This is a genomic window from Hymenobacter sp. M1-2 (genome assembly GCF_057808495.1).
The window spans coordinates 171,892-229,562 of record NZ_JBTYZO010000007.1; the positions used below are offsets into that span (position 1 = coordinate 171,892).

General features: G+C 53.3%; 39 protein-coding genes and 1 pseudogene (2 of these 40 only partly in view). 25 read left to right on the forward strand and 15 right to left on the reverse strand.

Annotated features, from left to right (window positions below):
* Positions 1 to 1,215, reverse strand: partial view of a malate synthase A gene (gene aceB, locus ACYSMN_RS09015; protein WP_488923534.1) — the 5' portion only. 417 nt of this gene lie to the left of the window's left edge; 1,215 of the gene's 1,632 nt are visible here — the first part of the coding sequence; the start codon lies at positions 1,213 to 1,215; the stop codon falls past the left edge of the window.
* A 305-nt stretch (positions 1,216 to 1,520) separates the two neighbouring features.
* Between aceB and ACYSMN_RS09020 the strand changes: the two genes are divergently transcribed.
* From ACYSMN_RS09020 to ACYSMN_RS09035, 4 genes are all read left to right on the forward strand, one after another.
* Positions 1,521 to 2,978: a helix-turn-helix domain-containing protein gene (locus ACYSMN_RS09020; protein ID WP_488923535.1), complete on the forward strand. Its 1,458-nt coding sequence runs from the start codon at positions 1,521 to 1,523 to the stop codon at positions 2,976 to 2,978.
* Positions 2,979 to 3,366: 388 nt separating this feature from the next.
* A complete protein-coding gene (gene mltG / locus ACYSMN_RS09025; RefSeq protein WP_488923536.1) occupies positions 3,367 to 4,380 on the forward strand; it encodes an endolytic transglycosylase MltG in 1,014 nt (337 codons plus the stop codon).
* 166 nt (positions 4,381 to 4,546) lie between these two features.
* Positions 4,547 to 5,803: an OmpP1/FadL family transporter gene (locus ACYSMN_RS09030; RefSeq protein WP_488923537.1), complete on the forward strand. Its 1,257-nt coding sequence runs from the start codon at positions 4,547 to 4,549 to the stop codon at positions 5,801 to 5,803.
* 46 nt (positions 5,804 to 5,849) lie between these two features.
* A complete protein-coding gene (locus ACYSMN_RS09035) occupies positions 5,850 to 7,214 on the forward strand; it encodes a hypothetical protein (RefSeq protein ID WP_488923538.1) in 1,365 nt (454 codons plus the stop codon).
* A 67-nt stretch (positions 7,215 to 7,281) separates the two neighbouring features.
* On the opposite strand, the gene ACYSMN_RS09040 is transcribed toward ACYSMN_RS09035, so the two are convergent.
* Positions 7,282 to 8,772, reverse strand: a complete 1,491-nt coding sequence (locus tag ACYSMN_RS09040) for a hypothetical protein (protein WP_488923539.1) — start codon at positions 8,770 to 8,772, stop codon at positions 7,282 to 7,284.
* A 118-nt stretch (positions 8,773 to 8,890) separates the two neighbouring features.
* On the opposite strand from ACYSMN_RS09040, the gene dtd reads away from it, so the two are divergent.
* Both dtd and ACYSMN_RS09050 read left to right on the forward strand, forming a co-directional pair.
* Entirely contained in the window at positions 8,891 to 9,343 is a 453-nt protein-coding gene (gene dtd / locus ACYSMN_RS09045) for a D-aminoacyl-tRNA deacylase (RefSeq protein WP_488923540.1), read from the forward strand.
* A 74-nt stretch (positions 9,344 to 9,417) separates the two neighbouring features.
* Positions 9,418 to 9,744, forward strand: a complete 327-nt coding sequence (locus tag ACYSMN_RS09050; RefSeq protein WP_488923541.1) for a nucleotide pyrophosphohydrolase — start codon at positions 9,418 to 9,420, stop codon at positions 9,742 to 9,744.
* 131 nt (positions 9,745 to 9,875) lie between these two features.
* Here the strand turns inward: ACYSMN_RS09050 and ACYSMN_RS09055 are convergent, their stop codons facing one another.
* Together ACYSMN_RS09055 and gcvT are read right to left on the reverse strand one after the other, a co-directional pair.
* Entirely contained in the window at positions 9,876 to 10,586 is a 711-nt protein-coding gene (locus ACYSMN_RS09055) for a 2-phosphosulfolactate phosphatase (RefSeq protein WP_488923542.1), read from the reverse strand.
* A 129-nt stretch (positions 10,587 to 10,715) separates the two neighbouring features.
* Positions 10,716 to 11,816, reverse strand: a complete 1,101-nt coding sequence (gene gcvT, locus ACYSMN_RS09060) for a glycine cleavage system aminomethyltransferase GcvT (RefSeq protein WP_488923543.1) — start codon at positions 11,814 to 11,816, stop codon at positions 10,716 to 10,718.
* A gap of 169 nt (positions 11,817 to 11,985) precedes the next feature.
* Between gcvT and ACYSMN_RS09065 the strand changes: the two genes are divergently transcribed.
* Genes ACYSMN_RS09065 through ACYSMN_RS09075 form a run of 3 tightly spaced genes read left to right on the forward strand, consistent with a single transcriptional unit; the run spans position 11,986 to position 14,410 of the window.
* Positions 11,986 to 12,354 carry a CZB domain-containing protein gene (locus ACYSMN_RS09065; RefSeq protein WP_488923544.1) on the forward strand — a complete coding sequence of 123 codons (369 nt, stop codon included), beginning with the start codon at positions 11,986 to 11,988 and terminating at the stop codon, positions 12,352 to 12,354.
* A gap of 22 nt (positions 12,355 to 12,376) precedes the next feature.
* Positions 12,377 to 13,918 carry a sensor histidine kinase gene (locus ACYSMN_RS09070; RefSeq protein WP_488923545.1) on the forward strand — a complete coding sequence of 514 codons (1,542 nt, stop codon included), beginning with the start codon at positions 12,377 to 12,379 and terminating at the stop codon, positions 13,916 to 13,918.
* 57 nt (positions 13,919 to 13,975) lie between these two features.
* A complete protein-coding gene (locus ACYSMN_RS09075; protein WP_488923546.1) occupies positions 13,976 to 14,410 on the forward strand; it encodes a response regulator in 435 nt (144 codons plus the stop codon).
* 190 nt (positions 14,411 to 14,600) lie between these two features.
* Here ACYSMN_RS09075 and rnhB read toward each other — a convergent pair whose 3' ends face one another.
* A complete protein-coding gene (gene rnhB / locus ACYSMN_RS09080; RefSeq protein WP_488923547.1) occupies positions 14,601 to 15,176 on the reverse strand; it encodes a ribonuclease HII in 576 nt (191 codons plus the stop codon).
* 174 nt (positions 15,177 to 15,350) lie between these two features.
* Positions 15,351 to 15,596 carry a hypothetical protein gene (locus ACYSMN_RS09085; RefSeq protein WP_488923548.1) on the reverse strand — a complete coding sequence of 82 codons (246 nt, stop codon included), beginning with the start codon at positions 15,594 to 15,596 and terminating at the stop codon, positions 15,351 to 15,353.
* 413 nt (positions 15,597 to 16,009) lie between these two features.
* Here ACYSMN_RS09085 and ACYSMN_RS09090 point away from each other — a divergent pair, with 413 nt between their 5' ends.
* The 8 genes from ACYSMN_RS09090 to prfB all read left to right on the forward strand — a co-directional run bounded on the left by ACYSMN_RS09090 (position 16,010) and on the right by prfB (position 24,766).
* On the forward strand, positions 16,010 to 16,582 hold the full coding sequence (locus ACYSMN_RS09090; protein ID WP_488923589.1) for an NUDIX domain-containing protein: 573 nt from the start codon (positions 16,010 to 16,012) through the stop codon (positions 16,580 to 16,582).
* A 151-nt stretch (positions 16,583 to 16,733) separates the two neighbouring features.
* Entirely contained in the window at positions 16,734 to 17,579 is an 846-nt protein-coding gene (locus ACYSMN_RS09095; RefSeq protein WP_488923549.1) for a lysophospholipid acyltransferase family protein, read from the forward strand.
* Between the two features lie 12 nt (positions 17,580 to 17,591).
* Positions 17,592 to 17,879, forward strand: coding sequence for an Asp-tRNA(Asn)/Glu-tRNA(Gln) amidotransferase subunit GatC (gene gatC, locus ACYSMN_RS09100; RefSeq protein ID WP_488923550.1), 288 nt, complete (start codon positions 17,592 to 17,594; stop codon positions 17,877 to 17,879).
* A gap of 6 nt (positions 17,880 to 17,885) precedes the next feature.
* Entirely contained in the window at positions 17,886 to 20,957 is a 3,072-nt protein-coding gene (locus ACYSMN_RS09105; protein ID WP_488923551.1) for a tetratricopeptide repeat protein, read from the forward strand.
* A 12-nt stretch (positions 20,958 to 20,969) separates the two neighbouring features.
* Complete coding sequence (locus tag ACYSMN_RS09110; protein WP_488923552.1) at positions 20,970 to 21,695, forward strand: ABC transporter ATP-binding protein; 726 nt, start codon at positions 20,970 to 20,972, stop codon at positions 21,693 to 21,695.
* A gap of 96 nt (positions 21,696 to 21,791) precedes the next feature.
* Entirely contained in the window at positions 21,792 to 22,340 is a 549-nt protein-coding gene (locus tag ACYSMN_RS09115) for a cob(I)yrinic acid a,c-diamide adenosyltransferase (RefSeq protein ID WP_488923553.1), read from the forward strand.
* A 150-nt stretch (positions 22,341 to 22,490) separates the two neighbouring features.
* Entirely contained in the window at positions 22,491 to 23,555 is a 1,065-nt protein-coding gene (locus ACYSMN_RS09120) for a branched-chain amino acid aminotransferase (protein ID WP_488923554.1), read from the forward strand.
* 133 nt (positions 23,556 to 23,688) lie between these two features.
* A protein-coding gene (gene prfB / locus ACYSMN_RS09125; protein WP_488923555.1) for a peptide chain release factor 2 occupies positions 23,689 to 24,766 on the forward strand; the annotation gives its coding sequence in 2 pieces (ribosomal slippage) (positions 23,689 to 23,748 and positions 23,750 to 24,766; 1,077 coding nt in all).
* A gap of 74 nt (positions 24,767 to 24,840) precedes the next feature.
* Here prfB and ACYSMN_RS09130 read toward each other — a convergent pair.
* Together ACYSMN_RS09130 and ACYSMN_RS09135 are read right to left on the reverse strand one after the other, a co-directional pair.
* Positions 24,841 to 26,265: a RagB/SusD family nutrient uptake outer membrane protein gene (locus tag ACYSMN_RS09130; RefSeq protein ID WP_488923556.1), complete on the reverse strand. Its 1,425-nt coding sequence runs from the start codon at positions 26,263 to 26,265 to the stop codon at positions 24,841 to 24,843.
* Positions 26,266 to 26,317: 52 nt separating this feature from the next.
* A complete protein-coding gene (locus tag ACYSMN_RS09135; RefSeq protein ID WP_488923557.1) occupies positions 26,318 to 29,332 on the reverse strand; it encodes a SusC/RagA family TonB-linked outer membrane protein in 3,015 nt (1,004 codons plus the stop codon).
* Positions 29,333 to 29,569: 237 nt separating this feature from the next.
* On the opposite strand from ACYSMN_RS09135, the pseudogene ACYSMN_RS09140 reads away from it, so the two are divergent.
* A pseudogene (locus ACYSMN_RS09140) lies at positions 29,570 to 30,013 on the forward strand (peptide chain release factor-like protein); the annotation flags it as partial.
* A 10-nt stretch (positions 30,014 to 30,023) separates the two neighbouring features.
* Here ACYSMN_RS09140 and ACYSMN_RS09145 read toward each other — a convergent pair.
* Together ACYSMN_RS09145 and ACYSMN_RS09150 are read right to left on the reverse strand one after the other, a co-directional pair.
* On the reverse strand, positions 30,024 to 31,526 hold the full coding sequence (locus ACYSMN_RS09145) for a SusD/RagB family nutrient-binding outer membrane lipoprotein (protein ID WP_488923558.1): 1,503 nt from the start codon (positions 31,524 to 31,526) through the stop codon (positions 30,024 to 30,026).
* A 12-nt stretch (positions 31,527 to 31,538) separates the two neighbouring features.
* Positions 31,539 to 34,775, reverse strand: a complete 3,237-nt coding sequence (locus ACYSMN_RS09150; RefSeq protein WP_488923559.1) for a SusC/RagA family TonB-linked outer membrane protein — start codon at positions 34,773 to 34,775, stop codon at positions 31,539 to 31,541.
* Between the two features lie 2,146 nt (positions 34,776 to 36,921).
* Here ACYSMN_RS09150 and ACYSMN_RS09155 point away from each other — a divergent pair.
* The 5 genes from ACYSMN_RS09155 (at position 36,922) to ACYSMN_RS09175 (ending at position 47,564) form a co-directional block, all read left to right on the forward strand.
* Positions 36,922 to 40,122, forward strand: coding sequence for a SusC/RagA family TonB-linked outer membrane protein (locus tag ACYSMN_RS09155; protein ID WP_488923560.1), 3,201 nt, complete (start codon positions 36,922 to 36,924; stop codon positions 40,120 to 40,122).
* A gap of 12 nt (positions 40,123 to 40,134) precedes the next feature.
* On the forward strand, positions 40,135 to 41,763 hold the full coding sequence (locus ACYSMN_RS09160; RefSeq protein WP_488923561.1) for a RagB/SusD family nutrient uptake outer membrane protein: 1,629 nt from the start codon (positions 40,135 to 40,137) through the stop codon (positions 41,761 to 41,763).
* A 324-nt stretch (positions 41,764 to 42,087) separates the two neighbouring features.
* Positions 42,088 to 45,306 carry a SusC/RagA family TonB-linked outer membrane protein gene (locus tag ACYSMN_RS09165; protein WP_488923562.1) on the forward strand — a complete coding sequence of 1,073 codons (3,219 nt, stop codon included), beginning with the start codon at positions 42,088 to 42,090 and terminating at the stop codon, positions 45,304 to 45,306.
* A 32-nt stretch (positions 45,307 to 45,338) separates the two neighbouring features.
* A complete protein-coding gene (locus tag ACYSMN_RS09170) occupies positions 45,339 to 46,925 on the forward strand; it encodes a SusD/RagB family nutrient-binding outer membrane lipoprotein (RefSeq protein ID WP_488923563.1) in 1,587 nt (528 codons plus the stop codon).
* Positions 46,926 to 46,979: 54 nt separating this feature from the next.
* Positions 46,980 to 47,564 (forward strand): hypothetical protein, encoded by a 585-nt coding sequence (locus ACYSMN_RS09175; protein WP_488923564.1) that lies wholly within the window; start codon positions 46,980 to 46,982, stop codon positions 47,562 to 47,564.
* 67 nt (positions 47,565 to 47,631) lie between these two features.
* Here the strand turns inward: ACYSMN_RS09175 and ACYSMN_RS09180 are convergent, their stop codons facing one another.
* The 4 genes from ACYSMN_RS09180 to lon form a co-directional block, all read right to left on the reverse strand.
* Complete coding sequence (locus tag ACYSMN_RS09180) at positions 47,632 to 48,366, reverse strand: SDR family NAD(P)-dependent oxidoreductase (protein WP_488923565.1); 735 nt, start codon at positions 48,364 to 48,366, stop codon at positions 47,632 to 47,634.
* A 148-nt stretch (positions 48,367 to 48,514) separates the two neighbouring features.
* Positions 48,515 to 49,927, reverse strand: a complete 1,413-nt coding sequence (hslU, locus tag ACYSMN_RS09185) for an ATP-dependent protease ATPase subunit HslU (protein WP_488923566.1) — start codon at positions 49,925 to 49,927, stop codon at positions 48,515 to 48,517.
* Positions 49,928 to 50,159: 232 nt separating this feature from the next.
* A complete protein-coding gene (porQ, locus tag ACYSMN_RS09190) occupies positions 50,160 to 51,230 on the reverse strand; it encodes a type IX secretion system protein PorQ (protein WP_488923567.1) in 1,071 nt (356 codons plus the stop codon).
* A 254-nt stretch (positions 51,231 to 51,484) separates the two neighbouring features.
* Positions 51,485 to 53,986: an endopeptidase La gene (lon, locus tag ACYSMN_RS09195; protein ID WP_488923568.1), complete on the reverse strand. Its 2,502-nt coding sequence runs from the start codon at positions 53,984 to 53,986 to the stop codon at positions 51,485 to 51,487.
* Between the two features lie 274 nt (positions 53,987 to 54,260).
* On the opposite strand from lon, the gene ACYSMN_RS09200 reads away from it, so the two are divergent.
* Entirely contained in the window at positions 54,261 to 56,276 is a 2,016-nt protein-coding gene (locus ACYSMN_RS09200) for an OmpA family protein (RefSeq protein WP_488923569.1), read from the forward strand.
* Positions 56,277 to 56,486: 210 nt separating this feature from the next.
* Here ACYSMN_RS09200 and ACYSMN_RS09205 read toward each other — a convergent pair whose 3' ends face one another.
* On the reverse strand, positions 56,487 to 56,984 hold the full coding sequence (locus ACYSMN_RS09205; RefSeq protein WP_488923570.1) for a DUF6702 family protein: 498 nt from the start codon (positions 56,982 to 56,984) through the stop codon (positions 56,487 to 56,489).
* Between the two features lie 246 nt (positions 56,985 to 57,230).
* Here ACYSMN_RS09205 and ACYSMN_RS09210 point away from each other — a divergent pair, with 246 nt between their 5' ends.
* Positions 57,231 to 57,671: the 5' end (the start) of a hypothetical protein gene (locus ACYSMN_RS09210; RefSeq protein WP_488923571.1), read on the forward strand. It continues 1,287 nt past the right edge of the window; the window shows 441 of its 1,728 coding nt (coding positions 1–441); it begins with the start codon at positions 57,231 to 57,233; its stop codon lies off the right edge, out of view.

Below are 57,671 nucleotides of genomic sequence, written 5' to 3' on the forward strand. Positions count from 1 at the left end.
TTCGCGCTTATTATCGATTTGGTTGGGCTGCGGCATCAACTCATTGAATACGTCCAGCGCCACCGGCACCAGGCCAGGATGAGCCACCCAGGTGCCGTCGTGGCCGTTTTTGGCTTCGCGCACTTTGTCGAGGCGCACTTTCTCCAGAGCGGCTTCGTTGGCTTCGAGGTTGTTCTTGATGGGAATTTGAGCGGCCATACCGCCGATGGCGTGCACGCCCCGGCGGTGGCAGGTTTGCACCACCAGTTGCGAATAAGCAGCCATAAACGGCACGGCCATGGTTACTTCGGCGCGGTTAGGCAGGCGGAACTCCGGTTTCAGGCCCAGGCGCTTGATGTAGCTGAAAATATAGTCCCAACGGCCGCAGTTGAGGCCGGCGCTATGCTCGCGCAGCTCATACAGGATTTCATTCAGCTCGAAAGCGGCCGGCAGCGTCTCAATAAGTACGGTGGCCTTGATGGTGCACTTGGCCATTTTCAGCGACCATTGCGCGAAGCCGAATACGTCGTTCCAGAGCCGCGCCTCCAGGTGGCTTTCGATTTTGGGCAGGTAGAAATACGGGCCGGTTCCACGAGCGCACAACTCGTGGGCATTATGGAAAAAGTAGAGGCCGAAGTCGAACAGCGCGGCGCTTACTGGCTCACCATCTACGAGCATGTGCTTTTCCAGCAGATGCCAGCCGCGGGGGCGCACCATGAGCACGGCGGTCTGCTCGTTGAGCTTGTATTCTTTGGTGGGCGTGCTCAGCGAAATGGTGCGGCGCACGGCATCACGCAGGTTGCGCTGGCCCTCTACAACGTTGGCCCAGGTGGGCGAGTTGGAATCCTCCAGGTCGGCCATGAACACCTTGGCGCCGGAATTCAGGGCGTTGATAATCATCTTCCGCTCCACTGGCCCCGTGATTTCCACGCGGCGGTCCAGTAGGTCGTCGGGCAGGGGCGCTACGGTCCAAGGCTTTTCGCGGATGAGGCGCGTCTCGGGCAGGAAGTTGGGCAGAATGCCAGCTTCGAACTCTTGCTGCCGCTCTTCGCGGCGCTTGAGCAACGCCTGCCGGGTGTGGTCGAAGCGGCGGTGTAGCTCGGCTACAAAAGCCAGGGCCGATGGCGTGAGGATTTCTGCGAATTCGGGCGAGTACGCTCCCGTGATTTTCACGCGCTCCGGCGTCAAAAACTGCGGAGCGACAACCGCCGGTTGAGTTTCAGTAAAGGGTAGCATAGGAGAGGAAAGGAAGTGACCGAGTAGGAAAGTCGTCCGGTGAGAACTGAACAAACATACGTGAGCGAATTTTTTAATTCAAGCGAATTTTCGCTAATTTTTCTTAACCGTCTCTTTTGCGTTGATTTGCGGGGTTTTAGACTTGCTTATTTGGGTTAAGTCGCCCAAATTTTGTTCTTGCCTGGCAGCCGAGCCACCGTATTAGGTAGCACGCTCCCAACGCAACCAACCTCTGTCCTTCTCACGCGCGCGGCCTACTGCGCGTCCTATTGCCTACTATGTTAAGCCACGGTCAAGTTGTCCGGTTGATTTTTGGACTGAAGCTGCGCGAGTTGCGCCAGGAGAAAGGCTTCACCCCCGCCGAGCTGGCGCGCGCCTGCGACGTCTCGGTTTCCTACCTCAACGAGATAGAAAAAGGGAAAAAGTACCCCAAAGCCGATAAGATTTTCAGCCTGAGTAAAGCCCTGGGCGTGACCTACGACCAGCTGACCTCGCTCACGCTGAGCCGCCGCCTGGAGCCTATTTCGGACCTGTTGCAGTCGGACTTGCTAAAGGAGTTTCCCTTGGAGATGTTCGGGCTGGACCCGCTACGCATCGTGGAGCTTATTGCCGACGCGCCGGCCAAGATGAATGCCTTCATCAGCACCATCTTTGAAATAGCCCGCAACTACGAAATGCGGCAGGAAAGCTTCTTTCTGGCCTCCTTGCGCTCTTATCAGGAGATGCACGACAACTACTTCGAGGAGCTGGAGCAGGATGTACGCACGTTTTGCGGCGAAGAGAACGTAAACGCCAAAGCGCCCTTCGACACCACGCAGCTAGAGCGGGTGCTGGTAGAAAAGTACGGCTACAAGCTCGACCGGAAAAAGCTGGCCGAGCACGCCTCTTTGGGCCGGCTGCGGTCCGTGTTTCAGCCCAAAACGCGGTGCTTGCTGTTGCGGCCGGGTTTAAGCAAGGCGCAGGAGGCTTTCGTGCTAGGCCGCGAGGTGGCGTTTAATTACCTGGGGCTGAAAGAGCGGCCCTACGTGAATGCAACTTTCCCAGTGCACTCCTTCGACGAGGTGCTTAACAACTTCAAAGCTTCCTACTTCGCCGGGGCGCTGCTGATGGAGGAGGAAAGCCTGGTGCGCGACTTGCAGGAATTTTTCGGGCAAAAAACCTGGCAGCCCGCCCGGCTCCAGGCCATGCTGACCAAGTATGATGTGTCGCCGGAGATGTTTATGCAGCGCATCACCAACCTGCTGCCGCGCTATTTCGGGATTCAGAGTCTGTTTTTCCTGCGTTTCGACCAAGCTGAAGCGCAGACGCCCTTCTCGCTGAGTAAGGAGCTGCACCTCTCACGCCTGCACAATCCGCACGGCAACGAACTGCACGAGCACTACTGCCGCCGCTGGATAGCTATCTGGCTGATCCAGGAAGCCCGGCAGCGGGCTTTGATCGAGACGCCGGCCTTCATGATGGGCGCTCAACGCTCGCACTACCCCAACGAAGACGAATACCTCTGCCTCTCGCTGGCCCGTGCGGGTGCTCCCAACGAGCCCGCCGTAAGCGTAACTGTAGGGCTGCTTTGCGACGACAATCTGCGCCAGAAAGTGCAGTTCCTCGACGACCCGGCCATCATTCAGAAGCGGGTAAATGAAACCTGCGAGCGGTGTTCCATCCTCGACTGCGAAGTGCGGGCGGCGGCACCCGTGGAAATTGCGCGCCGCCAGCGTCAGCGCGAAGCCGCCGAAGCTATTGCGGCGCTAGTGAACGGCGAGTAGCTCGGTGCTGGCCACGGTCTGGGTGGCGCCGCCACCGACCGTAGGCTGGCAAACAGCCCCGATCTCCGACCGGAGGACGCGCCGCGGCCAGGCAGAACCGCGCCGCGGGGGGTACAATGGTTCTACTCTTCGGATGGAAAGCTTGCAGCCGATGTCTGGCTCCATTTCTTTACCGCACGTTGTGCCAGTCTGAAGACTGGCTTTGGCTCGGAGGCGGGCAGTCCCGCTTGGCTGCGCCACGCTTAAGACTGCCGCCAGGGTGCCACTTAAGACGGCCGCCAGGGTGCGGGCCGGCGCTGACGTGGGCGTTACCTTTGGGGCTCTGTTATCTTGTTTTCGCTTGACTGGTTCTGCTCGTTCTCTTACTCGCCGTGGCTTTCTGCGGGGAATGTTGTTGCTGCTTCTACTTGGTGGCGCGCTGGGTTTTTATGGTGCGTGGCGGATTTTGTGGCAGCCGAATGTTACGCCTTCGCCTTACGGGGCGGCCTATTTGCACATCCGTACGGGTACGGGCTTTGACGCGGTACGCGATTCGCTGCGGCGTTATGAGCTGTTGCGCGACTTGCGCACGTTTGAGTGGCTGGCCGAGCAACGTGGGTACACCCAGCGCGTACGGCCGGGCCGCTACCGCCTCGACCCAGAATTTGGCAATGCGGCACTGCTGGACCAGCTCATGCGCGGCCAGCAAGACACTGTGGCATTCGTCCTCGACGCTTTCAAGTACAAGCCGCAACTCGCCCGCCAGATTAGCCGCCAGCTGGAGGCCGACTCGGTGGAGCTGCGCCGGCTCTTGCAGAACAACTGGTTTTTGCAGCGCCGCTATCAACTCGACACCACGACCATTCTGACGTTGTTTCTGCCGGGTCCGTACCGCTGCTTCTGGAACACGTCGGCGCGGCAGTTTCTGGATTCGGCGGCGGCCACGCACCGCCGCTTTTGGAACGAGCAGCGGCGGCGGCGGGCCGATTCGCTGGGCCTCTCGCCTACGCAGGTGCACGTGCTGGCCAGCATTGTGCAGCGCGAAACAGCCAAGAAGGAAGACAAGCCCATTATTGCCGGGGTATACTTAAACCGGCTGCGGCGCGGCATGCGCCTGCAAGCCGACCCGACGCTGCTCTGGGCCATCGGCAACTTCGGGGTGAAGCGCGTGCTCAACAAAGACAAGCTCGTGGACTCGCCCTATAACACGTACAAGCACAAAGGCCTGCCGCCAGGACCTATCACCTCCGCCAACCGCCAGAGCCTCGACGCGGTGCTCAAGCCTGCCGCGCACCGCTACCTTTTCTTCTGCGCCCGGCCCGATTTGAGCGGCTTCTCCGACTTCGCGGAAACGTACGCTGATCATAAAAAGAACGCCCGCAACTACCAGCACACCCTCGATAGCCTGGGAGTGAAGCGCTGATTGCGAGCGTGTAGAGAGGCGGCACTGAGTGTCTGGCCGCAGGGCAGCGCGCGCGGCATAGCTGCGCGTACCGGCGAGCTATAGCTGAACTTAATTCCCTACTCACTCAATCACTTAATGCCCGCATTACGCTACATTTGTGGCTATTGTCCGAAAACCCGTTTGCATGGCGCACCGCTACTTTTTCTTTGGTTTATTGTTTCTTTCGGTTTCCGCTTCGGCGGGCGGCTACCAGTCGGGGCCGCAGAGCGCGCGCCTGCTTGGGCTAGGCGGTGCCAGCACCGCTTACACCCGCGATATTGCGGTGATGTACTACAATCCGGGGGCGTTGGGCCACCTCGATTCGTTGGTGCGCGTGAGTGCTGGTGGCATGGGCACGGCCCGGCTCTCGTCGTTTCTAGGCACCGATTCGCGGCAGCTGACGCGCCAAAAGCTGGAGCCGCAACCGAGCGGCTACTTCTACGCCGCCGCGCCGGTGGGTAAGGGTGTGAGCGTGGGCATCAGCGTCAATCAGCCTTTTGGCTACAACACAAGCTGGCCCCTGGAATGGGAAGGCCGAAGTGTGGTGCAGGAAGCTAGCTTCAACACGGTGTATGTGCAACCTACCGTAGCGTATAAATTCAGCCAAAACTTCAGCTTCGGCGCCGGCTTCATCTACGCTCACGGCAATATGCGTCAGCAACGCGCACTCGACCAGTACGACGACCGTACGGCGCAAGCCTTATTCGAGGGTGACGGCAGCGGCTACGGCGCCAACTTCGGTATTTATGGCCGCAGTGCCGACAATCTGGCGTTTGGCATCAGCTTCCGCACGCCCGTGACGCTAAAAGTGCGCAATGGCGAAGCTACCTACACCGGCATACCCGAGCGCGATGCTGCGCTCTACCCATCTTCCGCCGGCTTTCGCACCAATCTGGAGTTGCCTTCTAGTCTGGCAGTGGGCCTGGCCGACCGGGTGAGCAAGAACCTACTCGTAACGTTCGACTTCAACTTGACCAGTTGGAGCCGCTACGACTCGCTCAACTTCGAGTTGGACAACGCCTCGCGCGTGACGGCCGGTCGGGGCTACGAGGACGCCATGACGTTTCGGGTGGGCGCCGAATACCAAGCAACCCCCAATCTGACATTGCGGGCCGGAGTGAGCTACGATGAAACACCCGTGCGTGACGAATTTATCTCCGCCGACCTGCCCGATGCCAGCCTGCTGGGTGGCTCAGTAGGATTGAGCCTCGCCATCAAGCCGAATTTGGTACTCGACCTAGGCTACAGCTACGCGCAGGGCGGCGAACGGCGGGCTATTGTCAATTCGACCCGGTACATGGTTAGCAGTATCGATGGCACGTACCGCACGGCGATGCAAACGGCGGCGGTGGGGCTTTCCTACTCGTTCGGCGGCCGCGGCGCGGCCCGGGCCACAAACTAGACGCCCAGGCCTTCTCCTTCTTTTTTATTCTAACGCCTGACAAACAGTGCGCATTTTTTTCTCCTTCTCCCTTCGCACGGCTGGTTGTACCCTTGCGGCAGCGTTGCTGAGTGTAGCAGGCTGCTCGCCCGACCAAACGGAGCCAACTCCTAATAGCGGTAGCCTCGACCTGACCCGCTACCTCGCCGTGGGCGACTCCTACACGGCCGGATACGCCGACGGGGGCCTCACGCGCCAGAGCCAGACGTATTCTTTCGCCAACTTACTGGCCCAGCAGTTTGCTTTGGCTAGCCCTGGCCTGGAATTTTCACAACCCCTGCTGGATGAAGGCGCAGGTACGGGTTATCAAACGTTGGTGAGCCTCGAAGAAAGCGGCCTGCCACGCACTCGCCGTTTGAAACCTGCTGCTACGCTGGGTCGCTTCATCAACACTGCTGGTTGCAACGGGCCCGATACGGTGTATCAGTTTCCGCGGGCCTCGGTAACTGTGCCGCAGAATCTCGGTGTACCCGGCTTGCGCCTAACTCAGATAAACACTCCTGGTATCGGCAACGCTACCAATCTGAACCGGCCAGGTTTCTTCAGCTCCTACTTTGAGCGGCTGCTACCGGCCAACGACAGCCGCTCCTACTTGCAAGTGGTGACGGCAGCCAGCGCCAACGCGTCGTTTTTCACGTATTTCGCGGGGCTCGATGACGTGCTGCCTTATTTAGTGAGCGGCGGTAGCTGCGGCCCCCTACCCTCGACGAGCACGCTTACGCAAAACTCCCGGCTGCTGCTAACTCAGCTCACGGCTAACGGCCGGCCGGGCATCGTTGCGCTGCCGCCCGATTTGTTGGCGCTGCCGCTGCTGACCCTCAATAATGGTCTGAACCTGCAAACGCGTCTGCGCGAGAGCACCTCACGGCCGACCTACACGATTTACGTTCGGGCTTTCAACGGCGCCGTGCAACCGGCGTCGAACCGCGACTATATTTTGCCGTCGGGCCAGCGCCGTATTGGGCGGCTGGAGTCGGCAACGGGAGCCGCGCAAACCGTGCCTTACGGCGACGAGCAGAACCCCGTAAGTGGCAGCGACGTGCTCGACTACATAGAGTTTGGGCGCGTGAACCAGGTTATGAGTGACTTTCGTACTTCTTTAAGAGACCTGAATACCAGCACGTTCAAACTTCCCCTGCTTGATACCAGCGACGCGCTATTTCAGCAAGTGGCAGGCAACATCAATGTAAACGGCGTGGTGTATACGCCCGAGCTAGTACGCGGCAATTTCTACTCGGTCGATCTGTTTTCGCTTACGCCTCGCGGCAATGGGTTGCTGGCCAACGCCTTCTTGCGCAAAATCAACGAGAGCTACGGCACTGTTATTCCACTGCTGAACGTAAACCAGCTCCCCACGCAAACCAATCCGTAAGTATCGGCGGGACATTGGAACAGGAAAAGCAGCTCTCTCGGGCTGCTTTTTTATTTTACTGAAGCTTTCAGCGTAGCCGATACAGTCGTAACTGCACAGAATCGAGGCGGGCGGTACGCTGCCGGGCCAGGGTTTCTTCGTAGCCTAGCCCCGTGTACTCGGAATGCTCCAGAAACAGCAGCGGCGACGTGAGCAGCGGCTCCGACCAGGCTGCCAACGGACGCTGCCGGCGCAACGAGTCGAAGGACGTAGCTCCGACCACGCGCCATGCCGCATCAAGCAGTACGTACTGCATGCCTCGGCGGCGCCACTCCGGCAGTTGGCGCTCATCGGAAACGACGGCCAGCGTATCGGAATCGGTAAGGAAGGGACGCAGGCCTAGACTTAGTGTGCTTGCCACCCGCACAGAACCTGCCTGCTGCTGATGCAGCCACGCCGCTACTTGTTTGTAGTGGGTAGGCGCATAAGCGTAAATTTCGCGCTGTATTCGGTACAAATTGAACGTTACGGCCAGTAGCACTAATGCCGGCAACAGCCACCGCCCAGCCCATGTCGGCCGGTTCTGCAACAATTGGCGCAGCAGCAGAAACGTGAGCACGTAGAACAGCGGATACGCCAGTAACAGCCCCCGCGGCGCCTTCAGGAGCAGCGACATGCCCGCTAAAAAACACCCGGCCCACACAGCTAGGTAGACGGGCAACACCAGCTCTGGCAGGCGCAGTTCGCGCCTGAGATGCCGCGCTGCCAGCGCCAGCCCGGCCGCTAGCCCCGGCAGAAGCAGCGGCGACTCAAATCCCCACAGGAAACGCAGATAGTACAGTCCATCGAAGCGCAGATTGCCGACACGGCCGGCGGCATTACTAGCTCCCGGAAACAGGATGTTGTAGTACACTCCCAGCCAGCGATACCAGGGCACTCCATCGGCTGCCCCCAACAACCCTAACACAACATAGGGTGTCGCTAGTAGCAGGATTACCCGGCTTAGGTTGCGCCACTGCCATAGCAAACGGCCACCATAAAGCAGTTCCAGGACCAGCAGAATAGGCAGCGTAAGTACGAATTTGTAGTTGACGCTCAGCCCTACCGCCAGCCAAACCGTGGTTTGCAGTAGTGCCGCCGGGCTAGGCTGCTGCAACCGGTGATAGTGCGCCCGTAGCAGGCCCACGAACAGCACCAGACTCCAGGAACCCGACGTGAAGTCGCGGCCGGAGAAGGTGAGAAACACGGAAGTGCCCGTGAAAACCAGCAGCAGCGCAGTTTCCACCGGAGCCAAGCGCATTTCTTGGGCCACGAACCACACCAACCAGGCCAATGCCGCCACGGCGGCTAGCGCATTTAGGTGCTGGAATACGCGGTAGTGGGGTGTAAGCCAAACCACAGGCGCATAGAGGAGCGAGAAACCGGGGCTACCGTGATGAAATAAGTTGCGTAAGTCGCCATGCGCTACTTCGCGCACTATCTGCCAATTCCGCACCGAGTCGTAGTCGGGCAGGGCTACATCGGCCAAACCGTGCAGGCGTACGGCTGCCACGGCTAGCACCGCCAGGAGCAGAAACAAGACAGCAGAGACGGAGAAAGTCGGGCGCAAACCTGATACACGTGAGAGAAGCTGCAAGATGCTAGTTTTGCCCGTACGCTGCCTCAGAACAGCTTCTCCTGCTTCATTATTCCACTCTATGCGCACTGTCATTCAGCGTGTCCGGCACGCCAGCGTCACCGTTGAGGGGCGGATTACGGGCCAGATTGGGCCGGGCTTGCTGGTTTTGGCGGGCTTCTCCCCCACCGATACCCCCGCCTCGCTCGATTGGATGGCCCGCAAACTGACGCAGCTGCGCATTTTCTCCGATGCAGAAGGCAAGATGAATCGCTCGGTGCAAGATGTGGGCGGCCAAGTATTGGTGGTGAGTCAGTTCACGCTGCTGGCCGATGCTCGCAAAGGCAACCGGCCTAGCTACGCCGCTGCGGCCCCGCCGCCAGTAGCCATACCGCTCTACGAGCAATTCGTGCGGCAACTAGAGCAACTGCTGGGCCAGCCCGTTCCCACCGGCGAGTTCGGCGCCGACATGCAAGTGGAACTCCTCAACGATGGCCCCGTTACCATCGTGCTCGACTCCAATTTCAATGAGTGAATGTCGTGTAACGGCTTCCTGAAGTCATCCACCCATTCACTCCTTCACTCATTTCACCATTCACTCATTCCAAAATGACTATCGAAGAAGCCCAGCAAACCGTCGACCAGTGGATTCAGACAACCGGCGTGCGGTATTTCAATGAGCTGACCAACATGGTCATGCTCACGGAAGAAGTGGGCGAAGTGGCTCGCATCATTGCCCGTCAGTATGGTGAGCAGTCTTTCAAGGAATCGGACAAAGACAAGGTGCTAGCCGATGAGCTGGCCGATGTGCTATTCGTGGTAATCTGCCTGGCCAATCAAACCGGCGTCAACCTCACCGAAGCCCTGCAACGCAACCTCGACAAGAAAACCCGCCGCGACGCCGACCGGCACCGCAACAACGAGAAGCTCCGGTAGCCTCCCACTGTAGCGCGGCAATCTGTTCCGCGCACGAGCCGCAGGCGAGTTCCGACGCGGTGGCGCAAGTGGCGCAGTACTGGATACTCGCTTTGCTCGTGCACGGAACGGATTGCCGCGCTACGAGCAGTTTATAGCGAGATTCTGCCATTCTGGAACAGCGGCACAATGTCGTACACGTCGGGCTGCACGCAGAACTCCATGTCCTTATGAGCTTCTAGGCTGTTGAGGCGGCGTACGTGCGCCGATTTGAGTAGGTAAGCGGCCACGTCGGGTTCGGCGGCTTGCCACAGGTCGAGGGCAGCTAGCGTGGCGTCGGAACTGCTGGTGTCGAAGTAGTTGGCGAGGCGGGCGGCCAGGGCGCCCCCGTAGAGCGTGTCTTCGAGGCAAAACTTGCCTTTCCAGCCGGCACATACCACTACCACATCTTTCTCTTGCTGCCGCAGAAACTCGGCCACGGCCGCCAGATTCAGGAACGCGCCCACCACTACCGCATCGGCAGCTTGCGACAGGTGCAAGGCGCGGGTGCCGTTGGTGGTGGTAATGGCTACGGCCCGGCCGCGCACCGCTACCACGCCATCGAGATAGCCGAAGGGCGAATTGCCTAAGTCAACTCCTTCTGCTTGCCGGCCGTCACGCTCGGCGGCGGTAAGGTAGCCTTGGGCTGCCAAGGCACGGCACTCGTCCAGCTCACTCACGGGCACCAGATGCGTCACGCCCTGCGCCAAAGCCGTTACAATCGACGACGTAGCGCGCAATACATCCACCACCACGGCCACGCGGCCTTTCAAGTTATAGAGCGGCAGCAGCTCCGGCGAGAAGCAAATATCAAGTGTTTTCATGGGGTGTAAAGGCGCGTTGTACGCGCCTATATTGTTGCTTATTACAAGCAAAAGGCGCGAAAACCGCGCCTTTTGTCTTCAGAGGTGCTTGGATCAAAGGCCCGCGTAGTTGTTACGGCCTACGCGCGTTTACTCAGTACCCGGCACGAAAGGCAGTTTCACGACGGTAGCCGGCAGTTGCTTGCCGCGTACGTGCACGAATATCTTGCTGCCCGGCGCGCTTAGCTCAGTGCGCACGTAGCCCAGCCCGATGCCTTTGCTCAGGCTCGGCGACTGGGTACCGCTCGTTACGTCGCCTATTTTTTCGCCGGCCTCATTCACCAGCTCGTAGTGCCCGCGCGGAATGCCGGGGCCGTCCATCAGAAAACCTACCAGCTTGCGCGCCACGCCGGTTTCTTTCTGTTTTTTGAGCTGTTCGGCGTTGGTGAAATCCTTGGTGAACTTGGTAATCCAGCTCAGGCCCGCCTCTAGCGGCGAGGTCTGGTCGTCGATGTCGTTGCCGTAGAGGCAGTAGCCCATTTCCAGGCGCAGCGTGTCGCGGGCTCCGAGGCCAATGGGCTTCAGGCCGTACGGTTGGCCGGCTTCCATCACCTTGTCCCATACTTGCTTGGCGTGCTCGTTGGGCACGTACAGCTCAAAGCCGCCCGCCCCGGTGTAGCCCGTAGCCGAAATAATAACGTCGGGCACGCCAGCGAAGTCGCCCTGCACAAACGAATAGTAAGGAATGCTACGCAGGTCGGTTTCCGTGAGACCTTGTAACGCTTCAATGGCCTTGGGGCCCTGCACCGCAAACAGGCTGATTTGGTCCGATACATTTTCCAGGTCGGCGCCCTGCGTGTTGTGCTGCTGAATCCAGTTCCAGTCCTTATCGATGTTGGAGGCGTTTACCACCAGCAGGTAATCCTCGTCGGCCAGCTTGTACACCAGCAAGTCGTCCACGATACCGCCCTCCTCGTTGGGCAGGCAGGAATATTGGGCTTTGCCATCGCTGAGCTTGCTGGCATCGTTGCTCGTTACGCGCTGAATGAGGTCCAGGGCCTGGGGGCCGCGCACCCGAAACTCGCCCATGTGCGACACGTCGAAAATACCCACGGCCCGCCGCACGGTGTGGTGCTCATCGAGGTCGGAGGAGTAGCGCACCGGCATGTTGTAGCCGGCAAAGGGCACCATTTTGGCACCCAGCTGCTGGTGCACGTCATTCAGGACAACGGTTTTGAGGGTTTCGCTCATCGAAAGGTGGGTTGTGGTGGGGGTGCCGGCTCGGGAGCGGCGCGGCGAAATTAGCCATTTCCGCGCGGCACGCGCATCTGTTATCTTTGCTGGGCGCCCTCTTTTCTTCAGGGGCGCCCGGCTGCTTCGCCAGCCAACAATGCTCGCCAGCCCGCGCCTCCGCTTTTTTATGACCGACGAACTAAAGCAGGATTTCGAATCCGGCCTGGTGAAGCATCTGCTCTTCAAGTCCAAGCTCCGCTCCTACCTCTACGGCAGCGGCACTAGCCAGGGCCCCATCCGCGACCCGCTGCAATGTTCTTTCGGGCATTGGATTCGGGACCGGGCGCTGGGCCCGTACGCGCACTTGCCTGAGTCGCAGGAGCTGGACCGAATTCATATCCAAATTCATGAGGAAGCCAACCGGCTCATGGACCTCTACGAGCGAGGCGCGCAGGACGCGGCGCTGACTGGCTTGCCGGTTATAGAACACTTAGCCGACCGTATCACGCTGCTCATGCGAACTATGGAGGAAAAGCTGCGTACCGAGCTCTACTAGTTCTGTTTCCTACCCTGCCTGCATGAAGCTACAGCTGTCCACCAAGCTCTTCGCCGGTTTTCTAGTCATTTTGCTACTGTTCGTGGGCGTAGTGTTCATCAACTACCAGCTCTCGCGCAAGGTGCTGCGCAATGCCCGGCAGGTGGAGCTTTTCCAACGCACATCGGCCGATGCCGCCATGCTGCTGCGCAACATCGTGGACATGGAAACTGGCTTTCGGGGTTATATCCTTATCGGCAAAGAAGAGGTGCTGGAACCCTACCACCAGGGCGAGCGGTATTTGCTCAACCGTTTCGAGCACTTACTCGCGCGGCTAGAGCCAAATTCGCCGCAACGGTCGCGCATCGTGCGGGCGCAGCAGCTGTTTCGCGATTGGCTGAACTTCTCTCACCTACTCGTAGGCGAGAAGCGCGAAGCGCGGCGGCGCCTCCCCAACCAAGTTGGTTTTGAGGGAATGGAGCACCGCGCTTTGGCCGAAAGCCTCTACGGCAAGCGCCTGATGGACCAGATAAGGGTGCTGTTTGCCGGTTTCGACCGTACGGAATTGAAGCTGCGCGAAAAGCAGGCCTCGAAGCTGGAAGAAAGCATCCGCGAGACTCGGCTTATTTCGGTGGGCACTACGCTGGTGGCTATTGTGCTGGGGTTGGTATGGGCAACGTATATCATCCGGCTCATCAGCCGCCGCATTCAAACGATGGTCTCGATGTCGGCGCGGATTGCGGCGGGCCACTACCAAACCCAGCTCCGCGACACCGAACGCGACGAGTTGAGTGAGTTGGCCGCTTCCCTCAACCAAATGGCGACCACCATCAACAACAACATCACGCAGCTGGAACGCCGCAACAAGGAGCTCGACCAGTTTGCTTACGTGGTATCGCACGACCTGAAGGCGCCGCTGCGGGGCATCGAAAGTGCTTCGCGCTGGATTGAGGAAGATATGGGCCACGATACGCCCCCACACATTCAGGAATTTCTGGTGCTGATGCGAACCCGCGTCCACCGGATGGAGCACCTCATTAGTGGTATTCTGGACCTGGCTCGCGTGGGCCGGAGCGCCCAAGCCGACGAGCCCGTTTTCGTGCGCCAGCTGCTGCGCGAAATCCTCGATTCGCTGGACTTGCCAGCCAGCTTTGAGGTGGTGTTGCCCTTTTACCTGCCTACGCTGGTTACCAACCGCGTGCAGTTGCAGCAGGTATTCACCAACCTCATCAGCAACGCCATCAAGTACCATCACGAGCCCGAAAACGGCCTCATCCAGATTGGCTGCACCGAAGACCTGGAGTACTACACCTTCTCCGTGGCCGATAACGGACCAGGTATTGCGCCGGAGTACCACGAGAGAATTTTCGTCATTTTCCAGACCCTGACCGAGCGCGACACTTTGGAAAGCACTGGCGTCGGGCTGGCCATTGTGAAGAAAATAGTGGAGCGGCAAGGCGGCACTATTCGTCTGGAATCGGAGGAAGGGAAAGGCGCCACGTTCTTTTTCACTTGGCCCCGCCACGCACCGTCCAGCCGGCCGGCTACCAGTATTTCGGCACAAAACCCGGCCGTTGCCGTATAGCTTTTATTGCCCTCGTTTCTATTCCCTTTCCTCTACCCTACCTAACTCACCCCCACTATGCCCAGCATTCTGCTAGTCGAAGACGACCAAATGGATATTATGAATGTGCAGCGCGAGTTACGCAAAAACAACATCGACGTACCCATGCACATTGCCCGCAACGGCCGCGACGCTCTCAATATGCTTCGCGGCGACGCCGGCCAGCCCCCAATCGACCATCCGGATGTGGTAATGGTTGATATCAATATGCCGCGTATGAACGGCCTGGAGCTGCTCGAACAGCTCCGTTCCGATCCCAAGTTGGTGAACCTGAACGTGTTCATCATGACCACCTCCGACCTCGACTCGGATCGGCTAAAAGCCCAACAACTAGCTGTCAGCGGCTACATCATCAAGCCCCTGAATTTCGATAAGTTCGGGGAGGGCGGCTCCACCGTAGATGGCTTTAGCCTGTTTCTCGACCTACTGAAGCTGAAAAGCCAGCCTTTTTAATGATTGTCATTGCGAGCAGCGCGAAGCAATCCTTCCTCTCAACGAAGACCATTTCCTACACAAACAAGCCCTTGATGCATGCTAACGTCAAGGGCTTGGTGCTTCAGTAGACTTGGGCGCTGTGAGAGGAAGGATTGCGTCGTCGTGCCTCCTCGCAATGACAGCTCGCTCCTTGCAATGGCAGTGACACCTACAGCAACCGGAAGCCTAACCGGTGGTGCTCAGTGGTGCCGTGCTCCCGGATGGCCGCCCGGTGCGCTACAGTAGGATAACCAGCATTCTGCTCCCAGCCATAATGCGGGTAAAGCTCCGCCAGCTCCCGCATTCGCTCGTCGCGGAATGTCTTAGCTAGAATGGAGGCCGCCGCGATGTGGCGGTAGTGGGTATCACCCTTGATAAGGCACGTGTGCGGCAGGTCTGGATAAGGCCGAAAACGGTTACCATCGACGGCTAAATGGCTAGGCTTCACCGCTAGCGCGGCAACTGCCCGATGCATGGCCAGATAACTAGCCTGCGCAATATTAATGGCGGCAATTTCATCGGGCGAAGCTTCCGCTACGGCCCAGGCCACCGCTTCGCGGCAAATATCGGTGCGGAGCGTGGCGCGACGGCGGGCACTCACCTGCTTGGAGTCGTTGAGGTAGGCCGGTACGAAATCGGGCGGCAGAATAACGGCGGCGGCGAAAACCGGGCCGGCTAAGCAGCCTCGGCCAGCTTCGTCGAGGCCAGCTTCGAGCGGATGACCAGTGTGGGAGGCAAGCAGCATCGGGCAAAGATAGCAGCCACTCCGCGGCCCACCACCAAAAAAGGCCTCCCCGGTGCCGTAGCGCCCGGAGAGGCCTTTTCAAGAGTTGTTATCAGCACAGTAGTTGCTCGTTGCTTTCTATCGTTTAGGGAAGTATCAACACCTAACAACTAGGCACTAACAACTAAGTGGAGCTTATTTATGGCTGCCCGCCGCCGTACCATCTTCTGCGGGGGCTTCGCCGCGGCGCAGTCCCTGCTTGTCGCGGGGGCCTTCGTCAATCTCGTCTTCTTCGTCGGAGCTGATGTACACGTTGGTGGTGGGGCCGAGGCCGCCGGTTTGCGTGCTCAATTCCGATTCGGCCTGGGCGTGCTTGAGGTTGAAAAGTGGGTCGCCGGCCTGGGCTTCCTCGTTAGGCTTCTTATTGGGTTGATTTGCCATAAAAGTAAAGTGCCAGCTGGAATGTGAGCAGCTGACCTTCCCAGGTACGGCGCGGCCTTGCAGTGGGTTGATACAGAATCTTGATGGCGCAGCCGGGGCTGGCTAGTAAATCCCGGAAAAGCAAAAAAACCGTTGCTCTACAGCAACGGCCTTTCTGCTTCTGTGCCGGATGACGGCTAGTAATCATCCACCCTACTCCTAGGTCAATCCGGCACGACGCGAATGAAGCCTTCCTTTCCACAAAATACTCACCCGCGCCTTATTGAATGAAACAAAGCTACTCATGCCCAGACGTTTAAAAACCATTATTGGGCAAACTGACCCAATTTCCCGACCAATCCCCGCTTCTGCCCGGTGGACACCAAACGGCTGCTACCGTACCTTTGCCACTCATCCACGTAGCGCCCATTCTCATGCTCCATCCCGACCCAAATTTCGACGAAACGCACAACCCCTGGCAAACCCTCAGCACCGAGCTAAAGTACCATAACCCCTGGATCAGCGTGCGAGAAGACCAAGTCATCAATCCTACCGGTGGGCAGGGTATATATGGCGTGGTTACGATGAAGAACAAAGCCCTTGGCATTGTGCCGGTAGATGCGGCCGGCAACACGTGGCTGGTGGGCCAATACCGGTATCCGCTCAACGAGTACAGCTGGGAAATCCCGATGGGCGGTGGCCCGGTAGAGCTGGACATTCTAGAGTCGGCGCAGCGGGAGTTGCGGGAGGAAACCGGCTTCACAGCTCGCCGCTGGACCAATATCGCGCGCCTACACACCTCCAACTCCGTCACCGACGAAGAAGGCTTCGTGTTTCTAGCCGAAGACTTGGAGCAGGGAGAAGTGGAGCCGGAGGAAACCGAGGATCTGCGCCTCTGGAAGCTCCCATTGGCCGAAGCGGTGCAAATGGTGATGGACAACCGCATCACGGATGCTGTGAGCGTAGCGGGTCTATTGAAAGCTGAGAAGGTACTGGCTAGCCGCTAACTCGGGGCTGCCAAACGCGCCGTTTGGTAGTTGGCGTAAGGATGCTAGACCTAAAGAGCTAAGTCTGCAATTCCAGGTACCAAAGCGCGTTTTTGCTCGTGCTGCCACGCTCGACAGGCCGCAAGTCCTCAAGACCCTTAATTTTGCGGTAATGCGGTACCTTCTGCGCTATATCGGTCATCGGCTCTACACCACCTGGGCTACGTTCTGGTTCGTCATGCCTTTCGTCGTGACGTATCCGCTGCAGTGGGCCCTGAGCCGCCGGCCCGCGTGGCACCGCTACCTGCACGCCCTGAACCGAGGCTGGAGCACTCTCTTCATCTGGATGTGGGGTATGCCGGTGGAAATCATCCGCAAAAACCCATTCCCGGCCGGCCAGCCCTGTGTGTACGTGGCCAACCACAGCTCCTACATTGACATTCCCCTGCTGTTCAAAGCCATTCCGGGCTGGCTCAACATCATGGGTAAAATCTCCCTAGCCAGAGTACCGGTATGGGGGCCGATTTTTGGTCGGGCCTACATCACGGTAGACCGGGACAGCGCCATCAGCCGGGGCCGGGCGATGGTGCAGGCTCGCCGCACGCTCGAAGCCGGCCGCTCGGTGGTTATCTTTCCGGAAGGCCGCATCTCCGAAACGCCCGGTGAAAAGATGGAGCCTTTCAAGGACGGTGCGTTTCAACTCGCCATTGCGGCCAAAGTGCCCATAGTGCCCGTCACGATGCCGTTGAACCACCGATTTATGCCGAGTGTTGAGGGCTTACGGGTGCGCTACTCGCCACTTTCCATCACGCTGCACGAGCCCATTCCCACCGCGGGCCTCACCGCCGCCGATGCGCCAGCCTTGCGCCAACGCGCCCACGACATCATTGCCAGCATCTTCCGACCAGAAGCCGCTGGTATTCCCGAACCAAGCACCTGGCGCCGCCCTACACCCGTGGCAAAGGCCGCGCCTGCCCAACCTGAATCCGAGTTGGCTCACCCAATTCATCATTCTTAATTTCTAATTTCCTTGAGCACCGACCTCGCCACCCTGCGCCAGCTGGCCCATCTTTCCCGCCTCGAACTCGACGAATCCAAGGAGCAGCAAATGCTCGGCGACCTGAACAAGATTCTGGACTGGGTAGACCAGCTCCGCCAGCTCGACACTGCCGACGTGGAGCCGCTGGTGCATCTTTCGCACGAAATAAACGTGCTGCGCCCCGATGAGCCGCAGAACACCGTGAGCCACCAAGACGGCCTGCGCAACGCCCCGCGCAAAGACTCCGATTATTTCCGCGTACCTAAAGTGCTGGAGTAACCCCTGGTGCCCATTTCCCTTCCCGCTTCCCGCGCCACGGCGTGGCGCACTCTGCTCAGTCTGGGCCTGGCCGTGCTGGCCGGCCTGGCCGTACTGCTCGCCGTTTACCACTATTTCACCGGCGACGACGCGGCTTTGCCCGTTCAGGCGGTGGCCCAGCTCAAACCCGTACCCAGCATCCTGACGCAAGTGCGCGTGGGTTTGGCTTCTCTGCCCGTGCGCGTCAATGGTTTCCTGCTCACCCAAACCCACGATTTGGTGGGACCTTACGTACGCCCAGAAGCTGCCTATGCGCTGCTGGTGCTGCTGGCGGGGGCGCTGGTGTACTTTCTAGCCGTCGTCAGTACGCTGCCCCGCCCGGCTTTTGTGGCGGGTATGGCCGGGCTGATATTTCTGCTGATGTCGCTGAATGCGGATTTGCTGGGCATTTTCGACTCCCAGGAGCAGTATTTTCTGATTTTGACTTTGGCCGTGCTTGGGCTGCCGGCTTATGCATTTCATGCTTTCTGGCAAGACAGTTCGCTGGGCCACCGCGTGCTGGTATTCTTCGTGCTGATAACGGGCTTGAGCGCCCTGCTGCTCCGTCGCTCCGAATTGCCGCTGGATGCTACGGCCCTACATCTGGCCAGCTTCTTCACCAACGGAGGAGCTATTATTACCGCCTTATTGGTGCTGTGGGTGGCGTTTGAAAATATCAACGGCTTGCTGTGGTTCAATACGCAGGCCGAAAACCCTGGTAGCCGGTTTGGGCTGCTGCCGTTTCTGGCTGCTAGTCTGCTATACCTAGGTATGCTAGGGCTGTACTTGTGGAATGGTGACGAGCTATTAATCCTGCCCGGCCTGCACCTCGACCCGCTGGTGCTGCTGCTGCCGGCCGTGGCTATTGGTTGGCTAGGCTTGCGCCGCCGGGGGGCATCCTACGCCGATTGGCTGCCTTATGCACAAGGCGCGGCGTATCTGTATTTGGTGTTCGTGCTGCTGGCAGCGGCTTTTTTAGGCTACGGTTTTGCTACCGCCAACGACCCGCTGCTGCTAGCTGCCCGCCACTTCACGGCCTTGGCCCTGTTCGCTACCGGCTTGGCGTATCTGCTGTATGTGCTAGTCAACTTCGGGCCGCTCATCCGGCAGCGGCTGCGTGTGTACCGCGTGGTATATGAGCCGCGCCGCCTGCCACTTTTCGCGGTCTATGTGCTCGGTATTGGCGCAGTGGCAGCCGTAGAGTTTCGTTACAATTTCGCCACGGCGTACCAGGTGCAGGCCGCTTACTACAACAACCTTGGCGACCTAACTCGCCTGCAAAGTGAGCAGGAACCCACCCGCGACGCCTTGGCCCTACTTGCCGAACGCTACTACGCCGAGAGTGATATTCTCGACCAGCACAACCACAAAGCCAGTTTGGGCCGCGCCGCACTGTACCGGTTTCGGTTGCAGCGCCAGAATGAAATCAATATCCTGCGCCGCGCCCTCAGCCGCCGCCCATCCGAGAAGATTTCCTTGCGCCTCGCCGCCCTCTACAACGAGCCTACGGACTTCTTCGACCGACTCAGAGTGCTGCAAGCCGGTTTAAAAAACGCTCCCAATAGTCCGCGCCTCAACAACGACCTCGCCCATCTTTACTCCCGCTCCACGCTCACCGATTCTGTCAACTGGTATCTGGACCGAGCCGAAGACCAGGCCCCCAACAGCGAAGTGACTCGCACCAACCGGCTGGCCTTCCTCCTGCAAAACCAGCAGTTTACCACGGCCCGGCAGCTGGCACAAAAATTTCCCAACGAAACCGACGCGGCCTGGCAGAGCAACGCCTTGCTATTAGCCCAGCTGGCCCCCAACACCAAAACGCCACTTCCCAACGTACCAGCCCCCGATACGGCCGCGAATTTGACGATAGCGGAGTTTGCGCGGCTCTACCACGCCGCCCTGCGCCGCGTCGCGCAGAACGACACCAGCTACGCGCCGGCTCTCACCAAGCTCGTGCAACGATCCAGCAACGGTGCCTACTTCGAGCAGCTCACGTTTTTGCGCGTGCTCACCCAGCACTACGGCGGCCGGCCCATGCCTGCTCATCTTGCGTTGGCACCTCTCACCGCTGGTAACACGCCCAGCGCGGCCTACTACCAAAACCTGGAAGCTCTCTGGCTATTGGAGCAGCAAGCGTATGGTTCGTCGGCGGCCCGCTTTGCCGCTGCCATTCGCAACGGCTACCCGGAAGCTCGCGTGAGCCGCGCCTATGCTTTAGCCTTGAATGGACAGCTGGACTCCGCGCGGGCGGCCTTAGCTGGAACCCTAGCGCCAACTCAGGATGCTGCTTTGTTACGTTCCGCGCGGCAGTTGCAGCAAGTTCTGGCGTTGAACAACTACTACCAGCAGTATCCAACTGCCTCTGATAGCCTCAAAGCCCAATATCTGGTAGTGCGGGGCAATGCACTTTACCCCGAAAGCATACTTTCCCACGCCGAACAATTGCACACTCCCGCAGCTCGGGAGGCGGCATTGCTCGCCCAAGTACCTCGGGCCATCCAAGCGGGTCAGCTGGCTGCCGCCAAGCAAACCATCAGCCGCTTTGCCCCCGCCAGCAAGCAACGCACCGCCAATGCCTCCATCTGGAACGTGCTACGCGGCCAAATCTACCTGCGCGACACAGCTACTGCGCCGCTCCGACAGCTCTTGCAAACGGGCTACTTCGCCCCTATGCACCAGCCCTACGCACTCTACTACCAAGCCGTGCTGGCCGACCGAACCCGCCAGACCAAGCAGGCCCAGCAGCTCTACACGCGCCTGCTTCGCGAAGCGCCTTTCTTGGAGCCCGGCGTGCTTGCTGCCGCCGACTTCTATACCCGGCAGCGCGATTATTTGGCGGCATATGGCGTGCTACAAGCAGCCCTGGACTATAATCCGGAGTCTGTAGCCTTATTGAAGGCGTATGTGCTGGCGGCAGTGGCGGCCGGATTGGGGGATTATGCTACCGCTTCGCTCGACAAGCTGCGTTCGTTGCTTTCACCCCCCGAATACGCTACCTTTCATTCACTCTATGACGCCCGTCGTGCGGCCCAGGCTGCCGCGGCCGTTCATTGGAACTAACCCGGCCCGGCTATGCTGCACCCTGTTATCGACACCCAGGACATCTCGAAGATGTACCGTATGGGCACCGAAGAAATTCATGCGTTACGCTCGGTTACCATCACCATTCAGCGTGGCGAGTACGTAGCCTTTATGGGTCCATCCGGCTCGGGTAAATCGACGCTCATGAACATTGTAGGCTGCCTCGACACTCCTACCGGAGGCCGCTATGTCCTGAATGGCAAGGATGTGAGCCGCATGAGCGACAACCAGCTGGCCGACGTGCGGAACAAGGAAATCGGCTTCGTTTTCCAAACCTTCAACCTGCTGCCCCGCGCCACTTCTCTCGACAATGTGGCACTACCACTCATCTACGCCGGCTACAGCAAGTCCGACCGCCAGGAGAAAGCCATGCAGGCGTTGCGCAGCGTTGGGCTGGAAACGCGCGCCAAGCACCGGCCCAATGAGCTGTCGGGCGGCCAGCGCCAGCGCGTAGCCATTGCCCGCGCCCTCGTCAACGACCCCAGCATCATCCTCGCCGACGAACCCACTGGCAACCTCGACACCAAGACCAGCCACGAAATCATGGATTTGTTTGAGGCACTGTACGTCAAGGGCAACACCATCATCATGGTAACGCACGAAGAGGATATTGCGCTGCACGCCCACCGCATCGTGCGCCTGCGCGACGGACTCGTGGAGTCGGACCAGGAAAATACGAACGTAGCCTCGCACCACGACGAGCAGCTAGCTAAGTAAATAGCTAAATGGTTGAATTGTTAAAGGGTTGGTCGTTTAATGAGTATCAAAACGACCAACCCTTTAACAATTCAACCATTTATCACTTATCCCTTCATGAAGATTTACACCAAAACCGGCGACCAGGGCCTCACCTCCCTCATCGGCGGCACCCGCGTCCCAAAATCCAGCCTGCGCATCGATTGTTACGGCACCGTCGACGAGTTGAATTCATACATCGGCCTATTGCGCGACCAAGACGTGAACGCGCCACGCCGCGACTTGCTCAAAGAAATCCAGGACCGACTATTCACCATCGGTGCCTCGCTGGCTTCTGACCCCGAAAAGTCGAAAATGAAAATTCCCGACCTCCACGACACCGACGTGGCGCTGCTGGAAACCGAAATAGACCGGATGAACGACATCCTGCCCGAGCTGCGCGTGTTCGTGCTACCGGGTGGGCACCAATCTGTGTCTTTCGCGCACGTGGCCCGCTGTGTTTGCCGCCGCGCCGAGCGACTCGTGATTCACCTACGGGAAGACTCCTTCGTTGCCGACTTGGTAGTGATGTACCTAAACCGTTTGTCCGACTACCTCTTTGTGCTCAGTCGCCAGATGGCTCACGACCTCGGGGCCGAGGAAGTAACCTGGCACCCCCGCATGTAAATTGCTGTTTGCTCTCTTGACAATCGTTATTTCTATTTTCTAGCACCTCGACGAGTGACTAGCAACTAGAAATTTCTTCCTCCGTTTCAATACCGCGCCCCGCTCCTCTCCTCCCCCAAACTCCCTCGTTCCTCCTTTTTCCTTCACTCCATGCTCGACACACTCACCATCCGGACCCAGCGTACTTCGGCCTCGCGCCTGCAACACCTGGACCCCGAACATATTGAGTTCGGCAAAATCTTCTCCGACCATATGTTCGTGGTAGACTACCGCGACGGCGAGTGGCAGGATGCGCAACTGCTGCCTTACGGCGACATGGCCGTAAGCCCCGCTAATTCGGCTCTGCACTATGGCCAGGCTATTTTCGAGGGGATGAAGGCGTATAAGAATGCAGATGCTGACATTGCCTTATTTCGTCCCTACGACAACCTGCACCGTCTCAATGCCTCGGCCGAGCGCATGTGCATGCCGCAACTCCCGGAGGAGCTATTCATGCAGGGTCTCACCCAGCTCATCCGCCTCGATGCCGCGTGGGTCCCTAACGCGCCCGGTAGCGCCCTCTACATCCGCCCCTTCATGTTTGCTACTGATGGCTTCATCGGCGTGCGTCCTTCCGACACGTATCGGTTCGTCATCTTCACCTGCCCGGTCGGCCTATACTACAACAAACCGTTGCGCGTCCGTTTCGAGGAGAAGTTCGTCCGCTCGGCCGAAGGCTCGGCTGGCTATGCCAAGGCCGCCGGCAACTACGGCGCCGCTATGTGGCCCACCAAACTGGCGCAGCAGGAAGGCTACCACCAGCTACTCTGGACCGATGCCACCGCTCACCAATACATTGAGGAATCGGGCACCATGAACGCCATTTTCTTCATCGATGGTAAAGTGATTACCCCCGCTCTCAGCACTTCCATCCTCGACGGCATCACGCGCCGTAGCGTACTCGACCTAGCTCGCGATTGGGGCATGCCGGTGGAGGAGCGCAAAGTATCGGCGGTGGAAGTAATGCAAGCTCTGGCCGATGGCCGTTTGCAGGAAGCTTTCGGAGTTGGCACGGCGGCTACCATTGCCCCCATCGCCGTTATCGGCTACCAGGGTCACGATCACGCGTTGCCGGCACCTTCCGCCGACGCTTTTTCAGCCCGCGCTAGTGCTGCTTTGCAAGCTATCCGTACCGGCCAGGCTCCCGATGCACACAATTGGATGGTAGCGGTGTAAGGCAGAATAAAGATTGTTGCCATCTTTTCTGTGTTGCTATCAACGAAGAACTAAAACGGCCAGCCCCTCACTAGGGCTGGCCGCCGTATTTTACGGACCTTTGTCCATTCAACTCTCACATTTAACCTTTCCAATGACCCAAGACCAGGTGAAGGAATTGAAGGGCCGCGCTGAGGCCCTGAGGAGGTATCTTTGACTACGATAACCGTAAAGCCCAAGTACTAGCCACCGAGGCCCAAACCACGGCCCCCGATTTCTGGGACAACTCCAAAAAGGCGGAGGCGATACTAAAGGAAATCAAAGCCGTCAAGGTTTGGACGGACGACTATGAAGCCGTAGAGCAAGCCGTCAGCAACGTAGACGTGCTGTACGACTTCTATCGCGAAGGAGAAGCCACTGAAGCCGAAATGCAGCAGGAGTTCGACGCCGCCCAACGAGCCGTCGAACAGCTCGAGTTCAAGCGCATGCTTTCCGACGAGGAGGATCAGCTTTCCGCCATCATCGACATCAATCCCGGCGCTGGTGGTACCGAAAGCCAGGACTGGGCTGAGATGCTCATGCGCATGTACATCATGTGGGGCGAAAAGCACGGTTTCAGCGTGCGGCAAGTGAGCTACCAGCCCGGCGAAGGAGCCGGTATCAAATCGGCCTCCCTGGAAATCGATGGCCTCTTCGCCTACGGCTACCTTAAGAGCGAAATCGGAGTACACCGCCTCGTACGCATTTCACCCTTCGATAGCAGCGGCCGGCGGCACACCTCTTTCGCCTCGGTATTCGCCTACCCGGTGATTGACGATACCATCAGCATCGAAATCAACCCCGCCGATATCAGCTGGGACACTTTTCGAGCTGGTGGTGCCGGCGGCCAGAATGTGAACAAGGTTGAAACCGCCGTCCGTCTCACCCACACTCCCTCCGGCATCATCATCGCCGTACAGATCGAGCGCAGCCAGCTCATGAACAAGGAACACGCCCTGCGCATGCTCAAGTCGCGCCTCTACCAGATCGAGATGGACAAGCGCAACGCCGAGCGGGCCGTGGTAGAAGCGGGCAAGAAGCGCATCGACTTTGGCTCGCAGATCCGCAACTATGTGCTCCACCCCTACAAGCTCATCAAGGACCTCCGCACCGGCATCGAACGAACCGATGTGCAGAACGTGCTGGATGGGGATTTGGATGAGTATATCAAGGGGTATTTGATGCAGAGTTGAAGAACAACTTTTACATAAAAGAAAAGGGCTGCCCAAACAGGCAGCCCTTTTCTTTTATGGTGTGACCAACATCATTAAGGATTAGCGATGTCCCATTGTTTTTCTGCGAATGGTCGCTCCAAACGGTCAAACAATTTGAAACTACCAGCAGCATTACCGCCAGTAGCGTACGCTATAGTTTGCCCGGGTGAAACAACACCATTAGCGTTAAGGCGCTGTAAACGACGTAGATCAACCCAGCGGTGCCCCTCATAGAAGAGAGAGTAGCGGCGCTGCTTCAAAATCTCATCAATATAATCTGAGGGTTGCGAGTACGAGGCAGCAAGGCGAGGTGCCAAACCACCAGCTCGAGTGCGAATGACGTTGATATCATCCACTGCACCAGAAGTATTGCCAGACTTAGCCTTCGCTTCTGCTGCGATTAGAATCAATTCCTCATTCCGAATAATATCTAGGGGCGTAGTTTGAGCAGGGAACGCTCTAGCTTCATAAGTACTAGGGATAGTACCCAAGGTACGAGCAGGACCAGTACGTAAAGGAGCTTTAGACAAACGTTGATCTCCTGCCTCAGCTTCAGTCACGAAATTAGCAGGTACTACAACTAGTCCAGTTTGAGTTCCATTAGCTACCTGAAAATAGGGGTTGCTTGCGTCGTTTGCGACCGTAGGAGCAAAAACAATTTTTGGACCTAATGTAAGGCTCGCTACTGGATCATAGAATGATTGACTTAGTGCTGTTAAACAGCCGACGTTATCACCTTGATACAAAGCTACACGAGCAGCCAACGCCCGATTAAATTTCAAAAACGTACTTGGAGTGTTGAATGTTGCAAAACCACTAGACAAAGGGAATGCAAAAGCAGAACCTGCACTTGCTAATTCAGTAGCGGCCTGGTCTAACAACTGACGAATATTAATTAGGGCTTCAGCACTAGTTACAAACTTACCTGGCTTCAGGTAGTTATCTACGTCGATCCTTATACCATTTTCGCCTTGCAAATTGAGCATGTGCAGCTTAGCTAACGCTTCATAAGTGTGCGTAAAGCCGGCTACTCCTTGTTTTTGCTCTTCCGAAACTACTGCGGTAGCCTGCGCCGAAGCCAATAAAACCTTTGAAGCTCGAATTGTTCTAGCGAAGCCATTGTAAGCTGCATTACTAAAGAATGCATTATCATCAAGAGTGCCTGACGTACCTAGCACTTCTTGATACCAACGCGGCTCATTATTAGCCAAGACTATAATCTCACGGCCAAGCTCACCTGTTATCCAGTTATTAGGTGCGTTATTCACGTGCCCAAGCCGTAGAGAAGATTCTACACCAACAGCCAAGGCGTTGATCTGAGCTTGACTAGCGTTCGTTATAACGCTTTCTAAGCTGGGGTTTGTCGGATCCGTTACAGGATCAACCTCTACAAAATCACAGCTTGCTACTGGAAGCAGTAGTAGTAGAGAACCGGCCAGTAAAAGGTGCCGGGTATTATGTCTGAGTTTTTTGTGCATGGGGTAAGTCAAAACAAAGTACCAAGATGAAGCTCAAGAGAAAAACGCTCCCTTAGAAATCAAGGTTCAAGTGGAAGAATACACGACGCGTAGCTGGATAAGCAAGCACGTCTACCTGAGCTTGGGTTGCAACTTGACCAAAATTGGACACTTCAGGATCATATCCTGAGTAGTCTGTAAAGGTAAGCAGGTTATTACCCGAAACACCTATTCGGATGTTTCTCACGTAATCTTTGAAAAGGCTGGTTCGTACGCTTGCAGGCAAGGAGTAGTATATAGATGCCTCACGCAAACGAACGTAGCCGCTATTCTCAATGTAAAGCGGCGACGACAAGGTTTGGCGATACTCTCCTTTCGTTAAAGCTTCGCCGGTCATAGGATCATTATATCCGCTCGGTTCGCTCCAGTCCTCAGCCGTGCCATAACCATCTGTCTGAGTACGAGTTAAATTACTGGTATAGCTATCCTTCTTCCAAGCAAGTAGGAAAGAGGCTTCCAAATTCTTGAATATTACGAATGAGTTCTGGAACGTCATTTGGAAGCGCGGCTGCGCATCACCATAACGAGTTAGGAAACTAGGATTGTTAGGATTAGTTTCTGCATTAATAGGGCGCCCATACCAACGGGAGGGCGACTCATTCAAGGCGAAGAAAGTTTGCCCATAAGTAGAGCCAAACCCGTTGCTAGCAGAGAATGCTGGAACGATTAGACGAGTCACCTTCGACCGGTTAAACCAAAATAAGGTATTGGATGTCCATGTAAAATTCTCCGAACTTACAGGAGTTAATCCTAGACTTAGTTCTATACCTTGATTACGTAGGTCACCTACTGGGAAAGCTCTAATCGACTGAACACCTGTCCCTGGTGACGTTACATAGGTATTGACAATGTCCTTGATCTTCTTGCTGTAAAAGGTTGCTTCAAGGCTGATTCGATTATTAAACAAGCCTAAATCAATACCTGTCTCAATCTCAGTGGCACGCTCAGGGCCAATAGCAGGATTACCTACAACAGTAGAAGGTACAAAACCAGGACGGTTACCAATGCTTATACCGTTGAGTGGGGAGAAAGTACCACCAAAAAACGCAGGTCCTCCCGTTTCGCCATAGGCAGCACGTAGCTTTACTAAATTGATCTGGTCTACACTCCAGAAACCAAACTTAGCAACATTAATAGCTAGCGAAGCCTTGGGAAAAGCATAAAGCTTGTCAGGATCACCATTACGACTCGACTTATCAAGACGCACGCCGCCAGAAGCTATAATTTGGTCGCGGAAGTTCAGTTCCTGCTGAGCCACGTACCCAACGTCAGTCTGGTCCGTTACCTGCACATCCTGTGTAATAAGTGAGCCGCGGTTAGGCAACAACGGACCTGGCACCAAGTTTTGTCCTTGCTGATAACTTAGATTGGAATTTAAACCTAAGCGTACCAGTCCTACCTGAGAAGTCAAATTCAACTCCTGACCAATCCGATAGTCATAAATTAAAAATCCCTGCAAATTATAGTTAAAAAATTCGTTTTTGGCTACTCGCACAACTCCAGGATTAGGTGAGCTGGCTTGAGATTGCAAATCCAATGGTAACGCTAACAGTACATTACTGCTAGAATAATCAATACCACCCTGAGCGGCGAAGCGTAACGAGGACTGCTCTTTTTCCAGGAAATGGACTACCACATTACCTGCCTCAGTTACACGGTTAGTTTTTTCTTCATTAATAGCACGCTCCACAACAGCCAATGGATTGTCGCCTGAGTAGTTTGAAACAGGATAAATACCAGTGACTGGATCTTTATGCAGCTCAGCATAGCTAGGAATTTGCGTGATATTATAAGCTAGGCTGATACCTACGTTGTCGTTACCCGAGAAGCCACGACGGTTACTTGAGTTGAAATATCCTGAGCTCAATCCAACATCAAGAAGCTTGCCAACTTTCTGATCGACGTTTGCTCGAATAGAATTACGTTTGTAATCGGTATTTTTTACGATGCCTTCTTCTTTGGTAGTCGAGCCAGAGACGTAGAACTTAGTCCGTTCTGTTCCACCTGATACACTAGCAGTAGTGTTTCGCAGAAAGCCTGTATTACCAAAGACTTCTTTTTCGTAATCGTAAATCTTACCACTAGCTTGTGCGGCTGCTAATAGCGCTTTTTGATCTGTAGCGTCCGAACCAGAATAGAATTTATCTATCTTCTCATTGGTCCAATCTTCTTTCCCAAGCAGGTTTCGGGCTTGAGTGAATCCTAGATCCTGCGAAATGCTGACCCGGGTCTGACCAGCTACCCCCCGCTTAGTTTTAATAATGATTACGCCAGCATTAGCGCGGGTACCATAAATTGCAGCAGCACTTGGTCCCTTCAAGACCTCTATTGACTCAATGTCATTCGGATTTAAGTCCGAGATCCGGTTAGTGCCGTTATCCTGAGTCGTGCGTCCTGTACCTGCGGAGGCTCCTGTAAAAGCAGCAGAACCTGCACCATTGCCCACCTCATCGGAAACAGCATAAACCCCATCAATAATATATAGGGGCTGTGAACTACCCGAGATAGTTGTAATTCCTCGCAGTTGAATGGACACCCCGCCTCCAGGTGCACCACTTGTCTGCGCAATGTTGGCGCCAACAACTTTACCGTTTAATGCTGCATCTACAGTTACAGGTCGCGTACTTCCTATTAACTCTTTTGCACTTACTGTTGAGATAGCATTAGCCAGGTTTGAACGTTTTACTGATGTGGCCAAGCCTGTTACTACTACTTCCTCCAGATTACGAGCGGAGGCAGTCAAACCGACATCAATAGTTGAAGCGTCGCCAACAGGCCGTTCTACACTAGTGTAGCCAATAAAGCTGAAGCTCAACGTAGTGGCAGTAGCAGGCACGCTAAGCGTGTATGAGCCGTCAGCGTTGGTAGAAGCGCCGACTGTGGTTCCCTTCACGAGAACAGTTACCCCGGGCAAGCCTTGCCCAGAAGCCGAGTCGGTGACTCGGCCGGAAATGCTGCGATTCTGGGCCGCTGCCTGCTGCATCAGGACTGGCGACACCAAAAGCGCACTGAGAAGAAGTTTACGCATGTAGGTGAGTGAATTTGGTGAGTGAATGAAAGATGTTTAAATCAAACGTAGCGAAAAAACTCAATCAAATAGTTGAGCCTTCACGTTTTTGTCCACAGTATGGAGGTCACAATAAATAATTCACAACAAAAAATTAATAATATTATAATTTTAAATGATATAGTGGATTAAAATGTGAATTTCCTCACCATTTCTTTTGAAAAGAAATTATTAGAATGGTAGCAGATTTCACTGCAAGCATGGATCTTCGCATATCCGGTAATTGATGAGACGATCAAGATCGACATCAACCCGGCCGATATCAGCTGGGACACCTTCCGCGCCGGGGGCCAGAACGTCAACAAAGTCGAAACCACCGTGCGCCTCACCCACACTCCCTCCGGCATCATCATCGCCGTACAGATCGAGCGCAGCCAGCTCATGAACAAGGAACACGCCCTGCGCATGCTCAAGTCGCGCCTCTACCAGATCGAGATGGACAAGCGCAACGCCGAGCGGGCCGTGGTAGAAGCGGGCAAGAAGCGCATCGACTTTGGCTCGCAGATCCGCAACTATGTGCTCCACCCCTACAAGCTCATCAAGGACCTCCGCACCGGCATCGAACGAACCGATGTGCAAAACACGTCTAACTCCAACAAAAAAGAGCTGTCAGAAATGACAGCTCTTTTTTGTTGGAGTTAAGATAACTTAACTAACGTCTATCCCAGAACAACTTGGTGGTTACCACATCACCGCCTATGGCAGCAGCAGCAGAAGCATAGTTAGTTCCATTAACGTTTTGTTCAGCTACAGGATACGGGAAACGCAACGGAATATCGGTGATACCTCTTGTTGGTTTGGTCAGTCTTGGAGAATCTAATCTTCTCCATTCCTTGAAAGCTTCTGTAGGTTGATTATACAATGCAATCCATTTCTGGTAGCCTATTTTTTCCCGATATGTGGCACCTGGTGCAGTGTTGTAAGCGACACTCAGCTGCGCCAAGTACTCGTCTGCTTCAGCGGAAGCTGCAGTTATATCAGCCGCCGTGGTAGGTGCATAGCTAGCCCACTCAATGATAGATGCTCTAATTGCCGCATTATAATGCGACTCAACCGTACCTGCTACTCCATAGCCCCGAGCTGCTGCTTCTGCTAGCATAAACTCCACCTGAGCATATGACATAACCATACCCGGTAGGGTTTGTTGGCGCAGCTTATCGCCTGGCTCTGAGTTAGGGTCTTTTGCGTTACTTGAACCATAAGTTCCGCCTCGGTAAGCTCCGTCGCTCTCAGCAGGATTAAAGAAATCGTCTAATCGTGGATCCACCACACCCATCACTGGGCCGGCTGTTCCTTTCAGACGATCTATGAAAAAGCTTGTTCCGATAAAGTCTCTCCGACCACTCCTCACCAGGTCCTCGAACAGCGGGTTAGTGTTAGGGAAAGTACCATTAAACACTAAATCAATATTATCAGAATTGGAAGTGAGCACCTTGTCCGCTGCTGAAGCCACCATAGTTCTTGCCTTAGCATCATCAACATCAGCAATGGTAAGTGCCATCCGCAGCTTCATCGAGTTGGCAAACTTAAGCCACAAGCCTACATTACCACCATTAATCAAATCGAAGCTAGGGCTCGAACCTCCCAAGCCTGCCTCTTCATCAAATTGAGCAATAACCGCATCTAAACGCGCAATGAGGTCTGCATAGATAGTGGCTTGATCGTCATACTTAGGAAGCGGAACAGTTATGTCCAACGCCTGCGAATAAGGTATATCGCCGAAGTTCTCCACCAAAGTAGTCCAGGCAAAAATCTCTAGCACTTCTGCAACAGCTAGCTGATTGGCTTTTACAGCTGGCGTCAAATCTGCGTTAGCAGATATAACTGTTTTTGCTTCTCTCAAGTCGCGCAGTACATCTCGGTACAACGCATTCCAATAAAGGCCATTGATGTTGCGCGTGTTGATGTCGTAACGGCTTTCTTGTGGATAGTCCGTTGCGGCCCAATACTGCACATAGTAGCGAAAAGGGTTCAGGTTCGTGTTCGCACTATTGATAGTGCGAACCAAGTTGCGCTCAGCATTGGAGATGAAAGATACACCAGGAGCTGCTCCGATAGGAGCTCTGTTGGGATCTATATTATAGTCGTCCAGGGAGTCTACGCAAGATGTTGTCAGCGAAAGAGCTGCCAAAGCAATTAAAAGCGTTTTTTTCATTTCAGGTTTGATTTAGAAGCTGAGTCTAACGTTCGCCCCAACGGTACGAACAGCCGGATAAGCACCTGTCGAATAGCCCAGGCCTAAGTTGCCGGTGCTGAGTGCATCCTCCGGATCAGCGTCCGGCAAGTTTTTATTAATGATCCACAGGTTGCGACCGACCAGCGAGACATCTACCCCTTTTATGCCACCTACTTTTGCGAGTAGTGTCTTAGGAAGTGAGTACGTTAAGGCTACTTCACGCAACTTGACGAAGCTAGCGTCATACACAAACGCTGCCGTAGGATTGGCCGTGATACCGTAAGCAGTTGCACCCGTTGCGTCACCGCTATTGTCAGCTCTTACCGTGTTAGGCGAGCCATCAGCCTGCACACCTGGGAATAGAACCCCACCACCATCAGCTACTGGATCTCGCGAAGGATTGCCCAGTTCGTTCAGACCAGCCGTTTCATCTGGCAGACCAGTATCCAAACCATAAGCGCGGTCAAGCGAGAAAACGTCGCCACCATGGCGCACATCTATTAGGAAGTAAAGAGAAAGGCCTTTGTAGTTGAATGTGTTAGAAACACCCCCAGTCCACAATGGGTTCGGATCACCTATTTCTTCGTTAGCAGTAGGGCTCTTAGCATAGTAGCCATTCGTACCTACAACCCTTTGACCATTCAGATACACAAAATTCTGACCTCGCAACACCCCAAAAGGCCGGCCTACAGTAGCATTAGAAGAAACACCACCTTGATAGGATCCTACTTGAATGCTTGTTACCAGTTGGTCTCCTTCACCATACAGAGAAACAATTTCATTTCGGTTTCTAGTCCAGTTGGCATTGATTGTCCAAGTAAAATTGTCGGACCTGAAGGGGCTCACAAAGGCTGAAAGCTCAATACCACGATTACGCAATTCCCCAGAGTTTATAACGCGGGAATTATATCCGCTACCTGTGGAAACCCCTACTGGTAAAATTTGGTCAACAGTCCTTTGTTGATATACTGTTGCATCAAATCCCAAACGGCTCTGGAGAAAGGCCATCTCCACCCCTGCCTCGACACTCTTCGTGCGCTCGGGCTTCAATTCATTATTATTTTTAGTACCTGCTACTGAGAACAGGGGCACTATGCCGAACGCAGTAGGCTTATCGTATGCATCGTATACGTTAAACGGGTCGCCACCTTGGCCCACTTCTGCATAGTTAATACGGGCCTTGCCGTAGGATAGCCAAGAGACGTCCTTCAAGAGCTCGGAGAAGACAAAGCCGGTTGCCACTGAAGGATAGAAGAACGCGTTGTCATCTATTGGTAGCGTAGTTGATTTGTCTCTTCTAGCGGTTAGGTCCAAGAAGAGCATATCTCGGAAGCCAAACGTAGCGCTAGCAAATAAACCGTCGACGCCTCTTCTCCTATTTACCTCATCAAAGCCTCCCAGAGGAGCATTCAAGGGCTCAACGCTATTGGCCAGTGTATATAGCCCAGGAACTACTAAGCCGCCGTTTGTCGTCGAACGAATGAAACCTAGTTTCTCCCGGCGTATGTTAGCGCCAGCCAGACCTTTGAAGGAAACAGACTCTGTGATATTAGCCGAGAAATTACCAATCAAATCAAAGTTGGCTTCCCGCCCAGTGCGATTGTAACGAGAGTACGCCGGTACACCTACCGAGCCTACTGCAAGCCGCTCTTCCTGTAATTCGTCGTAAGTGTCCAACGTTACTCGGCCCAATACATTAAACCAATCGGCAAACTTATAGGTGGCAGCCACGTTGCCGAATGTGCGATAGCGCGAATCGGTTTCGTAACTCTGCCTACGCGTGAAATAAGGGTTGTTCCAGTAAGCTCCAATAGCTCCAGGAGTTGCAGAGTTTAGATTCCAAGTCGCATTCCGATTTTGGTAGTTGTATGCATCTTCCAGCTCCTTGATGTCTACGTTCGTCTGCCACCACTGGCGGAAGTTTGTCATCAAGTTGTCACTGATGGCTCCGCTATAACCAGTAGCGTAACGTCCTTTACCACCAACTTGCGAGAAATTAACTGAAGCGCTAGTAGTTAAGCGCGGCGTCAAATTCAGCGATCCAGCAAAGTTGACAATGTTCTTGTTGACTTCGCTGTTCGGCAAGATACCTTTATCTCGAACGCTATTGTACCCTAACTTAAAGTAGCCATTGTCATTGCCACCATCAATCGTGATACTGTTGTTCAGTGTTACAGCTGTCTTGAAAAAGTCAGTGGGATCATTCTCAGCAGCAACCCATGGAGTGGCTTTCCCAAAATTAGGATTGCCAGGGGTGAAGGCAGTCCATTGATATACGAGCCGGTTTGGGTCAAAGCGTGGGCCAACAGAAGCATCTGAGCTAAGTTGCACCTGATCAAATGTCTGACCATCTACTTCGTACTCTTCAAAGTACGGACCATAGCCTCCTCCATACTCCTTTTGGTACTTGATGAAAGTGCTCTTATCAATCCGGCCACCTGTGATGCCCGCATTGATAGTTACACCCAAGCCTTTTTTCCCTTTTTTGGTGGTAATCAGGATGACCCCGTTACCTGCCCGCTCACCGTAGAGTGCTGTCGCTGCTGCACCTTTCAGAATGGTAGTTGAGGCAATATCGTCGGGGTTAAGATCAGATGCTGCGTTACCGTAGTCGTATCCACCGGCACCACTCTGCTGATCTGCAGTATTGGTATTGGCATTGGAGATGGGCACACCATCGATCACATATAAAGGCTGGTTATTACCAAACAAAGACTTAGTGCCTCGTATGTTAACACTGGTAGAGCCTCCGAGAGTCCCGCTTTGACGAATAGTAACACCTGCAACCTTACCTGATAAGCCATTAATTGGGTTAGGGTTACGAGCAACTGTAATATTTTGCCCTTCTACTTGAGTAGCAGAATAAGGCAGAGAGTTGCGGGTGCGCTCTACGCCCAGTGCCGTTACTACTACTTCGCCTAGCTGCTTAGCATCCGTAGCAAGTGCTACAGTAATATTGCCGGAGCTGCCTATTGGTTGTTCCTGAGTGGTGTAGCCAATAAAGCTAAACACCAGAGTTGTAGCTGAAGCAGGAGCACTCATAGAGAAGGAACCATCGGCATTTGTAGAGGCTCCAACAGTTGTGCCTTTGACAAGCACTGTAACCCCGGGTAGTCCTTGCCCATTGGCCGCGTCAGTAACGCGGCCTGTAATTTCGCGATTTTGGGCTGCCGCCTGCTGCATCAGGACGGGCGAGGCCAAAAGCGCACTTAAAAGAAGTTTGCGCATGTAGGTGAATGTAGGTGGATGAAGAACTTTAGTGAGTGGGTGAGTGACTCTAACGCCAAACCTAGCAAAAAACCTTGTTAATCAGAACATAATTTGCCAATTATTAATTTGATATATAAAAAAATTTATATATCAAATTAACTGCATTAGCCGATTTAGACAAGGCTTGCCTTACTTTAGTCATTCTTAAGTGTTAGTAACCTAGTTTTTTACTATTTTTTAGTTAGTTATGCAGACAGTTTTACTTTTTCGGTTACTTACTAACCTTTCATAACAGATATTAACAAAAAAACTAAAGTAATTAAGATGGACTGAATCTGATAGAGAAGTATTTTCTTCTATCATGGTTGCTTCAATTCTACGAATAAGGAAAATAGGAGAAAGGCACAGGGATGAAACTACATCCAAAGCTAAATCTTTGCACCTAACTTTAAAAAGAATTTTTCACAAGGCCAACCTGATATTTGAAGATCAACAAAAAGCAGCTTTACGCTGGCAGCAGTAGACCACAATGACTATAAGCAGCGGTGAATAAATGCGCATCTGAAAGGATAAAGTAATACAAGCGAAACAGTACCTACTGTATAAGCTAACATTCTTCAAAAGCCTTGGCAACTTTCAGTGGTGGATCCCTGTGAGCCACTATCACTCAATATTTGAGCAAAATAGGCAACAATACGTTATTATATAAATAATACAGGCATCTAAGCTTACCAGCCTGACTTGCAAAGCCATGAGTGGGAACTTGTGCAAAAACGCACTTTAAGATACTGACTAGATTAAATTTTATATGGTTAGCAACCTCTCGCATTAACTTTTGATAAATTTTTGAGCAATAATTATGCTAGCAATTAGTCGTTTTACACGATTTTTAACCTGATTTGCTTACTTTAAGCAGTTAAAATACTTAATGTGGCTTGCGAATATATGATTAACATACGAGCATTACAACAGCGATAACTCAGTTGCGCAGCAAGTGCAATAATGACCGAGTATATAAAAATAACAATAGCGATAATTTAAGTATTTCTGCTCTATTTGCGGTTACTATCGCTACTTATTGACGGCAGCTGCTCAAACGCCTCCCTGTATGTAGGTGGATAAACGACTGCTCAAGTGAAACTTTCAACGTAGCGTCGTCCCTATAACAGGTACGTCACACATGATGATAACCAAGCTGGCAAAAAGTGGCGCACTAGATACCATTGCCCCTGCCTACATTTGAAACAAACGTAACACAAATGATGAAAAGTGCTAGAGCTCGACAATTTTCCACTTATGAGGTATGTTGTTATATAAGTATACATCTTATTTATTTACATTTTAGGTAGTAAGTAACTATTAGGAAGCTGTTCAGACTAACCTGTCAAGTCGCCAAATGTTGGCTAGGTACAGCCAGGCGTTAGCGTGTTAGATTTTGCACTTACAGTCCTTGGTCAAGCACAGTTAGTGACGGCCTAGACCCATCGCTTGGCGCGGATGTAAACGCGTCTTTTGTTGGTCATTACGCCATGTGCACTTGCTTACCCCGGCCCCGGTATGCCAGATGCGGCCATTGCATCAACAAAAAGAACTGGTTTTACGAAATCAAGGTGTAACTCATCGCCACCTCGGATGGGCTGCCCGTGGCTACCACTTTAACCCGGGCAGTGAAGTCGACTCAACAGAACCGAGTTATGTCAGTTGGACCCGGACCTATCCAAGGGCAACCTCCACACCGCTGCAAACTACATTGGTTATGCCTATAAAGGTATCTACGAAGAGGTCACCGGTTGCCAGCAGCACTCGGCGTTCTAACGGCAGGCCCGCAACTGAGCTAGCCCGTGCTTTTTTCATCTAGCACTTTCGTCAGGGCGTTAAGACTCGTTTCAGTCAGCTCACCCAACTGTTTTGTCAAGAATATTCATATTATACACGCCGGCTCAGCCTCAAAACCGACCTCTTCATTTTCGCCCTTGTCATCAACCGCTTTTGCTTATAATTCACCACTTGGGTTTGCTGATATTCATATCTGCGTTTTAGGGGAATTAGAAATCGGTTTGTAGATTCGGCTTTCGGAAGTTCTCAAGAAAGTAAGGACAGGCTTTCTTGGCTTCCTAAGCCGTTGCCTCCTTGGCTCTTCTCACACTTCTTTTACACATCCTACATGCAAAAAACACTACTCGTGGGCACACTGCTCATGGCCTCCGCTCTGCAGGAGGTATCAGCTCAGACTCGGACTATTTCCGGGCGGGTGACAGACCGGCAAACCGGCGAAGGACTGCCAGGAGTGACGGTTTTGTTGAAAGGAACAACAAATGGAGTATCAACCAACTCGGATGGCACTTTCAGTCTGAGTGTGCCAGATGCAGGGGGTATATTGACTTTTAGCTCTATTGGCTTCATTTCACAAGAGCGTCCTATTGGCACTGATGCCCAAATCAATATTGGTCTTGCAGTTGACAGTAAGACCCTTAGCGAGGTAGTAGTTACAGGGTACGGAACGCAGGAACGCCGTGATGTGACAGGTTCTATTTCTTCTGTGAAAGGGGAAACTATCGCAAATCTTGCAACCCCAAGCTTTGATCAGCAATTGGCGGGTCGGGCCGCAGGTGTACAGGTAACTACGCCTTCTGGTCAATTAGGTCAAGCTCCTCGCATTCGTGTTCGTGGAACTAATTCTATATCATCGTCAGCTTCGCCTCTTATAGTTGTTGATGGAGTTCCGGTGATCACAGGCAATCAAAGCGGAGTTACTCCTAACAACCCACTAGGAGACATTAATCCGGCCGATATCGAGTCTTACGAGGTGTTGAAGGACGGCTCTTCAACGGCAATCTATGGTTCGCGAGCCGCTAACGGTGTAATCCTAATTACTACCAAGAAAGGCCGTTTGGGAAAAGCCACAGTTAGTTATGACAACTGGTTTGGTATATCTGAAACTACCAAGCGATATGACGTACTGAATGCCGACGAATTTATTACTATCAACAATGAAAAATTCACCAACGCTGGTCAAGCTCCTCAAGCCTTCCCTTACTCAGAAGGATCTGACGTTTTAAATACTAGCACTGACTGGCAGGATGAAATATTCCGCAAAGGATTCCAGCAAAACCACGTTGTATCAGTATCCGGCGCTACAGAGAAATCGAATTATTACTTTTCTGCCGGTTACACCGATCAGGAAGCTGTCATTCGTAGTAACTCTTTAAAGCGCGCAACATTCCGTTCCAATCTTAACCAAGAGGTAGCCAAATGGTTAAATATTGGTATGAACCTAGGGTTGACTCGCACGGAGAACGAGGGTTTGAACACAGGCCGTAACGGTTTGTCTGGCAACGTAACGAATGCCCTGTCAGTATTCCCAAACATCCCTGCCCGCAATCCTGATGGCAGCCCCTACATCAGCACGACAAATCCAGGTATAATTGGACGCGGCAGCAACCTGCAGGACATTGCCTTCAATTACCCGAACGTACTGTTTGCACTTGAAAACAATACATTAAGAGCTACCAACTACCGCATCCTGGGTAACCTATTTGCCGAAGCTACGCCGGTAGAAGGATTGCGTCTGCGCACCCAATATGGCACCGACCTTTTCCTAAACAACGACTTTCAGTTTCTGGATCCTCGTCACGGTGATGGTCGTGGAGTTGGTGGCTCCGTGTTTGAACAGTTTGCTCCAACTCTTCGCTGGACCTGGTCGAACACTGCATCGTATGATAAAGTGTTTAGTGGCGTGCACAAAATAGCGGCAGTTGTTGGGGTAGAATATCAAAAAACCCGTATCCAATCGTATTCTGCCACTGGCACTGGTATTGCTGACCGCTTCTTTGGTTCTGAGGGTATCATTAGCAGTACTGTTGCGACTCCTACGATTGCTGGCACTTTTAGCGAAGCTGGCTTTGACTCTTACTTTGGCCGGATTAACTATTCGCTCAAAGATCGTTACCTGTTGAGCTTTACCGTCCGTAACGATGCTATTTCGGCATTGCCAGAAAGCAACCGCAGGGGCTACTTCCCTGGAGGTTCAGTAGGGTGGCGTATTTCCGAAGAACCTTTCTTCAAAGACTCTAAGGTAGGCGCAATCGTATCGGATCTAAAAATTAGAGGCAGCTACGCTCAAGTAGGTAATGTTGAGCTTGGTAGCAATTACCCTTATCAGAACTTATTCGGGCCGTCCAAGTATGGCTCACAAAATGGTATTGGTTACAGCACTAATATTAATGGTAGCATATTTGGTCAATTGGGCAATCCAAACTTACAGTGGGAGTCCTCGAAGAAGGCAGATGCAGGTATTGATTTGGGATTTCTTGACAATCGGTTTACGCTGACGGTCGATTATTACCGCAATGACATTGATGACCTGATCTTAGGTGTTCCCACTCCTATTTCATTGGGCATTCCTAATAACCGCTATTTCGATAACGTTGGTGCTGCGCGCAACGAGGGGTTCGAGTTTGGTATTAACACCCAAAACATCACGACTGAAGACTTTACGTGGGCGACCAATATTAATTTTGCTACCAACAAAAACGAAATATTGGAGCTTCCTAATAACGGAGACATTCTATTCCCTTACAATATCAACAGAGTAGGAGAGTCAATTGGTGCACTCTACGGTTACGATTATCGCGGCGTCAACTCCGCCAACGGTAATCCTATCTACCGTAAGCGCGATGGATCCTTAGTACAAGGCAACGTAGATAACAGCCAATACTATGCCTATGATCCTGATAACCCTGGAAGCCCCATCATATTTGGCAATATGAACCCTGCACTCAACACCCCTACTTCGTCATTGCGTGCTGATCAGGATCGTTATGTATTGGGAAACACTAATCCTACTTGGTTTGGGGGCGTGAACAACACTGTGACTTACAAAGGCCTAGATCTGTCGGTGTTTTTCCGTTTCTCAGGTGGCAACAGTATCATGAACGTGACGCGCCAGCAGTTGCTGCGTCAAGAGTTCTTGAACAACGGCACCGAAATTTTAGATCGCTGGACTACTCCTGGTCAGCAGACCAATGTACCTCGCCAGCGGTTCCAAAGCTCAGATTTCGTCAATCAGAACAATGCTTCTTCGACTCGCTTCATTGAGAAGGGAGATTTCTTACGCTTGCAAAACGTGACCTTAGGCTATACTTTACCTAAGCGAATCGCTGGACTGGCTACTCTAAGCCGTTTCCGAATCTATGCTCAGGCGCAAAACGTCTTCACAATCACTGATTACAGTGGCGTTGACCCAGAGGTTGATTCTAACGGTGGTGCGGCTAATAATACCACCGCTAACTCAGAGGTGGGAGTCGACTTCAATAGCAACCCACAGCAACGTGTATACACTGTGGGACTAAACGTAGCCTTCTAAACTTGCTTTCTCATGAACAATAATTTTTTGAAGTCCTTTGCTTCTCACAAAGCACGCCTACTTGCCCTAACAGCCTTCTTATCACTGGGCCTTGGTGCTTGCGATGTTACTGATCTTCAACCTAAAGACAGTCTGCCAGAAGAGGTGGTTTTCTCCAACCCTTCTAATGTTAACCTTGCCGTCACAGGCTTGTATAATGCGGCTCAGTCTGGTTATTATGACCCCTTGAATGGTACCGCTATAGCAGTGCGGGGCTATCCATTCGGGGCTGCGGCCCTAGAATTAGATGACATTCGAGGAGAGGATGTAATAGATATGGCTGGCTTTTTTGGCATTGTGTACTCTAATCAGATTACACCTTCTAGCCCTAATATTGTAAACATGTGGTCATCGCTGTACGCGTTGATCAACCAAGCTAATCTTCTTATTGAAGGAGTACAGGGTGCTGGGGCAAATGGAATTATCACCCCAGAGAATGCAAAGATTTTTGAGGGTGAAGCACGTTTTCTTCGGGCTTTAGCCTATCACGAGTTGTTACTGCATTTCGCCAAGCCTTATGCCGATGGCCAGGGAAGTAATCTTGGTGTACCTTATCGTGAGACAGGACTTAATACAATTCCTGAACTAGAAGTAGCAAGGGCACAGGGCCGTAACACAGTGGGTGAAGTATATACGAAGATGCTGGAGGATCTTCAGTATGCGGAAGATAACTTACCCGCGACTCGTACAGGTGGTGCTCGAGTAACACGGGCTACTAAAGGAGCTGCTATCGCTCTCAAGCAGCGTCTTCGTTTGCACCAAGGAAACCATGCAGAAGTAGTCAGGGAAGGCAACAAATTGCTTTCAGCGAATGCTCCCTTCACTAGCACCATTGGCGGATACGCCTTAACAGAAACTCCACAGGCTGCTTTCCCAGGTGGTACAACCACTACTGCCGAAAACATCTTCTCAATTGAGAACAGTAGCGACGACAACCCGGGGGTTAACGGAGCATTGCCCTCTATGTTTGGGTCAAGTACTGCCCCCCCAGTTGGTGTAGGTGGCCGCGGCTTAATTGCCATTAGTCCCATTCTGTTTAATGCCCCCTTTTGGTCATGCACGGATCTGCGACGTACTCAGCTTACCCAAGCCACTACCGCTCGCTATTTCACTAGCAAGTATCGGGACGCACTAACCAACTCAGACTTTGCGCCCATCATCCGTTACGCGGAAGTGATTTTGAATCAAGCTGAATCGGAAGCGCGCTTAGGAAATACGGCTCGAGCCTTGCTCCTTCTCAATGCGGTACGTAATCGCGCCGTCACGACGGTGTCGGAACGGTATACTGCTACGTCATTTCCTACTACAAACGATCTTCTTCGGGCCATTCTCAACGAACGCCGTATTGAGTTGCTTGCAGAAGGATTTCGTTGGGATGATATACATCGCTTATCAGTGGACCCCGTTTTCAGATCGAATGGCATTCCTCGTAAATTCGCAAATTCACAATCGGTGATTGCGAATTATGGCTGCCAGGCTCCAATTGTAACAGGAGCTGTACTCCCAGTGCAGTACTCCAATACACTGTTCCTATGGCCTATTCCATCAGTTGAAATAGCCAACAACCCGACGTTGGCTGCTCAACAAAATCCTGGGTACTAAGTGAAATAAAAGCTGATAGAAGAAGCTCTAATTCATTATTAGGGCCTCTTTCATTTAATACTTGTTACACTAGTTAGGGTGTATTTGACAAATCATATTGAGCTCTTAGTTCAAGTCTAGCAGTAATTTGAATGCCAAGTTCTGCCAAAGATTCCTCGCGACGCTCGCATGATAACTAAGCCTGTTTTTAACTTTTCAATTAAGGCCTAGGTAATATTCATTAGTGTTTTTGAGAAATAGGCAATCAAGTCGTAAATTCGGCTTTCTTGGCTTCCTAAGCCGTTGCCTCCTTGGCTCTTTTCACACTTCTTTTACACATCCTACATGCAAAAAACACTACTCGTGGGCACACTGCTCATGGCCTCCGCTCTGCAGGAGGTATCGGCCCAGACCCGGAATATTTCCGGACGGGTAACAGACCGTCAAACTGGCGAAGGACTGCCAGGAGTAACGGTTTTGTTGAAAGGAACTAGTAATGGTATCTCGACTAACTCAGATGGTACATTCGTATTGAGCAATGTACCAGCAACTGGGGGTGTTCTGGTAATTAGCTCAATTGGATTCATCACTATTGAGCGTACAATCGGTACGGAGGATCAACTCAATGTTGGATTGGCAACTGATACCAAGCAACTTAGCGAGGTAGTTGTAACAGCGCTTGGTATTCAAAGGGAGTCCCGCGCACTGGGTTATGCCATTTCAGAAGTAAAAAGCGAACAAGTAGTTCAGAAATCTGAACCGGACGTACTGCGTACACTCCAAGGAAAAGTAGCTGGTGTAAATATTATAGGTGCAAACGGTGCACCCGGTTCCGCTACTCGTATTACTATTAGAGGTAATACTTCTCTTAATGGCAATAACCAACCGTTGTTTATTGTAGATGGCGTTCCTTACGATAACCAACAAACTAATTCTGATAATAGTCTTACTCGTGGCTCTTCGTACTCAAACCGAGCCGCAGATATAGACCCTAATAATATTGAGTCAATCAACGTGCTCAAAGGGCTAGCTGCCGCTGCGCTTTATGGCAACCGTGCTACTAATGGTGTCATTGTTATTACGACAAAAACCGGTAGTGGTAAGCGAGGTGACAAAGGTGTTCGCGTGGGCTACAATACTTCTTACTCGGTGGAGAAGGTTGCTAACCTGCCAGACTACCAGAACAAATACGGTTCAGGCGCTAACTTTGTATATTCTGCGGCGAATGGGTCGTGGGGTCCTGCTTTTGGAGGAACACTCACAGAAGTTCCTCACCCTTATGACACTCCTGCTCTTAACAGTGTTTTTCCACAGTATGTAGGGGCAACTTATCCATATAAGGCATTTGAGAACAACGTAAAAGACTTTTTTGACACTGGAAGCCTGTACGAGAACTCTATTAATGTACAAGGGACGGGCGAGAATACGACCTTTGGAGCAGTTCTAAGCCGTTCGAATCAGCAAGGGATGATTCCTGAGAGCAAGTTTAATAGAACTAGCCTTAGTGCGGGTGGATCAGGACAGTTTAGCAAGCTTCGCATTGGAGCGAATGTTACTTACTCTAACACTGATCAACAAGGACCCCAGCTAGGTGCGAACAACGCTATCGGCAATGCTTCAGCGTTTGGCCGTACCATGTTCATACCGCGCAATTTTGACCTTACGGGATTACCCTATGAAAACCCGGTAACCCGTGGCTCTCTGCTTGGGTGGCTAGTTGGTGCAGCTGACAACCCATACTGGTCCACTCAATATAACACCTATAAATCACGGGTTGACCGGGTCGCTACCAGCGTAAACCTAAACTACGATATCACCAAGTGGTTGAGCGCTAGTTTTATAGGAGGTGTAAATACGTACACCGATAACCGCAAATCAGTGTTACGTCCTGGTTCGGTAGGTGCTGGTGGCTTAGGTGAGATTATTCAGGATTATGTTCGCAATACGGAGTTAGAATCAACTGTCTTATTGACAGCTAATAAAAATCTAACGGAGGATATTAGCCTTAAGGTTATTGTTGGACATAACGCGAACCAACGTGTGTTCGAGAACTCCTCCGTTATTGGCTCAAACTACTTGCTGTTTGATATAGATGATATCACGAATACTCGTACAGTAGCACAAAACGGCACGGTTAATACCAAACGCAGAATTTTCGGTGTCCTTGGCGACGTAACACTAGGCTATAAAGACTTCATCTATTTGAACGGTACTGCTAGGAACGAGTGGACATCTACGCTTGCTAAAAACAACCGGAGTTTCTTCTATCCCAGCGTTAGTGCTTCAGTGATTTTCACAGAAGCATTCGGTATACAGTCGGATGTACTAAATATGGGTAAAATACGAGCTGGCTATGCTAAGGTAGGTAAAGATGCTAATCCCTATCAATTGAACAGCCGCTTTAACCTGAATCCATTTTTTGGTAACAATGCTGGTGGTCTAGGCTTTCCCTTTAATGGCCTTCCTGGTGCTGCAATCGGTGGCACTATTGGCAACCCGTTGTTAACGCCTGAGTTTGCTAAAGAAATAGAATTTGGTACAGATTTAAGTTTTTTCAAAGACCGGATAATCCTAGGGGCGACTTACTATGATAAGCGTGCAACAAGCCAGATTGCCAATGTGCCTTTGCCCTATGCGACAGGCTTCACGGCTTTAGTGACTAACTTCGGAGAAATATCCAACAAAGGATATGAAGGCACATTAACTTTAGTGCCCGTGGATGCCGCTGGTTTCCGCTGGACTAGCTTTACTGCATTCACTCGCAACAGAAACATTGTTGAGAGTTTGACTAATGGAGTTGAGCAAGTACTACTTACTGGTAACTTCTTCGCCGATCCACAAGCAGTACATCGTCCTGGTCAGCCTTATGGACAGATACTCGGTTCAGTGGCTGCCCGTGACCCAGAATCGGGTAAGGTACTTATCAACCCTACCAATGGTACAGTTATTCGAAGCTTAACTCCTGGAATCATAGGTAACCCAAACCCAGATTATACCTTCGGATTTACGAACACCTTTACTTACAAAGGTATCACACTTGAAGGTATTATTGACTTTAGAAAAGGCGGTGATGTGTACTCAACAACCCTAGCCAGCCTGATGGGTCGTGGAGTTACAAAAGATACTGAGGATCGTGAGAAAACTGTGGTTATTGATGGAGTATACGGGAACCCGAACACTCAACAACCTATCTTGACTGGCACAGAAAATAGCACGACACCTAACACAACTGCTATATCACTGAATGATTACTACTTCGGAGCAGGCTCTGCGGCCTTAAGCGGAGTATCCGAGTTTTCGGTCTATGATGGTACCACCGTGCGGCTACGTGAAGTGACCTTGGGTTACAGCCTACCTGCTTCCGTGCTACAGAAAACTCCATTCCGTGGCATTACGTTGAGCCTTTCCGGCCGCAATTTGTACTGGTTCTCTCCTAACGTACCGAAACATTCCAACTTTGACCCGGAGACGAATACTTACGGGGCTTCAAATGCTCAGGGGTTTGAATACACCAATGCTCCTACAGCTCGCCGCTATGGAGTAAACCTACAGGTGAATTTCTAAGCTTGGACTGTACAAAAAACGACGTAACTCTCATGAACATAATAAAACCTTCTGTTGCACTATCGATGGCTCTTGTACTAGCAGGAGCTACTAGTTGTGACAAGTTTCTTGATGTCAACACTGACCCAATCAATCCAGTTGACGTTCCAATCACACTTCTGATGCCCACAGTCCAAGGTTCTATGGCCAATTATCTGGGCCATAGCATACAAGGATTAAGTCAGCCTACAGCCGCACTAGTACAGCAAATTGTCAACTTTCGTGTAGGCTCTTTCAGTGTTGACGGCTCAACTCTCAATAATCAGTGGCTTGGTTTATATACCAATGCTTTGCAAAACAATGAGGAAGTCATCACTCGGGCTACTGCAACCAACGCATGGTCTTATGTAGGCATATCACAAATCCAGAAGGCTTACATTTTCAGTGAAATGGTGGATGTGTGGGGAGATATTCCTTACAGTGAAGCTCTCAAAGGCTCCGCCAATGTTGCTCCCCGTTTCGACGACGACGAAGCCATCTACACTGATTTGTTCCGTCTTATTGACGAGGGAATCGAAAACCTAAGAAGAACTGATTCCAGCCGTAATCCAACCACGGATGACCTGATTTATGGAGGCGATAAAGCTAAATGGATTCGTTTGGCCAACACATTAAAGCTTAAGCTTTACAATCAGATTCGGCTCACCCGAAACGTTTCTACGCAAGTGACGCCTCTATTAACAGGTGATTTGATTGCTTCACTTGCTGACGACTTTGAGTTCAAGTACGGTTTGTCGGCTGGTACTCCTGAAAACCGCAATCCGGGTTTTCAAGGTGATTACGTAGCGGCTGGGCGCGAAAACAGCATTAATCCGTACTTCTACAATTTGTTGAAGGCAAACAGTGATCCGCGCATTCCTTATTACTTCTTCAATCAGTACAACTCGACTGCACCTTTGTCCACTGCCGATTTTCAAGATGGACGATTCATCAGTGTACGTTTCGGGAGCATAGGGTCGCAGGCTAACGCTACTACCACTAACACACGTACTCTTCAAGGGTTGTACCCAATTGGGGGGCGTTTCGACAACGGGGCGGGTGGTACAGCTACTGGAGCTTCGGCAAAAGGTAATGTTGCGCAACGCTTCCTTACTTTTTTTGCTCGCAAATTTATTGAAGCTGAGTTGCAGCTTACAGTACTGAGTAGCCCAACGGCTGCCCGTACTGCGCTTGGCGACGCAATCGATGCCTCTTTCGCAAAGGTTAACGCCATCGCTTCAGCCGAGGGCAGTATAGGAAGCACAGCAATTCCTACTATTACCCCTGCTGCAATCGCTGCCTACCGGACTGCCGCTTTAGCTCGCTACGATGCCGCAGCTTCAACGGAGGCAAAGCTGAATGTAATCATGACGGAGAAATACATCTCCAGCTACGGCTACGGCATTGATGTATATACTGATTACCGTCGTACCGGATACCCCAATGTGACATTTGCTGACACCGATAATGATCCGCAAACTGTACAGACTGGTGCGTTTCCAGTACGCCTGCCGTATCGCTTGAATGACCTGCTTACCAATCCTAATGCGCCGCAGGAACAACCAAACGTCACGACAGAAAAAATCTTTTGGGACCGGTAGCAAGAAGCTAATTCGACCCTTCTCTGCCATCTGTCACTTTAACCTGATCTACTCATGAAAAAAATATTTTATGCGTTGCTCCTCACAGCATCTGCATTCAGCTTCTCTAGCTGCCGGGACGAGGATAATCTTCCTTACCCCAAAACAGAAGAGTTTCCAGTCATTTTCACAAACATCACTGAGGGAGTAAGCTCCTATAAGCTTTCGGAGGCTACCGGAAGTGGCAACCCTACTGCTACTTTCAGTATTGATGTAAAAGGCGGAGACACCAATAAAATTGAAGCGGTAGAGGTATATCGTTCGTTCAGAGGATTCAATGTACCAGCTAGTGGTACTCCAGTACTAGGCCTGGGCCCTCGTGTATTGCTTCGTACGGTAGCTCCCGAATCAGCCACTATCGAAGTATCTCTCACTGATATGGTCAGCGGTTTGACCAGAGCTAGTGGGGCTTCCCAAACAGGTGCACGCGTACCAATTACACGGACTTCATTGAAAGCAACCGAAGGATTCCTAATCACATACGAGCTGTTGCTAAATGATGGCCGCCGTATTGTATATACTCCACTGGCAGCCGGTGGCGTCGTATCCGGAAATGCTTCACTCGCTCCTTACTCTGGTTTGATAAGCATTGTCAACTAAAACACCTTGTTGAGGTGTTCTACAAAAGTAAACCCTAGCTAAGTTGGCTAGGGTTTACTTTTGTTTTCTATTTTATATCCATCATTTGCATCACCACATGCTCATCTCCTACCATAGCCCCCTGAAGCCAAGCAACAATCTTTTCGGCAGCATGCTCGGGCTCTACCAAACGATTTTCAGCATGTAATGCTGTGAATCTGTCAATGTCGCTGAACTTTTGTACGTCGGTGGTGCGGATGTGCTCTTGCATACCTGTATCTAAGATGCCGGGGGCTAGGCTGCGGATACGGACGCCGGAGCCGCGTAGGTCCTGCTCTTTTTGGGTGGTAATGGATAAGGCGTCGAGGGCGGCTTTGGAAGCGCAGTAGGCGGCCCAACCATCAACGGGACGCTGGGCGGCACCGCTGCTGATGTTGAGTATGGTGCGGGGAATAGTAGTGTGGCTGCTATAGGCGCTAAGGAAGGTGTTCATGAGCATAGCCGGAGCAATGACGTTTACGTCGAACACGAACTCAAAATGCTCATTGGGCAATTCGCCAACGTAGCCTATCTCACCCAAAACGCCAGCATTGTTGATGAGTGTGAGGCTAGTGGCGTCGGGGCGGGCGAGAAAAACTTTGAATAGGTTGTTTTCTACGGCCAGGATGTCGGATAGGTCGAGGGGTTGGTGTTGGTAACGTTCATGCTCAATGGTGGCGTGGCGCGATACGCCCAGTACGTTGGTGTCGGGCTGCCGTAGTAGCACTTCAGCTAGTGCTTTCCCTAGTCCTCGGCTAGCGCCAGTGATGATGTAATAGTGCATTGCGTAGAAATGATGATGTTCTGGATGATAAATACGGGGTAAAACAAAAAGAAGCAGCCAAAGCTGCTTCTTTTTGTTTTGTGGTAGAGGAGCAAGAGCTGTATGCGCTGTTGCTGTATACTGAATTAACTATTGCTCTCGCGTTATACTACAGAATGTACTGGCTCAAGTCGCGGTTGCGGACCATGCTTTGCAGACGCTCATCTACTAATTCGCGGGTGATGAGGATGCGGGCGTTGGGGCCGATAAGATCTGGTACGTCGAAGAGGATGTCGTTGAGCAAGCGGCTCATGACGGTGTGCAGGCGACGGGCGCCTATGTTCTCCACTTCGGAATTCACCTCGAAGGCAATTTCTGCTAGGCGCTCCAAGGCGGAATCGTCGAAGCTGAGCAGCACGTCTTCAGCTTGCAGTAAGGCTTCGTACTGCTTGGTAAGCGCGTTTTTGGGGTCTTTGAGGATGCGGAAGAAATCGTCTTTGGTGAGGCTTTGCAGCTCTACTCGAATAGGGAAGCGGCCTTGCAACTCCGGAATAAGGTCCGAAGGCTTGGCTACGTGAAAGGCGCCGGCCGCGATGAAGAGAATATGGTCGGTGTTGATGACGCCGTATTTGGTGCTTACAGCGGAGCCTTCTACAATGGGCAACAAGTCGCGCTGCACACCTTCGCGGCTCACATCGGGGCCGCCCTGGCGGGCACTGCTGCTGGCTACTTTGTCGATTTCGTCGATGAAGATGATGCCAGCATTTTCGGCCTGACGAATGGCTTCGTCTTTCACTTCATCCATGTCGATGAGTTTGGCAGCCTCTTCGTCGAGGAGGATTTTGCGAGCTTCCGCAATAGTGACTTTGCGCTTGCGCGTCTTTTTTGGTAGCATGGAGCCGAGCATGTCTTGGAGGCCAGCCATAGAAGCCTCGTCCAAGCCGGGTGCGCCACCTATTACGCCAATACCTGGTGCGCCGCTTTGCTGCACTTTAATGTCAATTTTGCGGTCATCGAGCTCGCCGTTGCGAATCTTCTCGCGGAACTTGTCGCGCGTACGCTCATTTAGCTCGTAATCCGACTCCGGTAGGGCCGCGCCATCTGTCAGGCTGCCAAATCCTACGGATGATTTCACCCCTCCCCCACCACCCGTAACGGGCGGAATCAGCGCGTCCAAAATTAGGTCTTCGACGGCTTGGGCAGCTTGCATTTTCACTTCTTCCTTGCGGCGCTGCTTCACTTGGTTTACGGATTGCTCTACGAGGTCGCGCACCATGCTTTCCACATCGCGGCCCACATAGCCTACTTCCGTAAACTTGGAGGCTTCTACCTTGGTGAAAGGAGCATCGGCAATGGCCGCGAGGCGGCGGGCTATTTCGGTTTTGCCCACGCCCGTCGAGCCAATCATGAGGATGTTGTTGGGCACTATCTCACGTTGCATTTCCAACGGGGCGTGCAGGCGGCGCCAACGGTTACGTAACGCAATAGCCACGTGGCGTTTGGCCTCGTGTTGGCCAATGATATATTTATCCAGCTCAGCTACTATCTGCGCCGGAGTGAGAAAGGTCTTAGAATCAAGCATAAGTGTGGGGTGGGGAATAAGCGTAGCGGAAGTACTGTGGGAGCGACGGAAAAGTTTGGGCGAGTGGTGCAGTAGCTGGTAACTAGATTAGCGGACCGACGGCTTCTACAGCAAAGCCGTTTAACTGAAACTCACCCTGTGTTTGAATGCTCAGAACACTATACAGGGAATTAAAGCAGACCATGATGCTTTTGCTGCTTGATGAAGCGTGTTGTGATTTGCTGAGCCTGAGTTACTGTTTCTTCACAAACAGCGTATGCAGGTCGCGGGCTACGGTAAAGTAGTTCGCTCCCCCGCTAGCGTGTACACCAGCATGCGTGTAATCGAGCTGGAACTGGCTGATTCGCAACATCACCCCAAATGAGATACCGGCCCCGCCGGCGGTATTGTCGAGGCGCAGCTCGCGGCGCTGTAGGTGGTTGTAGCCGAGGCGCACGTTCAGGTTTTTGCCTAATAGGAGTTCCCCACCAACGGCAAAATGACGCGCTATTTTGTCGCCGACACTTTTCTTTTTCTTGACTTCGTTTCCATTCTCATCCAGTTGGCCGCGCTGGTTGGGGTCGAGGTACACGATGTCGAATTGCTGGAGATGGTGCGCCGTGATGGAGAAGCGTAGCGGCATATGCTCTGGCTTGATGGAGGCACCTAGCTGCACGTCGAGGGGCATAGCTTCCCGGCTAGCACCAGCGTAGGGCTTGAGTTGGTAACCGGCATTTTTCACTGCCAGCCCTACCGTAAACTCTTGTTCCGGGTGCTTGAACACGGCGCCCACATCAGCCAGCAACCCAACCGAATGATTGCCGCTAATCCCCGATACGGCTAGTTTGGCGGTGCCCCCCAGCGTGAAGGGACCTTGCACGTAGGCGTAGGTGGGGCCCGCGGCGTATTCGTTCACTGAAAACTCTCCGAGCAAATTACCGGCCGCATCGTACTGATCGAATTTGCCGTAGCTGAGGTAGGTGAGCGAGGCGCCCCAGCGGTGCGTGGCATCGTCCTGCTTCGGCTTGAAGGCATACGCGGCCGTGCTCTGCTTGATGTCGGAAAGGTAGTCGACGAAGGTGAGCGCGAGGCGGCCGTCCATGTCGGGGTTCAGCAGCGCGGGGTTGCTGAGCAGCATGGTAGGATCGGCGTCGCGGGCGGAGACGTTGACGCCGCCAAGGGCCGCGGCTTTGGCGCCCGGTGACAGGTTCAGAAACGAGAACGTTTGTTGCCCGCCGATTTGAGCCTGAGCGGCATGAACTGCCCCGAGACAGAGGACAATGGAGAGCGTAGTAATGGCACGGCGGTGTAGCAGTCGAATCATCGGGGACTAAGATACGGCGCGTTTGGCAGGTATGCGCAGGGATAAGACGTGCCGCGCGGCCTTTTATTGTGTCGGCCTTATACAGCCGCAATTCCACCCACTCGCATCCGAAGAGGTAGCATATGCAGAATGATGCAGTGCTCATGAAAAGAGGCTTCCCGGCTCGTTGCGCACTATTCACGAATGAACAACTGCAGTCAACGAGTCGGGAAGTCAGGCTTAGTAGCAGTAGCTGCTTCGAAAGAGCAGCAAGCTTATTGCACTTCTACGCTAGGTGCAGGAGCGGCCGGCACTTCGTCGCGCACTACAAGGCGCATAGGGTGCGCCACGAGTTCATCGAGCAAAGCCACGCGCAGCACGTCATCGACCCGGTCGGCGTAGTGAATGTGGAGGTCCTTGAGGTATTCCTGTGGAATCTCCTCGATATCCTTGCGGTTTTTCTGGCACAGAATCACATCCCGCACGCCCGCGCGCTTGGCGGCTAGAATCTTCTCCTTAATGCCCCCCACTGGCAACACTTTGCCGCGCAACGTGATTTCGCCAGTCATAGCCAGATGGCTGCGAATCTTGCGCTGGGTGAAGACGGAGGCTATACTGGTGAAAATGGCAATGCCCGCGCTGGGGCCATCTTTGGGCACGGCCCCCTCGGGGAAGTGAATGTGCAGGTCGTACTGATCGAAGAGGCGATAGTCGATGCCTAACTCGTCGGCGCGGCTGCGTAGGTAGCTTAGGGCCGTAATAGCCGATTCCTTCATCACGTCGCCGAGCTGGCCGCTGAGCGTGAGCTTGCCGCGGCCTCGACTCAGAAGGCTTTCAATGAACAGGATGTCCCCTCCCACCGAAGTCCAGGCCAGGCCCGTAACCACGCCCGCAGTTTCGTTGTCCTGATACTGGTCGCGGTCGAAGATGGCGGCCCCAAGGATGCGGGCAATGTCTTTGGGCTCTAAGGCAGCCGGGTAGGCTTCTTTCATGGCCTTGCTCTTGGCAATGTTGCGCACCACGGCACCTAGCTTCCGTTCCAGACTACGCACGCCACTTTCGCGGGTGTAATCGTCGATTACGCGCTGTAGAGCCGCTGTTGTGATGGCCACGTCTTTGGTGCTAAGGCCGTGGTCGGTGAGCAGCTTGGGCCAGAGGTGTTTCTTGGCAATCTGGGTTTTCTCTTCGAGCGTGTAACCAGTCAGATCAATGATTTCCATCCGGTCGCGCAGGGCGGGCTGAATGGTATCGAGCGAATTGGCCGTGGCAATGAAAAGCACCTTACTCAAGTCGTACTCCACTTCCAAGTAATTATCCGTGAACGTGGAATTTTGCTCGGGGTCCAGCACTTCGAGTAAGGCCGAGCTAGGGTCGCCGCGGAAGTCGGAGGCTAGCTTATCAATCTCGTCGAGCACAATGACGGGATTGGAAGCGCCGGCCTTTTTGATCTGAGCGATGATACGGCCCGGCATGGCGCCGACGTAGGTTTTGCGATGGCCCCGGATTTCGGCTTCGTCGCGCACCCCACCGAGGCTCATGCGCACGTATTTGCGGCCCAGCGCCTTAGCAATAGAACGTCCCAGGCTGGTTTTGCCCACGCCGGGCGGGCCGTACAGACACAAAATAGGAGCCTTCAAATCCTGCTTCAGCTTGAGCACGGCCAAGTATTCGATAATACGGTCTTTGACCTTCTCCATACCATAATGGTCGGCATCGAGAATGCGCTTGGTGCGCTTCAGGTTGAAATTATCCTTGGTGTACTCGCTCCAAGGCAGATCGAGCAGAAATTCCACGTAATTCACGCTGAGCGGATATTCGGCCGCCTGCGGGTTCACGCGGGTAAGCTTGTCGAGTTCCTTGGCAAAATGCTGGGCCACTGGCTCAGGCCACTGCTTTTGCTTGGCGCGCTGCCGAAACTTATCGATGTCCTGGTCGGCCCCTTCCCCACCGCCGAGTTCGTCTTGCAGCACCTTGATCTGCTGGCGCAGGAAGTAGTCGCGCTGCTGCTGGTCGATGTCGGTGTGGACCTTATTCTGGATTTCGTGCTTGATTTCGAGGTGCTGAATTTCCTTCAGCATCAGCTCCAGCAGCATGGTGCCGCGCTCTACGCCATCATTGATTTCGAGCAGCTTCTGCTTCTGCCCCACTTCCACGTTGATGTTGGAAGAGAGAAAATGCGTCAGAAACGACGGCGACTCAATGTTATCAAGCGCCACCTGGGCCTCCTGCGGAATTTCGGGGTTGAGCCGGAGCATTTTGGCCGCCGCGTCTTTGAGCGAGGCCACCAGCGCCTTTACTTCCTTGGAATTCTTGTTCGGGAAGATTTCAGGGGCGTAGCTGACGCGGGCCGTGAGGTAGGGCGTGTTTTGCAGCTCCTCCTCAATCTGAAAGCGCGACTGGCCCTGAATGATGATAGTAGTGTTGCCGTCGGGCAGTACCAGCAGCTTCAGAATCTTGGCCATCGTGCCTACTTGGTAAAGGTCGGCGAGGGCTGGGTCGTCGTGTTGGTTGTTTTTCTGCGCTACCACGCCCACTATTTTATTGCCGCGGTAGGCTTTGCGCACCAAGCGGATGCTTTTTTTGCGGGTTACGGTAACGGGCAGCACCACTCCCGGAAACAATACGGTGTTACGAACCGGCAGCAGCGGCAGCGTTTCGGGGGCGTCTTTGCCGTCGAGAGGGTGGTCGGGGTCGGTAGCTACGATAGATACTACGTCGGCGGAATCGTCGGTCATCAGCTGATAAAACGAGGAAAAGGCAGCGGGAATAGGAAGCATACGAAGAAAACGGGGAGAAGGCGGTGCCAGAATGACAGGCGCGGAACCGGCCACAACGCCCGTAACCGGGCGTACTTTCGAAGATACTGGTTTGACAAGCGCCGTGCCACCCCGGCTCGGGAAAGCTCCTCGGTCGCAGTGTCGGTTGGGAGGCGACGATACCGGCCACTCCGGCAGTGTAATAACTCTAAATAACTTAGTATAAAGAGACCTGAAAATTCCTATTTTTGACGTCCCGCGTCGCTTCTGGCCGGCCCCGGTGCTTTAGTACTTTATGCTTCGTTCTTTACGTTCGCTCCGTTTGCTTCTGCTGCTCTTGATGGTGTTGCTGCCGGTTGCGCTTCGGGCGCAGCAGAAGCCGGGCGCGCCGCTGCAACAACGCAAACTCCCCGCCCGCTTACTGCGGCAGCCCCGCCTGCGCGCCGATGCCACGCCGGACTTCCCCAATATCAACCGGGTGGCTTTCTACGAAAATAAAAAGGAGCTGAAAGCTATTCAGAAGGCCGAGAAACGCCGCAATTGGAAGGAAGCGTGCATGCTGCTGGATGCTTACGTGAGCAAGTTTGGTATCGAGAATTTCGCAAAGAACACGCCCATGTTGTGGCGGCTAGCGCAACTATTGGAAAAGGCCGGCAAAGCAGACCGGGCCAAGGCTTACTACCGCCTAGCGCTCAAGCATCATCGCCAAGACATCAAGAAAATTCAGCTCTATTACGATTCGCTGGAAGAGAAAACCGCCGACCTCTACGTGCCGCTCAAAGTGTACTACGACTTGGTGGAGTACCGTAGAAACATCGTAGCGTTCCGGCCGCCCAAAGGCGTCCTGACCACGATGGGCGACGCCGTGAATTCGCAGGTCGAGGATTACGGCCCCACGCTGAACCCCGATGCTAGCATGCTGCTTTTTTCGTCGAAGCGCAAGGTACGCGGCGGTATCAAGCAGGTGGTGGATGAGGATTTGTACGTGTCGCGGAAGGACGGGGAAATGTGGACGGACGCGGAGCCGCTGCCCAAGCCCATCAATTCCCTCTATAATGAAGGCTCGGCTTGCTTCACTCGCGACGGCAAAACCATCTATTTCGCCCGCTGCGAATGCCCGAACTGCCACGGCAACTGTGATTTGTTTACATCGACGTTCAAGGATGGGCAGTGGAGTGTTCCGAAGAGCCTTGGCACGCAGGTAAACTCGCCGGCTTGGGACTCGCAGCCGACATTGTCGCGCAATGAAGACACGCTGTATTTCGCCTCGGACCGGCTGGGCGGCTTTGGGCTATCGGATATCTGGTACACGTACCGGGGCAAAAACGGGCAGTGGGCCCGAGCAGAAAATATGGGCCCGGTTGTGAACACGCGCGAGAGTGAGGTGAGCCCCTTTTTCCACCCGCTCTACAACGTGCTGTATTTCTCGTCGCGTGGGCAGTTGCTGAACTACGGCGACTTCGACATCTACAAAACGTACCGCGTGCAAGGGCACTGGCAGGAACCCAAAAACATTGGCCCACTCGTGAACGGCAAAGGTTCGGAATATTACTTCACTATCGACACCGAATCGAAAAACCTGTACTATGCCCGCTCGGAGGAAAAGGACATGAAAAATCTGGACCTTTTCTCTTTTCCGCTGCCCATGGAGGCCCAGCCGCTAGCCACTACGCACGTGGAAGGCTCGCTCGTGGATTCGGTGAGCCGCAAGCCGCTCAACGGCATCGTGACCATCGTGGACACGGACAACGGCATTGAAGTGGCGGCCAAATACTTGCGGCCCGATGGCTCGTTTGACTTCGACCTAATCGAAGGTTCGCACTACGTGATGATTATTCAGAGCCCGGACTTTTTCAGCGTGGAAAAGAAATTCGCGCTCCAGGGCGACACGGTGATGAAAATTATGACCAACTCGATTAATTACGGGCTGCCCATGATTTTCAAGAACATCGAGTTTGATCAGGATAAGGCCGGCATCCGGCCAGCCATGCACCCGACCCTGGACCGGATTGCGCTGTTCATGGTCGACCACCCAAACTTCCGCCTCAGCATCACGGGCCACACCGATTCCAAGGGCGACCCGGATTTCAACGAAACTCTCTCACGCGACCGGGCCGAAAGCATTCGACGCTACATTGAGCAGAAGGGCAAGCTCAAGCCCAACCGCATCGAAAGTTTCGGCTACGGCTCCACCAAACCGTTGCGAGAAGAAGCGACGGAAGCCGATGCCAAAACCAACCGCCGGGTGGAATTTCAGCTCATCAGGCCAGACGATAGCAATAAAGAGAGTGGCGGCGGTGTCTGGAAATGATATAACATAAGAGTCCAGCGTGTCGTTGCGAGCAGCGCGAAGCAATCCTTCCTCTCGCAGCGCAAAACCTACTGAAGCAGCAAGCCCTTGACGTCCGCACTGGCGTCAAGGGCTTAGCTGTTTAGGATACTTTACTTGATGAGAGGAAGGATTGCGTCGTCGTGCCTCCTCGCACTGACACGGACAGGCCGCGCAACAATATGTGCAAGCCTACCAGCTGAGCTTTTGGGTTTCTTCGCCGCTGCGGAACAGTTGGCTTTGCTTTTTGCCGCCGGCTTCCACGTTCACAATGTTCATTTGATCGGGGAAGGTATCGAGAAGCAAGCTATGGCGCAGGGTGAAGCTGGTAAGCGGGCGCGGCAATTTTATGGTACAATAGAGCCAGTGCGCGTCGTTTTCCTTTTGCAGACCGAGCAGTTGCAACGGCAGAACAGTGTTGTTTTTATCACTAAAGACGAGCGATTTGCGCAGCAGGGCCGTGGTAAGCTGCGTCACGAGCGGGCGGGGCGACTCGTCGAGGGTGATGGTGGCGGGCTGGCCCACGGAAAGCGCCTTTTCGAAGTCGTCGGTGAACACTTTTAGGGCAATTTCTAATTGCTGCTTCGTGGAGTTATAGCGCACATCCATGATGGTGGCGTGGTAGGCGTGAGCCCACGCGGCCAGGGTGGTGAGGAGAAGAAGGGAAAGCAGCAGTAGCGGACGAAACATGGAGGATATTCTGAGCCTGGGAAGCCTGATTAGACTTAAAGCGTTGGGGTGAGTTTCTGCAAAAGCAGATACATGGGCAGAAGATTCCATTGGCTAATACAGATGAGTTCCTGACGGCCGGTTACAAAAGTAGTCTGCTTCTCTACCTTTGCGCCCGACCCGCGCCCGTTGCTGTGCCCAACCTCGTTTCGGCAGCACGACGGCCCCGCGGCTCCAACCCGTACTACTTCAACCGACATCTTTTGTATGGCCCACGAAACGACTCAACCTTCTCCCGCTATTCCGACCATGACGCTGCACCTGGGCGCTTACCAGGCGGCCGTCGAGGCCAAGCTGCAGGAGTTTAATGCCCGCAATTTCACCGCTGGTTTTTGGCAGAAACAGGCCGACTTGTGGGTGGAAGACGCCACCGCTCAGGAAAGTCTACGCAGCTTCATGGGCTGGTTGCGGGTGGCGGAAACCATGCTGCCCGCCGTGCAGGAAATCGAAGATTTCGCCCGCGAAATCAAAGCGCATGGCTTCAAGCACGTAGTGATAATGGGTATGGGGGGTAGCACCATGACGCCCATCGTGTTCAAGCAGGCATTCGAGCAAGCTGCCAATGGTCTGCCTTTATTGGTGCTCGATACCACCAACCCGGGTACCGTGCGCGAAATTGAAGAATCGGTATCATTGACGGAAACGCTG

Coding starts and splice junctions, on each gene's coding strand:
- mltG (WP_488923536.1), top strand. CDS start 3,367: ATGTTGTTGCTGCTTCTACTTGGTGGCGCGCTGGGTTTTTATGGTGCG.
- ACYSMN_RS09030 (WP_488923537.1), top strand. CDS start 4,547: ATGGCGCACCGCTACTTTTTCTTTGGTTTATTGTTTCTTTCGGTTTCC.
- dtd (WP_488923540.1), top strand. CDS start 8,891: ATGCGCACTGTCATTCAGCGTGTCCGGCACGCCAGCGTCACCGTTGAG.
- ACYSMN_RS09050 (WP_488923541.1), top strand. CDS start 9,418: ATGACTATCGAAGAAGCCCAGCAAACCGTCGACCAGTGGATTCAGACA.
- ACYSMN_RS09055 (WP_488923542.1), bottom strand. CDS start 10,586: ATGAAAACACTTGATATTTGCTTCTCGCCGGAGCTGCTGCCGCTCTAT.
- gcvT (WP_488923543.1), bottom strand. CDS start 11,816: ATGAGCGAAACCCTCAAAACCGTTGTCCTGAATGACGTGCACCAGCAG.
- ACYSMN_RS09065 (WP_488923544.1), top strand. CDS start 11,986: ATGACCGACGAACTAAAGCAGGATTTCGAATCCGGCCTGGTGAAGCAT.
- ACYSMN_RS09070 (WP_488923545.1), top strand. CDS start 12,377: ATGAAGCTACAGCTGTCCACCAAGCTCTTCGCCGGTTTTCTAGTCATT.
- ACYSMN_RS09075 (WP_488923546.1), top strand. CDS start 13,976: ATGCCCAGCATTCTGCTAGTCGAAGACGACCAAATGGATATTATGAAT.
- rnhB (WP_488923547.1), bottom strand. CDS start 15,176: ATGCTGCTTGCCTCCCACACTGGTCATCCGCTCGAAGCTGGCCTCGAC.
- ACYSMN_RS09085 (WP_488923548.1), bottom strand. CDS start 15,596: ATGGCAAATCAACCCAATAAGAAGCCTAACGAGGAAGCCCAGGCCGGC.
- ACYSMN_RS09090 (WP_488923589.1), top strand. CDS start 16,010: ATGCTCCATCCCGACCCAAATTTCGACGAAACGCACAACCCCTGGCAA.
- ACYSMN_RS09095 (WP_488923549.1), top strand. CDS start 16,734: ATGCGGTACCTTCTGCGCTATATCGGTCATCGGCTCTACACCACCTGG.
- ACYSMN_RS09110 (WP_488923552.1), top strand. CDS start 20,970: ATGCTGCACCCTGTTATCGACACCCAGGACATCTCGAAGATGTACCGT.
- ACYSMN_RS09115 (WP_488923553.1), top strand. CDS start 21,792: ATGAAGATTTACACCAAAACCGGCGACCAGGGCCTCACCTCCCTCATC.
- ACYSMN_RS09120 (WP_488923554.1), top strand. CDS start 22,491: ATGCTCGACACACTCACCATCCGGACCCAGCGTACTTCGGCCTCGCGC.
- ACYSMN_RS09130 (WP_488923556.1), bottom strand. CDS start 26,265: ATGCACAAAAAACTCAGACATAATACCCGGCACCTTTTACTGGCCGGT.
- ACYSMN_RS09135 (WP_488923557.1), bottom strand. CDS start 29,332: ATGCGTAAACTTCTTCTCAGTGCGCTTTTGGTGTCGCCAGTCCTGATG.
- ACYSMN_RS09145 (WP_488923558.1), bottom strand. CDS start 31,526: ATGAAAAAAACGCTTTTAATTGCTTTGGCAGCTCTTTCGCTGACAACA.
- ACYSMN_RS09150 (WP_488923559.1), bottom strand. CDS start 34,775: ATGCGCAAACTTCTTTTAAGTGCGCTTTTGGCCTCGCCCGTCCTGATG.
- ACYSMN_RS09155 (WP_488923560.1), top strand. CDS start 36,922: ATGCAAAAAACACTACTCGTGGGCACACTGCTCATGGCCTCCGCTCTG.
- ACYSMN_RS09160 (WP_488923561.1), top strand. CDS start 40,135: ATGAACAATAATTTTTTGAAGTCCTTTGCTTCTCACAAAGCACGCCTA.
- ACYSMN_RS09165 (WP_488923562.1), top strand. CDS start 42,088: ATGCAAAAAACACTACTCGTGGGCACACTGCTCATGGCCTCCGCTCTG.
- ACYSMN_RS09170 (WP_488923563.1), top strand. CDS start 45,339: ATGAACATAATAAAACCTTCTGTTGCACTATCGATGGCTCTTGTACTA.
- ACYSMN_RS09175 (WP_488923564.1), top strand. CDS start 46,980: ATGAAAAAAATATTTTATGCGTTGCTCCTCACAGCATCTGCATTCAGC.
- ACYSMN_RS09180 (WP_488923565.1), bottom strand. CDS start 48,366: ATGCACTATTACATCATCACTGGCGCTAGCCGAGGACTAGGGAAAGCA.
- hslU (WP_488923566.1), bottom strand. CDS start 49,927: ATGCTTGATTCTAAGACCTTTCTCACTCCGGCGCAGATAGTAGCTGAG.
- porQ (WP_488923567.1), bottom strand. CDS start 51,230: ATGATTCGACTGCTACACCGCCGTGCCATTACTACGCTCTCCATTGTC.
- lon (WP_488923568.1), bottom strand. CDS start 53,986: ATGCTTCCTATTCCCGCTGCCTTTTCCTCGTTTTATCAGCTGATGACC.
- ACYSMN_RS09200 (WP_488923569.1), top strand. CDS start 54,261: ATGCTTCGTTCTTTACGTTCGCTCCGTTTGCTTCTGCTGCTCTTGATG.
- ACYSMN_RS09205 (WP_488923570.1), bottom strand. CDS start 56,984: ATGTTTCGTCCGCTACTGCTGCTTTCCCTTCTTCTCCTCACCACCCTG.